Genomic DNA, 57,394 nt, shown 5'->3' on the forward strand with positions numbered 1-57,394 from the left:
CGGTACCTGCCCACTGTGCCACCACACCTTCCCTACCTAACAAAGTACTACTAGGTGTCTGATGAGATACGCTCGCCGAATCTTCACGGCCAGCCGGGGATCTTCGGACCACGGCCACCGACTGTGGCAATGTATCCATTGTCGGCCGGGCGCTTTTCACCCCAGACGATTTCGAATACAAGCTTGGAAATCTTCCAGGTGCCCTCATGGCGCACCAGCTCGTTGTGGTAGCGAGCGATCAAGAAGCAGACGTCGTCGGCGCCGGCGAACTTCTCGAAGGAGTTGTGGTAGACGAGCGCCGTCGCCTTATCGCCCTCGATGTCGATGCGATAGACGTTGAGCATGTGGTGCTGCCATTCACATGTCTTCGTGAAGTCGGTCATCCAAGTGATGACGGCGTCCGCGCCTTCGACGAGTTCCCCGTTGCCGTATTGCGCTTGCAGATCAGGATGCAGGACATCGTGCAGCTGATGCATCTGCGCCGAATCGACACTCGACGCGTAGCGGTACAAAACTTCTTCGATCGCGATCCGATCGTCGCCGATGGTCCCTCGCCCTCTTATTGTCATCGTGTTTCAACGACTTTCGTCCACACGATCTTGACCTGGGTTAGCTCGCCGATCGAGGCTTCGCCGAGATTGCGTCCGTGTCCGGAGAGCTTGACGCCGCCAAACGAGACGCCGGGGTAGACCATTTGATAGCTATTGATGCACACTGTGCCCGCGTTGAGCGCCGCCGACACCCGCTGGGACGTATCGAGGTCGCTGGTCCACACTCCTGCGGCGAGACCGTAATTCGTGTCGTTGGCGATCCTGATCGCCCCCTCCTCGTCATCGAAGGACAACACCGCCATCACCGGGCCGAAGATCTCCTCCTGCGCGATGCGCATGTCGTTGGTTACTCCGGTGAAAACAGTTGGCTCATGAAAGTATCCAGGCCTGTCGACGCGGGAACCTCCGCTGACGAGGATGGCTCCTTCGTTCTTGCCGATGTCGACATATGAGCCCACCCTGTCGAGTTGCTCGGCGGAGACAAGGGGGCCGAGTTGCGCCGCTGGGTCAAAGCCAGAACCGATCTTCATACCCTGCGTGCCCGCGAGTACCGCAGCGGTGAACTCGTCCTGGATCGAGCTATGTACCGATACTCGCGATCCGGCAGTACACACTTGACCGGCGTACATGAACGTTTCCTTGCCTCACTCCGACGAAGACCGGTACTCGAACTGACTTCAGTTTCGGTAAATGCGCTGTTTGTGTCAAAGGTCATAGAACGGGCGGTGCTCATGCTCGAATCATCCCTACGCCCGGTCCGAACAGCCGTCAAATCGCCGATGCGCCTGACCACCGATACCGATCGATGCGGGTCGCGGTCACCGGCCGGCAGGTAGAAGAGACCGATCTGCCGCGATTAGGAATTCTGAATCCCTGGACCTGTGCCGAAGGGAACTCCAGGGACAAGTGCCGGCAGATCGACTCCAGGATCGACTGAGATCGTCTTGGTCACAAGGAATTCCTGTACGCCCGCTGTACCGTGCTCCCTGCCGATTCCAGATTGCTTGTACCCACCAAACGGTGACCCCAGATCTGCCGCAAACGTGTTCACCGAGAACGTTCCGGTCCTGATCTGACGTGCAATCTCGAATCCATGCGCCAAATCGGTCGTGAACACGGATCCAGAAAGACCATAGCGGCTCTCGTTAGCGATCCTCACAGCATCACGCTCGTCGGTGTAGGCAATGAGAACCACCACCGGTCCGAATATTTCTTCCTGCGCAATCGCCATATCGTTGGTCACATCCGTAAGCAACGTCGGCTCGATATACCAGCCCTTCTTCAGGTGCGCGGGACGTCCACCTCCCGCCCGCACAGTCGCACCCTCTGCTACAGCTTGATCGATATGGGCTTGTACGCGGTCACGATGCCGCTCGGTAATCAGCGGACCGACCACGGTGTCACTCTCGAACGGGTCACCTACCTTGAGCCCCTTGAACGCCAAGGCGAGAGCGTGGGCGAATTCATCGTACCTGGACTCAGACACCAATATTCGAGACTGCGCAACGCAACTCTGCCCGGAATTGCTCGCCACCGATGCGCCGACCAGCGCACTGATAGCCGTGTCCATGTCGGCATCATCGAGGACGATAGCGGCAGACTTGCCGCCCAACTCGAGTACAACTGGCCGAACGAGGTCGCCGCACGATTGGCCGATCTTCCGTCCCACCTCAGAGGAACCGGTGAAGCTCACCATGTCCACATCGGGATGGCACACCAGATAGTCCGACGAATCGGCGCGCGCGGAAATGATATTCAAAACACCGTCAGGGAACCCCACCTCCTGCATGATCTCGCCGACAGCGAACGAAGCCAGCGGATTCGCTTCCGGGACCTTGAGCACGACTGTGCACCCCGCCACCAACGCCGGACCTGCCTTCTGCCCAATAGCGGGCAACGCGAAGTTGAAGGCCGGAATCGTCGCAACGACACCCACCGGCTCCTTCACCACCAGACTCTTCCCTGCCATCGGAATGATGCTTCCGCCATCCGAGCCGCCAGCCAAGTGTGAGAGGTCGCTGATTCGGACCTCCTCCAGCTGCAGAGTCTCGGCCATCTCGGCGTTGTAATTGAAGCTCATTGTCCCGGACACCGCCTGATAGACCTGAGCGAGGAACAATGTGCCGCCTTGCTCCTCGGCAATCAGTTCGGCGAGCTCCTCGGAGTGCTGATGAAGCCCGTCGGCGAGTCGGCGAAGGTGACCGGCCCGCTCAACGGGTGTCAGACGAGGCCAGCTCGACTTATCGAACGCATCACGAGCCGCGCTGACGGCCGCGTCCACGTCAGCCTTGGAAGCAGCTGGGACGCTGCCGATCTTTTCGCCACTGCGCGGTGAGATGACATCGAAGAAGTCGGTCGTCTCGGCTGTGCGCCAATGACCGTTGATATAGAACTCTGCGTAGTCACGCCTGAACATGATTGCTTCTCGCCTCTCTTGTTGTGTCGTCAATACCGGGTCCGGCGATACGTCAGTTCGAGCAACCACAGTTTCTTGAACAACGCTTTCAAAACTGTCCGGGCCGATCCAGCACACTCCAGCGGGTGATGAGCCCCTGTTTCCATCACTCCCACCCGGTCCAGCAGTCCGGCGGGGCGCAGCCTGGGTTACTCCGACCCGCTCACCATGTCTTGACCAGGTTCCCACCGTCGACTGGCATGGCAACGCCTGTGACATAGCGCGCCGCATCCGAGGCCAGCCAAATGACGGCTTCGGTAACATCTTCCGGTTCGATCCACGGCAGATCCGGGAGAACGTTGAGTGCGGCAAACGCCTCTCGAACGTCCTCCACGCCGGGCTTTTCCACACCGGGAGCAAATAACGAGAAGGTGACGTCGTTGACGATGAGTTTTGTGTTGACTGCAGTCGGACACACCGCATTTGCCCGAATCTTGTGCACTCCGAGTTCCTGCGCCAGGACCTTGGTCAGTCCAATCACGCCATGTTTGGCCGCAGTGTAATGCGCCGTGTTCTGATAACCGGCCAACCCGGCCGTTGAACTCGTGAGCACGACAGCTCCGCCCTCGCCGCGCTCAACCATGGACGGTAGCGCTGCCCGAGTCGCGTTCCACACGCCGGTCAAGTTCGTGTCGATGGTATCCCGCCAGACCTGATCACTCATTTCCCAGACCCGGGAATACGTGCCGATCCCAGCGTTGGCGACCACGATATCGATCTTGCCGAAACGCGAAAGTCCCTCGTCGACCACTGCTTGCATTGCGGTGAGGCTGCGTACGTCTGCCATTCCCCGGACGGCTCGGCGGCCTAGACCTTCAATCTCCGCTATAACCGCATCGAGTTCCGATTCGGTCGCTAATTCATACTCCACCGATTCGATAGCGTCACGTGCGATGTCGACGGCTATGACATCTGCGCCTTCACGTGCGAAACGTAGTGCATGCGAACGACCCTGTCCTCGTGCGGCTCCGGTGATGAACACGACCTTGTCGTCGAATAGACCCATGAATACCTTCCTTGATCGATGCGGTTCCGGAGATTGACAGGCGAGCCCCAAGGGATAAGCCGGCGGTCCCTCCTCAGGCCTGTATCAGAAGGTGAGGAGGCCACGAATGTTCACGCCGGCATGCATGTCGGCATACCCCTCATTGATCTGGTCGAGCGAGTAGGTAGTCGTGATCATTTCCTCGAGCTGGAGAGCCCCGCTTTGCCAGAGGGCAAGAAGCTTTGGCACGTCCTTCGACGGTGACATCATCCCGTAAATGGATCCCTGAATCCTCTTCTGGTACATCGTCAACTCCAGCAATCCTGCCGGGATGTGCGCTAGCGTTTCACGTCCAGCTGCCGTGACTACGACAGTGCCAGCCTTCCTGACCGCAGAGAACGCGGCGCCTACATCTTCCGACTTCAGTACTCCAACGCAGATGATTGAGGAGTCGGCCCCTTGTCCATTGGTCAGCGATCGCACGAGCTCTGTCGCCTCTGACACATCCGAAAAGGTGTCCGTAGCACCGAATTTCTTCGCAATTTCATGCTTGGCAGTAACAGGATCCACCGTCACGACCCTCGAAGCACCCGCATGTACGGCGCCCTGGACCGCGCTCATTCCGATTCCGCCGGTGCCGAGGATAAGCACAACATCACCCGGCGTCACCTTCGCCGCATTGACGGCTGAACCCCAACCAGTCGGGACCGCGCAACCCAGTAGTGCGGCAACTTCGAGAGGTGTGTCGGGGCCGATCTTGATGCAACTCCATTCAGGCATCACGCTGTACTCGGCGAAGCCCGACACCAATCCAGCCTGAGCGACGTCCTCACCATCGAGATGCATGCGGTAGGTCCCATCCAATTGGTGGCCCGCGAGCATGAGGGCACCGTTGTCGCAGAGGTTCTGCTGACCGCCGGCGCACCAGCGGCACCTACCGCAGCCCGGCACGAAGGAGGTCACAATCTGATCGCCCGGCGCGAGCCCACGGACGCCAGGTCCAACTTCTTCAACGACACCCGCGGCTTCATGGCCGCCACAGAAGGGCAGGTGTCCGACTGTGATATCGCCGGTGCGGAAATGGTCGTCGGAGTGACACAGGCCGGTCGCCACGATACGCACGAGCACCTCATGTTCGCGCGGTGGATCCAGCTCGACTTCGAGCACCTGCCATTCGCCTGGAACTTCGCGCAATACAGCAGCGCGCACTCGCATTGGTACTCCTTAGCAGCATGAGGATGATGCACTCGGTTGCGATCGGACAGTTGGCTGAAGTGAATTCAACTCACTTAGCTGATACTAGGAGTTCGTCTAGCATGTGTCAACGATCACAGAGCGCTCTTCGAACAAGGTCGGATCATGGACTGAGAAGAGCGCACCCGCGGCGCAGCCCTGCCACCGTCGCCGCCTACCCCGCCACGTTCCGGCTGCTCCTCGGATTCATCGACAGGAAGTAGCCCGCTCCGGCGTACTCGACCTCACCGGACTCGACGCCCCGGGCGCACTGACGGCGCCCCCTCGTGACGCGCTCCAGCGGCTCATCCTGCAGAACCACATGGTCCGCCCGCTACGCCACGTCCATCGGAAAGGGAGGAAGCCGAACGTCAAGCTTCGTCTTGGTGAGTTCGATCGAAGAGGAGGGTCTCTTCTCATCGCACGAGGCATGGGTGTGGGTGCCTTCGCCGAGGGCGACCCGCGCATCGTCGCGCGTCTCGTTCTCGCGCTCATCGTCAGCGTGTGGCGGTGGTATCGCCCCGAGGCGACATGCCCCTCGAATAGATCATCTTCATGGTGCGCAAGGCCGCCCTCCTCATGATTCGCGCCTAAGAACCAAAATCTCGACGAGTCATGCTGTAGCTGTGACTACTACGGTGCACCAGAGAAATAGAGGGACGGACCGCTCGTGGAATCATGGCCGCCGGCATTCATCTCCACTGCCATCGCTCCGACGAAAAACAGGTCACCCCAGTCGGCATTCACTCTGCCTACTGGGTGACGCGGGCACCTTTCGGAGCAGATGGCGGAATTAGCGGCGCGCCAGCGGGGTGTAGTAGTTCACCGGGCTGCCGAAGGCCTCCAGGGCCGCACGCGTCTCGGGACAATCCTCTGCGGCACACTCCATCGTGCCTAGGGTTACCAATTCGAGCAGGCGGGTTACGGCTCCGGAGTTCATGTTGTTGAGATGATTGATCAGTGCGTCATTGTCGGCATAGTGCTCATGAATATAGATCGTGTCTTTCGCTGCATTTGCCCAGAAAGAGTACTCGAGCAGCCCGGGATGCTGGCGCGCATCCTCTGCATTGATATGACAGATCTTCGCTACCTCTTCGAAGTGCTTGGGCTCGAAGGTCATTCTGCCATTCAGCCTGATATCTTTCATCTTCCCTACTCCATTCATATCGCAAGAGTGCTGCCTGGCATGTCCACGCATATCCAGGCAAGCAGATGTCGACAGTCGAGTGAATACGCATTCACACCGAATGAATTGCCGTTTCACCCAGTGCCCCAGAACATCCCGGATAGATCGATCGAAACTAGCTACTTGGCGGCTGAACCCGCGTCCACCCGCAACTGGGTACCCGTCACATACCGACCGAGGTCGGAGGTGAGGTAAACAATAGCGTTGCTGATGTCGACGGGATCAATCCACGGTATGGGCATCGCGTTGAGGCCCTTGAATGCGTCAGCCACCTTTTCTTCGTCCTGCGCAGAGCCGACAGAGAGACCAGTTCCCGGAAGGAAGAGATCGAAAGTCGCCTGATTTAAAGCCATTCCCGTCTTTACCGTTGTGGGATGGACGGTATTGACTCGGATCATGTGCGGACCGAGTTCCACGGCCATCGATTGCATCAGTCCGACCACCCCGGCCTTGGCTGCTGAATAGTGGTTCAGGTTTTGTAGGCCGACGTGTGCTGAGGAGGAGGACACCAGCACCATTGCCCCGGCACCGCGGTCGATCAAGTGCGGAACGGCTGCGCGGGCAACGTTCCACACGCCCGTCAAGTTGACGTCGATAACAGTTTGCCAGTGATGGGGAGTCAGCTCCTCCGAACGGTAGTAGGACGTAATGCCGGCGTTTGCGACCACGATATCGAGTCCGCCGAGTTCTGCGGCACCGTCGTCGACGACCTTGGTCACTGCATCGAAGTTTCGGACGTCGGTTTGACTCGCGATGATGCGACGACCCAGCTTCTCGACCAACACGACAGTCTCATCGAGATCTTCACGTGTTCCCAATCCGTATGGGACTGTGTCGATGTCAGCGCAAATATCGAACGCGATGATGTCCGCGCCCTCTTCCGCCAATCGAACCGCGTGCGAGCGACCCTGACCGCGTGCGGCACCACTGATCACAGCCACTTTTCCGTCAAGCAAACCCATCGTTGAATGCCCCTTCTACTCGTCCGACGCTGTATGTGCTCTTCATCCCAACCTTTCGGACCCCGCGCGGGGTCAATGTGAGGAGGGCTACAGGCTTGGTCGGCGAGTCGTCACCCGGCGACCGAGCCCCTCGCTGCTAGCGCGCCAGGTATCCGCCGTCCACGGGCAGCGGAACTCCGTTGACGAAACTCGCGTCGTCGCTCGCGAGGAATGCCGCGGCGGCCGCGATCTCCTCGGGCTGACCCTGTCGGCCGAGCGGAACGTTGACAGTGAAGCTGTCGACGACGTCGGACACGTCGGCGCCCGTGTCACGTCCGAAGAACTGCGGGAGCATCGGAGTCGCGATCGGGCCGGGACAGATCGCGTTGACACGGATGCCGAGCGGGCCGAACTTCAACGCCAATGACTTCATGAGCAGCACGATGCCGCCCTTGGTCATCGAGTAGAGCGGGCTCAGCGGCGAACCGACGATGCCCGAGACCGAGGCTGTGAAGATGACAGAGCCCTTGCCGTCGGCGGTCTCGAGCAGGTCTTGGCACGCGGCAGTGAGGAAGAACGCGCCCTTGATGTTGACGTCGACGGCCAGGTCGAACTGGTCCTCCGAGATGTCGAGACCGGAGGCGCCGGGGATGCCGGCGTGGTTGTAGAGGACGTGGAGCACGCCGTGGGTGGCGCGGACCTGCGCGGTCAGGCTGGTGATCGCAGCCTTGTCGGCAACGTCGAGTTGATGCGCTTCGGCCGAGCCGCCGGCCGTCTCGATCTGCGACACGGTCTCCTTGGCGGCGTCCGCGTCGAGGTCGGTGACGATGACGTGCGCGCCCTCTGCGGCGAAGCGCACGCAGGCTGCGCGACCCATACCGGACCCTCCGGCGGTGACCAATGCGATGCGATTCTCGAGCCTCATTGAATCCTGCCTCCGTACTAGTAATTCAGCGTGTGTTTCGTATCTGTATGTCGTGCATGTTGCGCCGGGCTGCTCGGCCGCTATCGCGCGGCTTTTTCCTCGGCACGTCCTGCGGCCGCGGCCTCGGAGTTCGGCGTGGATGTGCCGGGGTACGCCTTGCTGCGGGCCTTCGAAGGAGCCACGCGTGGGACGAACAGGATGATCAGCGGGCCGAGCGCCGCGGGAATCATGAACGCGTAGAAGTTCCATTCCACCGGCGCACCCATGGCGAGCACGAAGCCACCGACCTGCGGTCCGAGGATCGCGCCGACGCGGCCGATGCCCATGCCGAGACCGAGCACAGTCCCGCGGGTAGCACTCGGGAACAGCGCAGCGGTATATCCGTACAAGACCACGGTGGTCCCGTTCGCGCCGATTCCGGCGAGGAACAACGCAGCGAAGAAGACCGGCGTCGGCGGGCTGAAGCTCAAGATGTACAAGGACAGAACGGCAACGCCAAATGCCCAACAGACCACCGGACGAGGCCCGAATCGATCGGAGAGAACCGAGAGCGTCATGATGCCGACAATCGCCCCCATGCTCAGAACCATCAGCGATACCAGCGCCGAAGTCAGCGGGTACCCCGCTTGCCTCATGATCTGCGGCAACCAGGAGTTGAGTCCGTACGTCAGCATCAAACCGACAAAGAAGGTGGCAACCAACGGGACGATGACGACGATGTACTCGCGCTTGCAGAGGGCACGCAATGGATTCACGGGCTTGCCCTCACCCACAGCTTTACCTACTTCGTCAGGCGGCCACGGCATCCCGTACTTGATACAGGTCGCACGAGCCTCCTCGAAGCGACCCCGAAGGATCAGATAGTCCGCCGATTCCGGCAACCACTTCATCAGCACCGGAACGAGAACGAACACCGGGAGGAATCCGATCCAGAACATCAGCCTGAACCCGTGGTCGGCAAGCAACCAGACCGCCAGCAGGCTCGCCGCGATGCCTCCGAAGGAGTACCCGATGTTCATCACGCCGTTGAAGAATTGGCGGCGGTGGCGAGGAGCGAACTCGGCCACCAGTGCGATCGCCGCAGGGAGAACGCCGCCGAGCGCGAGGCCTCCGAGGAACCGGAGGAGCATGAACACCTCCGGACTCGGTGCCGTAGCGCAGAGTGCCATCGACGCCGAGAACCAGATCACCGATCCGATGAGGAGCCTTTTCCGGCCGAACATATCCGACAGCACGCCGCTACCGAGGGCACCGACCAGCATGCCGGCCAGAGCGAGGCTCGCCATGGTGCCGACTTCCGTTGCAGAAAGCGCCCACGGTTCGTAATCAAGGAGAGCCGGTGTGACGGCGCCGTGGATGACCATGTCGTAGCCGTCCCATGCGCCGATGAGGAGACAGAGGATGACGACCCACGCGGCCCGCCGATGCGCCTTCGCGAGTTCCTCCGAAACGGGTGTCTCTTGGTCGATTCGATTAGCCACAATCTTCCTTTCGATCCTCACCGAGGAGGACGCGGAGAAGCAGTATTAGTCGCAGGACCACTGAATGTGCTGCGGCTCGAGGTACTCGTGGATTCCCCAGGATCCGATTTCCCGGCCCACTCCGCTGGCACCGAATCCGCCCATCGGTGCGTCGGCGCGAAGGCCTCCGCCGCCGTTGACCGATACTGTGCCCGCTCGCAGTCGCGGCGCGATCTCGCGTGCGGCATCGGTATCCGGCCCGAATAGGTACGCGTGCAGGCCGTATCGGGTCTCATTGGCGATCGTCACCGCTTCGTCGACGGTGCTGTACGGCATGGCCGTTGCGACCGGTCCGAAGATTTCTTCCTGGCAGATAGGGTCTGTGTTCTTCACGTTGATCACGAGCGCGGGATTGACGAACCAGCCGGGGCCGGAGGCCGGCCGTCCACCGCCGGCAGCGACCACCGCTCCTCCGTCCACCGCCTCCCGGATGAACTGTTCCACCGAGTCTCGATGCGCCTCGGTGATCATCGGGCCGACGTTGGTCGCCGGGTCCCATGGATCGCCCACCTGGATGGATTCGTATGCCTTGTGGCTGAGTTCGAGAAATTCGTCCCACTGTGACTCGTGCACCAGGATCCGCGTCGGCGCCGCGCACGCCTGGCCACCGTTTCGGCAGTACCGCTGATGCAGGCCGGGAACTACAGCGGCGAGATTCGTTCCGGGGAGCAGAATAGCCGGTGACTTGCCACCGAGCTCGAGGACGACGCCACGAACACCTTTCGCAGCCTGGCGCATCACCTTCTCGCCGACCGCGACCGAACCGGTGAACGCGATCTTGTCGACTCCGGAGTTTTCCGTCACCGCACGCGCGATGTCCACTTCACCGACGACGACGTTCACCACCCCGGCGGGAACGTCCGCCTCACGCAGGACCTCGCCCAACAGCAGCGTGGACAGTGGGGTGCGCGGCGACGGGATCGCGACCACTGTGCACCCGGCAGCCAGTGCCGCGCCGAGCTTGTGCACGAGCAGTAGCAGCGGGTAGTTGTACGCGGCGATCGCGGCGACGACGCCGACCGGTCGATACTCGACGACGCTCCGCGACGGGGCCGGGTCGGTGTGAAGCCCCAGATCCTGGCTCCGATCCTCGAGCGCGGCCTGCGCGTATTCGCGCAGGTGCTTGATCGGCCAGTCGACCTGCAAGGCGCCGGCGGTGCTGATCGGCGCACCCAGTTCGGTGACGATCGTGTTCACGAACTCGTCGCGGCGCTTCTCGATGCCGTCAGCGATGCGGTTGATCAGGGCGCTGCGCTCTGCGGGCGTCGCCGAGCTCCAGGGACCGGCCTCGAACGCCTCCCGCGCCGAGGTCACTGCGAGGTCTGCTTGTGCTGCATCGGCCCCCGCGATTGTCGCGACCACCCGTTCGGTGGCCGGATCGACGACGTCGAGGGTTTCACCGCGGCCCTCGGTCATCTCCCCACCGATGAGAAGCGAGAGGTTCGACCAGGACTCGATGCCCGGACGCGTCAAGGTGTTGCTGCCAGTTTCTTCGGCCATCGTCTCCGCTTTCGTCTGATCGGAAATAGGGATCCGCGAGTCTCGATGCACTGCGGTCATTCAGGAAGGGGATACGGTTCGATCACCGCCACGGCGGCAGCGGGATCGTTTCATCCTCCCGCTCGAGTTCTTCCGGTGTGATCTCGCCGGCGACATAGCACACCAGCTTCGACTGCTTCCATCCACCGGCGGTGCGCCGGAAGAGATCTCGATATCGTGCCCAGCGGTGCCGGTCCGCACGCTCGGGATACTCCTTGTAGCGTTGCCACGAGTACAGATACGACTCCATCCGAGCGGTATCCGCCGATTCGAACACGATGTCCATGTTCGACAGATGGTGGCTACTCACCGTGAACTTGCTCAGTGCCCCGGAGTAGAACTCCCGCGCGGCGTCGATTCCGGTAACGGTGTCGCCCAGACCGCCGGACAGATCCACGATGCAGTCGGCTGTGAACACTGCGAGCATTCCCTCGGCGTCCATTGCGTCGGCGGCGCGGCAGTAGGCGTACTTCAGGCGCCGGATCTCCTCGGCGTCGACCAGTTGCCTCAGCACATCCGGGTTGTAATCCTGATCCCCGACTGCGGCTTCACGGTTTATCAACATCTGACGACCGACCTCATCTTCTGGGCTATCCGGGAGAGAGTGACACGGGACTCACTGTGGGAATCGTGTGAATCGCGCCACACCGACAATAGGACAATAGTTCGCATAATTCGAGTAGTCAATCGAATGCTGTGTAGAAGTTGTCTTCGGCTGTCACATCGTCGACTCGACCCGCCACAGCAGAGCACACCGGGCAACCCGACGAACCGAGCACCAATTTGGCTGCGGCGCTCGGGCGGAACACTTCAAGAGTGTTCGATCACTCCGCGAATGTTCTTGCCTTCGGCGAGGTCCTCGAAGGCCTGATTGATCTCGCCCAGGCGGTACCGGCGGGTGATGAGCTCGTCCAGACGCAATTCACCACGTTTGTACTGGTCGGCGAGCCGCGGAATGTCGGACAGTGGGTTGCAGTTACCGAACAGCACCCCTTGGATTCGTTGCTGGAAACCCTTGAGGGACTGCGTATTCATCTCGATCTGGTTCTCCCCGTGCCTGCCGGTAGCCACGACGATGACCGAGCCGACCTTGCCGACGATCGATGTCGCCTGGTTCGTGATTTCCACCGTGTGGTCGGTGACGGTGATGATCGCGTGGTTCGCGAGCCGTCCCCAGGTCGCCTCCTTGATGAACTCGTACGCGTCCTCGTGCGTGGCGAATGTGTGAGTGGCTCCGAACGTCTCGGCCATCTCACGCTTGAACGGAACCGGATCCACCACGGCCACGATCGATGCCCCTGAACGGGCTGCACCTTGTACCGCGTTGCTGCCGACACCGCCTGACCCGTAGATCACCACGACGTCGCCGGCTCGGACGCCGGCGGCGTAGACGGCGGCACCCCAACCCGTCGGTACACCGCACCCGAGCAGCGCAGCCACGTCGAGCGGGAGAGAAGAATCCACCTTGACGCAGGAGTACTCGGAAATGACGGCCTGCTCGGAGAATGTGCCGAGCGCGCAGACCCCGCCGAGATCCTCGGATCCGTGGTGGAACCGGAAGGTCCCGTCGAGCATCTGCCCGGTCCCGGCGTTCAGGCCCAGGTCGCACAGCGCCTGGTGGCCGGTCGAGCACCAGTGGCATGTCCCGCACACCGGCAGGAAGGAGCACACGACATGATCGCCCACCGCTACCCGGGTGACGCCGGGCCCCACCTTCTCGACAACCCCGGCTCCCTCGTGGCCCCCGACGAGCGGAAATCGGGCGGGGAAGTCGCCCACCTGGAAATGCCGATCCGACTGGCAGAGTCCCGAGTAGGCGAGCCGGATCAGGACTTCACGTTCGTTCGGCTCGTCGAGATCGAGATCGACGATCTCCCAGGGCTCTTTGACACCGCGAACGACCGCAGCTCGCGTTGTGCTCATGGTTGGCTCCTTCTTCAGCGGATCTTGGTGAACACCGACTTCTCTTCCAGATAGGGATCGAGGCCGTTCGGCCCGTGTTCGCGACCCCAACCCGACTGTTTGAATCCCCCGGTCGGTAGGTGGTAGTCGCCCGCGCTGTGCACGTTGATGCCGACCCGGCCTGCCCGCAGGCGCCGGGCGACGGCGTGTCCTCTGGCGGCGTCGCCGGTCCAGATGCTCGAGGACAGGCCGTAGTCCGTATCGTTGGCCAGTGCGACAACCTCGTCGACGTCACTGAACGGCAGAATCGACACCACCGGACCGAAGATTTCCTCGCGTGCGGGCGTCGCGTCGGGTGAGATCGCCGTCAGCACAGTGGGTTCGATGAAGAATCCCCTGTCGCCGGTCCGTCCACCACCCACCGTCACCTCCGCGCCCGCCGCACGAGCCGCGTCGACATAACCGATCACACGGTCAAGCTGTTTGCCCGAGATCAGCGGACCGATGTCCGCCCCCGGGTCGGTGTAGTAGCCGGGCCGGGTGCGACGAGCGATAGCAGTCACACCTTCCACGACACGGTCGGCCACGCGTTTGTCCACCAGCAGCCGGGACCCGGCCGAACACACCTGTCCCGAGTTGCTGAAGATCGCTGCTGCCGCCGCCGGAATCGCGGTGTCCAGGTCGGCGTCGTCGAGAACAATGAACGGTGATTTTCCGCCCAGCTCCAAAGTGAGCCGCTTCAGATTTCCCTCGGCAGCGTGAACCAGCTGCTTCCCGACGTCAGTGGACCCGGTGAATGCGATCTTGTCGACGTCGGGGTGGGCAGCCAACGCGGCACCGGCGATGTCGCCGCGACCGGTGACGATGTTCACCACTCCCGCGGGCACGCCCGCCTCGATCACCAGTTGACCGAGTCGCAGAGCGGTGAGGGAGGTCTCCTCGGCCGGTTTGAGCACACCCGCGCACCCGGCCGCCAGCATCGGGGCAACCTTCCAGGCCGCCATCAGCAGCGGCGCGTTCCAGGGAACGATCATCCCGACGACCCCGATGGGTTCCTGGCGTGTGTAGGCGTGAATAGGCTCGCCGCCAGCGACGACATCGGTTGCCACCCCGTAGATGTGGTCGGCGAGCCCCGCGTAGTACCGGAAGCAGTTCGCCGAACCGGTCACCATAGCGCCCAGGTAGGCGGGCGGCTGGCCCTGATCCACACACTCCAAGAGCGTCAACTCGTTGTGGTGCCGTTCGATCAGGTCGGCGATGCGCCAGAGCACCTTTGCCCGTTCCGATCCGGGCAGACTGCGCCAATGCCCGGCCTCGAAGGCGTCGCGGGCCGCTGCGACGGCGGTGTCGATCTCCGTCTCGTCACCGGCCGCGATCATGCCGACGGGCAGCCCCGTCCCGGGGTCGACGGTCTCGAACAGTCCACCGGCCCGGGGCGCCACCCAATCCCCACCGATCAGCAGTTTTCCGGATGCCCTGCCCAGCATCTCATTGACGTCGACCTCTGACACATCTACTCCCATCTCCGACCTCACCTATCCGGCACGCATTGTCACGCGGCCGGGACGTCGACCTCGATGCGGATGATCCGTCCCGGTCGTGCTCGTTCGGACCCGTCCGCCGGGGGCGTCGTGGCGGCCAGGTTCGAGGTGGCGGCAAAGAGCGAGATGCCAGCGGGGCCACCGAGCGCGACGTCGAACACCTCGTCCTCAAACTCGATCACGTCCGTCACCACACCGCCGTCGAGTACCCGACGAGCTTGCTTGACGTGCGGGAACGCGACCCAGAGCCCACCGGCGCGGTCCAGTGTCGAGCCGTCGGTCATCTCGTCGAACTGGGCGAAGAGTTGCCCCGGCCCCAAGGAGCCATCCCGCTGGATTGCGTACTTGACCACCCGGTGCGCGAAGCTGTCGCAGCAGATCAGGGTGCCGCCGTCCGGGGTGATCTGCATCGTGTTGGGCATCGACAGACCGCCGGCCACCTTGCGGATGTTTCCGTCGAGGTCCACGAGCAGGATCCGGCCGGCGCCCTCGAGCTTCTGCTCGTTCGATCCGTGGTCGCTGAGGTCGTAGGCCTTGCCGAAGCTGGAGACGTAGATCCGGCCGGCGACGTCGACGACCGTGTCGTTCGACCACGAATCGACGACGCCGTCGACCTCGATGTCACGGAGCACATGTATTTCACCATTGCGGGAGGTGAGGAGCCGCTCGAACCGCCCACCGACGACGAGCGCGCCGTCGGGCGTCCATGCAAGACCGATCGGGTACTCCCCCGGAAACGCCAGCCGGCCACGTACCGTGCCGGCGGCGTCGGCGGTGATCACCTCGTGCTCCTCGATGTCACAGAACCACAACTCGTCGCCCCGCCACCGCAGTCCCTCGGGAAAGATCAACCCGTCGATGATGGTGGTGCGGGATTCTTCGTCGACCATGCGGTACTCCTCGTCAAATGTTGCGGAATTGGTCACAGGCGAAGCCTCACGTATCCGGCGTCCCGATACCGCCTGTCCCGTGAGCACCGCAAGCACCACGGCCAGGTCCCGTTCCCTCAGTTCAGCGACCTTCTCGTTCATTGTCCTGCTCCATGAATGCTGTGTGATGACCGATTTCAGGGTTGTTTGCTACCGGCGGCCCGCTCTGGGCCCGGCGATAGCACTACGGTGGCCGGTCGAAAGAAGAGCGCGAGAGTGCCAATGCCTCCGGCCAGTCCCACCACGGCTGCGACCGTTCCACCGAGGACTCCGATCGGCGGGTGCTCACCGAAGAGCACATGGTCGATGCTGACGGTCCCTGGCCCGGCCACCGCGAGGACGAAGGCTGACAGCCCCAACACGAGGTTGTATTCCCAGCCGTTTCCGGCAATGAAGAAACCGTTGCCGCGGTGTACTGTCCACGCAGCCACGAGCATCAGGGCGATCACCAGCGCCGCGGCGAGCGGTGTCAGCATTCCCAGCACCAACAGAATTCCCGCTGCCACCTCGGTCGACGCTGCGAGAAGAGCATGGAATCGTCCCGGCTTCATTCCGATGCTCTCGAACCACCCTGCTGTCCCCGGAATCCGCCCACCGCGGAAGAATTTCGCGTAGCCATGTGCGGCTATCACAACGCCGAGAGTCACCCGGAGAATCATCAGGGCTGTGTCGACGGCGTCCATACTTACCTCGTTTCCACTATGTTTCGGTCGAATCGGTCCTCGGCTCTACTCACCGTGCGAGGAGTGCGAGCGCCTTCTCATACTCGTGCACAAGCACTGGGGTGCCCGCTTCGGTCAGGGCCGCAGCCTTTCCTTCCGACAGTGCCGTCTCGTAGGTCTCGACGATCGCTTGTGCGGCTGCGATCTCCTCGTGCCCGGGACTGAAGACATCGTTGATGATGTCGACGTGTGGCGGGTAGAAGGTCGTCATGGTGGTGAAGCCCATACGCCGCGAATCCTCGACGCGGCGGCGGATCTCGGTGAGGTCCCGGATGTTCTCGGCGTAGGCGATGTCCGTGACAGCCAAACCGTAGGCGGCACCGGCGAGCACGGTGAGCGCCTTGGTCACCAGGAAGATCCGATTGAGTGCACCACCGGGTTCGTACAGTTCGATACCCGCATCCAGGCTGATGTCCGCAGGTCCGGACATCAAGCCGATCACGCTCGGATGTGACGCGATCTCACGGACATTCAGCACCGACTCCGCGGTCTCGATGATCGCGAAGATATCAGGATCGGCACCGTGTGCACGGAACGCCTCGAGTACCTCGTCGACGCATGCGGCAGACCGGATCTTGGGATACGCCACCACATCCGGCTTGGCGGCCGCGAGCGCCTCGACGTCCTCCCTGCCCCACCGGGTGCTGAGGTGGTTGACGCGCGGCAGCAGCAGCTTCTCACCGTCGAACGCCTTCTCCGCGAGCGAGCGGACGACGCGCTCGCGCGCCTGCTCCTTCAGATTCGGCGCCACGGAGTCCTCGAGGTCGAGGAAGATCATGTCGGCGGGAATGTTGGGCAGCTTCCCCCACTTGTGATCGTCCATGATCGGTGTCTCGAGGATGCTCTTGATGGTTCGGTAATTATGGCGGCCACGATGTGCAGACATCAGATCACACCCTTCTTAGCGAGGGCGACCAGTTCGGCAGCGTTCCTGCCGAGCCAGTCACCGAGGACGAGATCGTTGTCCTCCCCCAGGTGAGCCCCGGTCCGCCACACCGAGCCTGGATGTTGGTGCATGCGCGGTATCACGCCCTGCATCTTGACGGACCCGAGGTCGCGATCCTCGATCGAGATGATGTCCTTGCGCTCGGCGTAGATCGGATCCTCGAGGATGTCGGCCGCGGAATAGACCCGCGAACCCACCACCTCCCCATCGGCCATTTCCTTGATGGCGACGTCGGCGGTGCGGGCGCTCATCCACTTGTGCAGGAGGGTGTCGAGCCGCTCCTTGCGGGCGGTCTGCTGCTGCACGGTGCGGTAGTCCTCAGCCGGCTCCCCGAGCATCTCCGCGATCTTCTGCACCGACCGTGGGGTTCCCGAAGTTACTGTGATCCACACCTCGTCGGCGGTGAGGAACGTGTTCACCACCGCCGCCGGGGCGACCGCCAGCTGGTTGCCTGCCCGGCTGGGCACGGTGCCGAGCTGATCGGCAATGATGACTTGCCATTCGATGAGGCGGAAGAGCGGCTCGAACAACGCGATGTCGATCCATTCGCCGGTGAAGTCCGGCTCATTTCGTCGCACCAGTGCCGAGGCGATACCGAAGGCACCCATGAGTGCGGTCACACTGTCGCCGTGGGAGAAGCCGGTGTGAACGGGCGGTCCGTCCGGGAAGCCCGTCAGGTGCACGACACCGCTGCGGGCCTCGCCGACCTTGCCGAATCCCGGGTCGTTGCGGGCGGAGCTGGTGGCGCCGTTGCCGGAGATCTGCAGCATCACGAGCTTGGGATGCTGTGCGTGCAGGGTGTTCCAGTCGAAGCCCCACTTCTCGAGGGTCGAGTACCGCATGTTGGTGATGAGCACATCGGCCCACGCGATCAGCTCCCGGGCGAGCTCCCTGCCCTCGGGCTGACGTAGATCCAGGGTCACCGATCGCTTGTTGCGTCCGGATACCTTCCACCACAACCGGACTCCGTCCTTGTCCGGACCTTGAAAGCGTGCGGTGTCCCCGGTGCCCGGCGCTTCGACATGGACGACGTCCGCGCCGAGATCGGCGAGCAGGGTGCCGGCCAGCGGGCCCGCGATCACGTGGGCCAGTTCCACCACTTTGATGCCGGAGAGCACACCTCCACGCGGACCTGACGCGTTGTTCGTAGTCATGATTGAATTCCTCTCGTGAGTGCAGTGGATGGTTCCGGCACCTGCCAGCCCATCGACGATCGGACGCGGGGAAGGACTTCCGCTCCGATCAGTTCGATCTGGCGTAACACGTCGGCGGGGTTCGCCTTGTCGACGTTGACTCGGATGTTGAGCGCCGAGGCACCAGATGTCCGCAGGTCGTCGACGAGGGTGGTGGCAACCGCGCCGGGTTCGCCGCTGATGACGCTGTTCGGCGATGTGGTCAGCCACTTCTCGCGTCCTGACGATGCCTGTGACCACAGGTCGTGGCGGCGATCCGCGGTTGCCGAGTCCCCGACCCACACGCGCCTGATCAGGACACAGCTCCGGTTGCCGCCCGCCTCCTCGTAGTGCCCGATCAGGGCTGCGGTGGCTGCCGCGCTGTCGAGTGACATCAACAACAGACCGACATCGGCGTTCGCTGCCCGACGGGCGCCGAGCGGACCGGCCACACCTACCAGTACGGTCAGGTCTCGAACTCGGGCGTCGGCGATCGCGGCGTCGGCGGAGAGCACTGGGTGCGGCACGTCCGTTGGGCGCAGGACACCGGTCAGGGTGCTCAGATGCGACCAGAAGGTGGCCGACCGCGTCTCGAAATCGGCACCCACCGCGTCGAAGTCCCGCTCCTGATAACCGGGGACGAACCCTGCGGCGACCCGGCCCGGGTATGCAGCGCCGATCCAGGCGAGATCCTCGGCGACACTATAGGGGTTGCGCAGCGGCAGGATGCTCGGTGACGCCGCCGCCCAGCCGTGGCGCATGTCGGCCAGAAGCAGGCCGCACAACAGAATCGGGTTCGGGAAGTATCCAGGAAAGCCGCCATGATGCTCGCTCAGCGTCACACCGTCGAAGCCGCAGTCCGCTGCGGCGTAGGCCTCACGCCGCAACCGACGTACCGCATCCTCCGCCGGTCCCGCACTCGAGGTCAGCCCGATTCCGATGGAACCGGGCCCGAGCGGCAGCCCGGATCTCACCTGCCACCGTCCAAAATGGTCCGAGCCGAGTTGATCAGCGCCGCGATGGTCGAGGGCAACTGCTCCTGGAACGGGTCGACATGGCGTCCTTCGCGGTGACGACGCAGATTGTGGGCCATCACCGCGGCCAGCTTGAACCGGCCGAACGCATGGAACCAGTCGATATCCGCGATGCGGAACGCACCGGCGGAGTAATACGTCGCGAGAAGCTCATCCGCCGTTGGCATGCCCTCCACCGGTGCACCGACTCCGGGGAACAGGTTCGGGTCGCAGAAGGCCAGGAACCAGCCGATGTCGACGCCGGGAGTCGTCGCGGTCCAGATCTCCCAATCGATGATGCCGGTGGGGGTTACCCCGTCGAAGAGGACGTTGCCCAGTCGGTAGTCGCCGTGGACGAGGACCGGGGCTTCGACGGTGGAGGGCATCGTCGCTCGCAGCGCGTCGGGTAGCGCCGAGATACCGGGTGCATCATCTTCGTAGGCCGCGGCCGCAACCTTCGCCCACCGGGTGAGTTCGGCCTCGATATTGGGTGTTTCGGAGTCCGCTCCGGCGACCGCGGTGATCGGCTGGCGATGCAGTACGCCGAGCATCCGGGCGGCGGCCTCTGCGCGGGCACGGACGACGCCGTGGTCGAAAACCCGTGTCGAGGAATCCAGGACGGGCTCGGCGGCTTCGCCGGCGCAACGTTCCATCACATAGAACGTCCACTCCCCCCATCCGCGGGTGAGAACCCGGGGGACGACGAGCCCGTCGACGTCCACCAGCGCGTCGAGGATATGGGCCTGCCGAAGAACGTCGTGGCGTCCTCTCGGCGGCCGGCCGGGAGGAGCGACCTTGATGACCACCCCGGCGACACCATCGGTGTCGGCCTTCTTCGCCGCGAGCGTGATACCCGAGTGCCCTCCTTCGAGCACCTCGACCGACGAGACGGCCGAGCCGGGCTCGTCTTTGGAGAGTGCCTCGTTGATGGCGTCCTCGAGACCAGGAAAATCCTGCGATCCCATCAGTAGACCCCGATCAGGTCAGCGGGCTCGCCGCCGACGTGGATGCGTCCACCGTCGATGCGGATGGTAGATCCGGTGATCCATTCCGACTCGTCCGACAGCAGGAAGCAGATGGCCGACGAGATGTCGGTGGGCTGGCCCAGCCGGCCGAGCGGGACGAGCCGCTCCTCCTGAGGTCCGCGCTCGCCGTCCCACAGTGCACGGGCGAGTTCGGTACGCACCAGCCCGGGCGAAACAGCGTTCACGCGAATGCCTTTCGGCCCCAGCTCTCGCGCGAGGGTGGTGGTCAGACTCGCCAGTGCCGCCTTGCTTGCGGTGTAGGGGCCGGTGACCGGATGCACCCGTTCGGCGCCGGTGGTGAGCACGTTGACGACCGCACCGTTCTGCATGCCGGCTGCCACAGCCAACTGGACGAGGTTCAGCGCCGGCCATGTGTTGGCGAGCATGGTCTTGTGGAACGCATCCTTCGTCACGTCCATCAGTGGCCCGTACGACGCGGATGTGGCCGCGTTGTTGACGATCACATCGAGACAACCGAACTCGGAGTGGGCCGCGTCGACCAATGCACCGGGCAGGGTCTCCGAGTTGATGCTCCCGGGGACACCGACCGCACGTCCACCCGCATTCTGTATCTCCTCGACTGCCTCGGCAAGAATGTCTGGCTTGCGGGCGTTCATGACGACGGCGGCGCCGTCGGCGGCCAACCGCTGAGCGACCGACAGGCCGATTCCCCGCGATGCGCCGGTGACGATCGCGACCTTGCCGGCGAACCTCTTGTCCGAGCCGAATTCGGGTGTACTCATGGGTTTCCTTCGATGAGATTACTGAGCGGGGCATCCGGGCTGCGTGCCCCGACCGGGGCACGCAGCCTCTTCGTCAGCTGATGTCGATTTTGTAGAGCTCGGCGGCGTTGTCCTGCAGCACCCGCTTGATCGTGTGCTCCGGAAGCCCGCTCATGACTCGCGCGAAGTGCTCGCGCGGCCCGGGGAACAGGCAGGTCGGGTGCGGGATATCCGTCTCGACCAGGACGTTGTTGATGCCGATGTCCTCGAGCAGCTTTGCCGCGCCGATCTCCTCGAACCAGAACATCGCGAACAGGTGGTCCCGAAAGTACTCGGTGGGCCGGCGCTTCGCCGCCGCCAGCTCGTGGTCGTGAGTGACCATCTCATCGAACTGGAATTCCATCGCCTCGAGGATGAAGGGGATCCAGCCGATACCCGACTCGGCCGAGACGACCTTGAGGTTCGGGTAGCGGTCGAACAGATCGGACATGCACAGGTTGACGATGATGCGCACGTTCGACATGAACATCTGCGTTGCACCCACGGCGAGCTGCCGCTGCTTGCCGAACGACCGCCATGCCGGCTTGGCGACACCGGTGACGTCGGGGCCGGCGGTGCCGGATGCCTTCTGTCCGATGTTGCCGCGCATGGCTTCCAGGTCTTCGCGGCGAGCACCGGCGCCGATGTGGAAGTTGGGCACCGCCCCGGTCTGGTTGAACAGCTCCCACATCGGATCGAAGTAGGACTCGGGCAGCTCGGGCAGGCCGATGAGCTCGGGCTTGTCGGACAGAGTGAAGCCGCGCATGCCCTGGTCGATCAGGCGGGTCATCTCCTTGATCGTCAGGTCCATGTCCCAGATCGGCAGTAGAGCCTGTGGGAACAGGCGACCGTTGGATTCGATCTGTGTCTGCATGAGGAAGTCGTTGTAGACCTGCAGGACGGTTGTGCGCTCGACCTCATCCTCGATTGCGAAGACGTGGTTAGATGCGAAGCCGATACCGTTCGGGTACAGGATCTGCGCGTGGATGCCCTGGTCATCCATCAACGCGAGGCGTTCCTTGGTGTCCCACGACGAAATATCGATGTTCGAAAATGGTTGCACGACATGAGCGCCGAGAACCTTCTCGCGTCCGGTCGAGATCGTGTTTCCGCCCGTGCTTGCCCACACCTCGTCGTGTAGGTACCAGGCGGTGATGCCGTCGATGGTCTTCTGGACCGGCACGCGGCCCTGCATCGACGCCGGCACCCGGGAGGTCCACAGATCGGCGGGCTCGGTCAGGTGCGCGTCGCAGTCGATGATCTTCACATCGCGCAGCGCTTCGGGGACGTGGTTGTCGGGCAGGGTGGCAGTCATGTCGTTCCAATCTGTAGACGAAAGGTGGGGGCTCACGAAATCCGGCGACGGAAGGCGAAAGTGCTCCGGTCGGGGTGGTACTCGAATACGGCGACCTCGATCTCGTCGCCGACGACGGCGTCGTCGCCGTCTACCAGTCCGATGACGCGGATTCCCTCCGCGAAATCGGTGATGCCGACGTGGTAGGGCGGCTCGATGAGCGCTCCGGGCGGCGGGGCGGTCACCTCGGTCAGGGCCGACAGCCGGCCGCGGGAGAGGCGTGTCTCGTGTACTACGCCGCCACATGCGGGGCATTCGGCGACCGTTGGGAAGTGGGTGCGGCTACAGGTGTCGCACGTCGACGCGAGTAGGGACGTGATCTCACCCACCGGCGCAGGGACGTACCGCTGGTCTGCGGTAGGAATGGTCGTCGTCATCGCTGCACCACCACCACGCAGGCGTTGTGGCCGGCGCCCATCACGTGCGCCATCCCGACTCTCGCGTCCTTGACCTGGCGTGGCCCAGCGGTGCCGCGCAGCTGGGTGACGAGTTCGTGGACCTGACCGAGGCCGGAGGCACCGAGCGGCTCTCCCTTGGACAACAACCCTCCGGAGACGTTCACCGGGATCGATCCTCCGAGTGTCGTTGCACCCGAACGTAGCAGCTCTGCTTCCTCGCCCTTGTTGCACAGACCCAGATCGCTGTAGGCGATGAGTTCGGACGCCGTATCCGTGTCTTGGCACTCCACCAGGTCGATGTCGTCGACACCCATTCCGGCCTGCTCGAGGGCCGTGTCCGCGGCGCGTGCACTGATGCTGGTCATCTCGGACTGCAGCGACGGCGCTGGAACGAACCAGTCGTCGGTCGCCCGGGAGGCGAGGCCGATGCCGCCGATCCGGATGGAGTTGTCGAACCCGCGCTTGGCGGCCTCGTCCTTGTCCATCAGTGCCACGGCGGCCGCACCTTCGTTGGGTGTGCACAGCATGAGAAGCGTCAACGGGTCACAGACGGGGCGACTCGCGAGAACTTCGCCGCGGGTGAATTCCCTGCGATACATCGCGTGGGGGTTGTGGACCGAGTGGCCGTGGTTCTTCACCGCGACGTCGGCCAGGTCCTCGAGGGTGGCGTCGGTGGTGCGCATCAGGTCCTGCGCCTGGAAGGAGAAATACAGTGGGTTGACGCCCAATCCGGATTCGATCTGCCAGTTCTCGAAGCCTGCGCCGGCGATGAACCCGCGGGGCGCCTTCTCCACACCGAGGCAGAGCACCGTCTTTACCGCACCCGACTCGATGAGCGATGCGCCGAGCGACAATGCCGAACCGCCCGAGGCACATGCGGCCTCGACATTGATGATCGGCTTGCCGATGTAGCGCACACGATTGACGATGTTGTGACCTTTGGCCATTTCGGCGCCGACGTTGGCCACGAGGACCATGTCGACATCCTCGGGCTGGAGCTTCGCGTCGGCGAGGCAATCCCGCATGGCGACTTCACCGATCTGCCGGTAGCCGTAGTCGAACCGACCGAATGGGTGAATACCGACACCGACGATTGCGACGTTCTTCATTGAGCCCTCCTTTCCGTGTTCGCGGTTTGTGCATTTTGCGTGGTCACAGTGCGGCCAGGCGGGGGGCATCCGAGCGGCCGACCAGGATGTTGCCGATCTCCTCGATGACCTGTTCCGAGTCGCCGAAGAGTGCTTCGACTACTGTGATCCGGCGTACCAGCTGGTGCAGGCCGAACTCCCAGGTGAACCCCATGGCCCCGCAGAACTGTTGGGCTGCATCGACCGCTTCGCGGGCAGCTCGCCCCGCCCAAGCCTTTGCCGCCAGCGCTGCGAGCAGGTCATCCGAGCCGGGAGTGGATTCGAGGACGGCCTTCGCGGCCGCCAGGGCCGTGTTCGCGTCGACCAGCCGATGCTGGACCACCTGGAAGGTGCCGATCGCTTTGCCGAACTGCTTGCGTTCGGTGACGTGCTCGACTGCCCGGGTCAGGGCACGTTCGGCGAGTCCGATTAGCTCGTAGGCGACAGCGCGCAGGGCACGCACCTCGGCGTCGTCCCACCGCAACCCGTCCACTGGGGTGCAGGATCCCAACGCCACAGTGCCGATCACGGTGTGCAGGCCCAGGTCCGGATCGAGCCCGTTCGCCGGCGTGGTGATCACGCCGTCGGACGGTACGAGCACCGCCCCCTCCGGGGTATACACCAGGTATGGACCGGCCGTGTGTGGGTTGATCGCGAGGCCGTCGACCACGAGGTCGCCCTGCCGCTGTCCGGGCGCGGCGTGGGTACCCAGCAAGGGCAGCACGGCCGTCCAGGAGGGGTCGAACGCGGAACCACTGACGATCAGCGAGAGCAGGGTCGAGGTTGCGCCCACGCGTCCCTGAAGTGTCATCAGCGCCCCGGTGAGCTCGTCGTCGGAGTGCAATTCCTTCTCGAGACCCGCACCCACCAACTCGTCCACGAGCGCGTAGCTGTCGCCCTGCTCGAACAGGCGGTAGGCGGTGCCTGTGATCAGCTCGAGTTCGTCTGGATTCATGACCCTCCCTTGGGCAGGCACAGCACGTGCTGCGCAACGATGTCGCGTTGCACGTCGACGGCGCCACCGAAGATCGAGGTCGCGCGGCTGTAGAACCACTCGTCACGCAACGTCGTCGATTCGAGGTCATCGCTGACGACAAACTCCTCGAACTGTGCCTTTCGGGCCGCTTCGAACGTCGCGCGTTCCGCGGACGACAACAGCATCTTGTCCACGGACACCACCGGGCCCGGATTCCGTCCCTCGGCAAGCGCAGTCACGGTCGTGACGCTGCGGGCACGAAGCGCCGCCAACAGGACGAAGGCCTCCCCGACGGCCCGCGAGAGCCGGGTGACGCCCGGACGTACGCGGCCCGCGACCGCGGAGAGTCGGTGGTGCAGGATCGATTGGCGCAACCACGCATACATTCCACGCTCGTACTGCAGCAGGAACATAGCAACGCCCCAACCGCCGTCCTGCGGACCCACCAGGTACTCGGCGGGGACTTCGACGTCTTCGAAGAACACTTCCGCGAACTCTTCGCGGCCGTTCGCCGCGACGATGGGCCGCACCGTGACGCCCGCCGATGCCAGGTTCACCCAGAGCATCGTCAGGCCGCGGTGGCGACTCTCGGTGGTACCCGTCCGGGCGAGCACTAACGCGTAGTCCGCACTGGGGCCGAGGGTCATCCAGATCTTCTGCCCGTTGAGCAGGAAGCCGTCGTCGGTGGCGCGGGCGGAGGTGCGTACCGAGGCGAGGTCGCTGCCGGCCTCGGGTTCGGAGAATCCTTGTCCCCAGACCTCGTCGCCGCGCAGATAGGCCGGGAGGTGATCGGCCGCGAGCTCGGGCGCGTAGTGCGCCAGGACCGGCGCGACCGTCTCGATGATGACGAAGACCTCGGGTATTTCGATTCCGGCGGCGCCCAGCCCGTCGTAGAGTGCTGCCCGGTGTAGCTCGGAACCACCCAGGCCGCCGACTTCCTCGGGCCAACCCCACCGCGACCAACCGGCCTCGTACAGCAGGGTCATCAGTTCGCGATTGTGCTCAATTTCTGCGCGTACCCCACCCGCCACCGTACGACGAAAATTGTCCAAGGTGTCGCTGTTCTCTCCGATCCATTCTGCGAGATCAGCCGTGTGCTCGGCGATGGTCCGAGTTACTGTCGACGTCATTTCTGTGCCCGTTCGTGTACCTTGACCGCCGTCTGTAGTTCCTGCAGCGCACCGATCGCGCCGGGGAAGCCGATGTAGACGACGAGCATCCGCAGCGCGGATTGGAGCTTGTCAGCGGGGATCCCGTTCTGCAGCGCCCCGTGCAGGTAGTTGCGCAGTTGGTTGGTACGTCCCGTCGCGGCCAACGCGGTGATCGCGACGAGCATGCACTCCTCGAACGACATCTCGTCGCCGTCCCAGACGTCACCGAAGATGAACTCGTCGGACCACTGGCCGAGTTTGCCGTCGAGTTCGACGAGGGCCTGCTGCAGCTGCGGGGCCTTACGTCCTTGTGCGCGTTCACGCAGCGCGCGACCGGTTTCGGTGATCATCGTCATTTACCGTGCTTCACGAGAGTGGACGCGTACTTCGTGCGCGCCTGTTCGGTCAGGGTGGGAATGTGCTGGGATGGGAAGACTCCGTCGGTCGGCTTGTACTGCGTCAGGAGTTGCTTCGCGACGCCCAGGGTGTGGATCTCACTCGGGCCGTCGGCGAGACCCACGTGGAGGCCGTTGACGAGCATGCTGACAAATGGCATCTCTTCCGACAGGCCCAATGAGCCGTGGATCTGCAGTGCCTTGGTTGCTACTTCGGACAACACCTTCGAGGCGACGACCTTCACAGCCGAGATATCCATCCGGACCTTGTTGTAGTCGTTGTAGCGGTCGATCTTCCACGCGGTCTGGAGCACGAGCAGGCGGAACTGTTCGATTTCCATCCACGCTTCGGCGATCATCTGTTGCACGAGCTGTTTCTGCGCGAGCTGCTCGCCCTGCGTGGTGCGCGAGAGTGCCCGCTCGCACATCATGTCCAGGGCCAACTTCATGTGGCCGACGCTGCGCATCGCGTGATGGACGCGGCCGCCACCGAGTCGGGTCTGCGCAACACCGAAGCCCTGGCCACGGTCTCCGAGGAGAGCGTCCTTGGGAATCCGGACGTTGTTGTATCGGATGTAGCTGTGATCGCCGCCGCCGTCGCCCTCGACCCAGCCGGCCACCTGGACGTGGCGGATGAATTCGACACCGGGAGTGTGCACCGGTACGACGAACATCGACATCCGCTTTGAAATGTGCGCCTCCGGCTCGGTCACCGCCAGCACAAGGAGGACTTCCGCCCAGCGCGCGTTCGAGGAGAACCACTTCTCGCCGTTGATCACCCACGAGTCGCCGTTCTCGACGGCAGTGGTGGTGAATACCTTCGGGTCGGATCCCCCCTGAGGTTCGGTCATCGAGAAGGCCGAGAACGTCGAGCCGTCGATCAGGGGCCTGAGGTAGCGATCTTTCTGCTCTGGAGTGCCGTAATGCGCCAGGATCTCGGCGTTGCCCGTGTCGGGGGCGGCGGTACCGAAGACGATCGGGCCCACGGTCGGTCCCGGTCCGCTACGACCGAGAATCTCGTTGAGGAGGGCGAGCTTGAGCTGGCCATATCCCGGGCCGCCGAGTTCGGGACCCAGGTGGCACGCCCACAGACCCTGCCGGCGCACTTCTTCCTGGAGCGGAGGAATCAACTCCTGGCGCACGGGATCGCTCAGGTCGAGCGGGTGCTTGATGACGTACTGCAGCGGCTCGACCTCGTTCGTCATGAATTGGTCGGCCCAGTCGAGCTTTTCCTGGAATTCTGGGTCAGTTTCGAAATCCCACATGCGTTTCAAGACTCCTCGGAATAGGAGAGGCGCGGATTCTCATGAAAGTCGTTATCCCGCAAGAGCCGACCGAGCGGCTCGAAGGATGCGCGAGCAAACGCTGTAACAACAGAATAATGCGAATAGTTCGAATAATCAAGTCAGGAAGTGATCCAGATCTCGATTTGGCCAGTGCGCCTCGAAACACGACGGCCACCGCCCACCCTTCCCGCCTTCAGCGGTGGGTCGGTCAAGCGGTGGCCTTATCGCATACACCCGATAGTCGGACTACAGGCCGATCAGGCCCAGCAGACGTTTTTTCTCGGCAATCGCGGCCGCCGTATCGGCCCGCGTGTACCCCTCGGGCATCGGAATCGAGTCAGGGATATCGGGCAGCGGTGACGCCGCATATCCCCTGTTCAGCACCTCCTGCCCCGCACGCGTAAGCAGATAGTTCACGAACAGCTTGGCCGCGTTGGGGTGCGGACCGTCGGCCGATGCCCCGACGTACCCCTCGATACCCACTGTTGGTTCCGGGTAGACGGTCTCGATCGGCGCGCCCTCGTTCTGCAGAGCCAACGAACCCGACACGGCGGCCGGCGCCATCAGCACGGATTCATGGGCCGCAACCTGTTGCGCTGCCGGAACAGCGCTGTCGAGCTTCTTGGGCGACTGCGCCGCAATCGATTCCAGGAACTCGGGGCCGTACTGCTCCTCGAGCATCCGAAGCCAAGCCAGATAGTACGGATTGTTCGTCGGGTCGACCATCGCGAACCGGGTCGACGCGCGCTTGTCGAGCAGCGAATCCCATGACGTCACCTCGGCCGGATCGAACTCGTCGGTATTGACGGTGATCCCGATCGGCTGTGTATTGACCATGACGTAATGATCATCGGGAATGAATTGCTGTGGCCAGTTCGCCAGCGCCGGAACCTCCGATTCGTTGAGGTCGGCGAACCAGCCCTTGTCCTTCGAATCCTCGAAGAATGCCGTCTCCGGGATGTGCATGACGTCGGCGAGTACCTGGCCTGCTTCCCGCTCGGCGCTGTAGCGCTGGATGAGGGTGTTACCGGGGAACCGGACAACCTCGACCTTGATGCCATATGCCTTCTCGAAGCCGACCAGCACGTCGCTGATGCCGAACTCGGGAATAGGTGTGTACCACACCACTTTTCCTTCCTTCTGAGCGGCCTCCACAATGCTGGACGCGGGTAGGTCGGCATCGAGAGTCGGTATAGCGCCGCGTGTTTCCGGCTCGCCACCACTGCACGCCGCCAGCGCCAGTGCGCTCACAGCGCCTATTGCGCACGTTTTCAGGGACAAACGCATGAGGACTTCCTTTTTCGAGGGGATGTCGAGGGTGATCGGAGAAGGAACGACGACTACAGGACCAGCCGAAGTTTGTCTCGCAGCCACATGACGGTCAGAACCACGATGCTGGCAACGACGGTCATCAGCACACCCAGCGCGGCCAACCGCGGATAGGTTCCGCTGGTCCACAGGTCGAGAATGACGAACCCGACCACCGGCGTGTGGGTTCCGGCAAGCATCGACGACGCCGTGATGTCGCCGGTGATCAGCACGAACAACAACGACCACCCTGCAATGAGACCCGGGGCCATCAAAGGCAGGAGAACGCGCCGGAACGTGGTCCACGCCGCCGCGCCCGAAGTCGCGGACGCCTCCGTCAACTGCCGACCCACCTGGTGGTATGCCGCCGACGAGTAGAAGGTGGCCTGCGGGATGTACAGCACGACGTAGGCGAGCATCAAAATCGCGTACGTGCCGACCAGGTAGAACGGCGCACCCGCAAACGCCACCACGAACGCCACCGCGATGATGATGTGGGTGAGTGTGGCGGGGATCTTGACGATGCCGTCGAGCGTTTGCGTCACCTTCGAGCGGCGCGATTCGACTACCATCGTAATCAGCGCGCCGGCAACGATCGCCGCCGTTGCTCCGATCGCCGCCAGCACAACGCTGTTTTGCAAACCGCCCCAGACAAGTTCGTTGTCGAACAACGATTCATAGTTGGATAACGTGAGGGACGAGAACGAGAAGTTCGCCGTCCAGTAACTCTGCAGGGACACAGCAATGAGCCCGAGCAGTGGCAGCACCGCGGTCAGCGCCATGAAGCCCAGCATCGCTATGCGGACGGGCCACCGCCAGCGTCCGAGCTGCAGCGCCGCTGACCGTGCTCCCCGACCGGAAATCGTCGCGTGGCCGCCAGAGCGCACCAACCGTCGTTGGAGCATCCAGCACAGAATGACTACCGCTACCACGACGATGCTCAGGCCGAGCGCACCCGCCTTATTGCTCGGATACTCGTGGGCCACCATGTGGACGATCTCGACCGGAAGGACGTCGATCCCCGCGGGAGTGCCGATCACGAGAGGAATCGAGAACAGCGCGAAACCCATCGTCGCGATCAGCAGCACACTGGCGGCGAGGGACGGCCGCAGGCTTGGCAGGGTCACCCGACGGAAGGTGGTGAACGCGCTGGCACCGGACGAGCGGGACGCCTCCTCGAGAGCCGGGTCGAGCGACTGCAGTCCGCTACTGATGGTCAGATAGGCGTACGGCGTCAAGAACAGGAAGTACGCAAAGATCAGTCCGGGCCACGAGTGAATGTTCAACGGGCCCTCGGTCATCTCGATGCCTACTGTGCCCAGCACATTCCGGATCAGCACATTCAGCAGACCCGCATTGCTCGACGCCAGGAACACCCACCCCACCGCGGCGGCGATAGACGGAATGAACATCGGGATCAAAGGCAGTGACCTCGCGGCGAACCCGAGACGAGCATCCGTCCGCTCGTTGGCCCAGGCGAACAACGCGCCCGCCGCGAGAGCACCGATGCCGGCAATCCCGACCGCGAGCACGGTGTTGACTGTCATCGTCAGCGTGGACCGCTGCCAGAACGTGGCCCACATCTGGCCCAATTGGGCGGCATCCGTGCCTATCCCCAGCATTCCCAGTGCGGTGCGAACCAGCGGGTACAGGATCAGGAAGACGACGATCGCCATCACGATCCAGCACACACCCCGGAAGGTGAGCAGCGGCTTCTTGCGCGGCGTCGATTCCAGCTCGGGTTCGGGGGTGCGGTCGAGAAGCGTTGTGCTCATTTGACGAACACCCGCGCCTTCGATTGATCGAAGCCGACCCGGACCTTGGCTCCCACTTCAGCCCACGGCAGGTCGTCGGCCCACACGTGCACCGAGACACCGTCAACTTCGACGACGTAATCACTGTAGTGCCCGAGGAGCGTTGCGGACGTGATCTCACCGGCCCGCCCATTGGTCGCCGACGGCGAGTCCGGGGCGAGCCACCAGTCGTGCGCACGGACGGACACGATGACGTCATCGTCGAGGTTGCCCACCTCGGTAGGGATGTTGCCGATCGCGGTGGACGCAACCCGTCGCCCCATCGCTTCGTCGTGGTTCTCGACCTCGATGGTCCCGGAAATCAAATTGCTGGTACCGATGAACTCCGCGACGTGTCGTGTGGTCGGGCTGTAGTAGATGTCCCGGGCGTCGCCGACCTGGACGATCTTGCCGTGATCGAGGACGACGATCTTGTCGGCGAGGTCCATCGCTTCCGCCTGATCGTGGGTCACGTAAACTGCCGTGAAGCCGAATTCCTTTTGCATGGATTTCAATTCGGCACGAAGTTGTTCTCGCACCTTCGCGTCGATGTTGGACAACGGCTCGTCGAACAGGACCACCTTGTTTCCCGCCACCACAGCCCTTGCGAGTGCGACCCGCTGCTGCTGCCCACCCGACAGTTCGCCGATCTTCCGGTCACGAAGATGACCGATCTGCATCGCCTCCATGACGGTTACCACGCGGGTTTCCACGTAGGAGCGGTCCGGCCGGCGGGAGCGTGGGCCGACGGTCAACGGGTACGCGATGTTCTGGAACACCGTCATGTGCGGCCACAACGCGTAACTTTGGAAGACCATGCCAACAGGTCGTTCCTGCGCCTCGAGCAGAACGCGGCCATCCTGGACGGCGACCGCGGAATCGATCCTGACGGTCCCCTTGACAGGCTTTTCGAGCCCGGCCAGGCACCGCAGCAGCGTCGTCTTGCCGCAACCGCTGGGACCCAACAACACCCAAAACTCGCCGGACGGAATCCGGAGGTCGACCCCTGCCAGGGCCGTGAAGGTGCCTCCCTTGCTGTCCAGGTAATCCATCTGCAGTCCGGTTACCTCCACCGTCCCACCACTAGGTGTACCGAGTCCGGTTTCGGACGATCTCGAACGCGTGCTGAGAACACTCATCTGGCTCCTCCATGGATGCAATAGAATTCGCGAATCATTTGGCGGCGAGACCCGAGTGAGATCAAAGAAGCAAAGTCCCCCGCATGCCCGCAAATGCACACATTCCAGGGCAAATAAGGGTTCGCGCCGGAGTACCCACGTGCAGCTGGCGAGGAGGCGCTGGCCGACTCCGCATCGCCGATCACACGCCCGAGCATCCGAGCACCTCACTCACACTCGAGGCTCGCATGGACAGAGTCGGCGTCCGCATCAATGCCGACTCGGGTGCGGCGTAGCGCGAAGTCCCCGGTTCATACATTGCGTGCCTTCCTCGGACGGAACAGAAGTGCAATCCGTCAGCCAGCCGCGGGCCTGTTCTGACGTCGACTGCCTGCTGAGCTGCTGTGAACTGACTCACACTTTCGAGGAGAATAGTTCGAATAGTTCGATTGGTCAATGCCCGTCGCAACGGCCCGGCCCCGGGCGTACCGTCACCAGATGCGTGTGATGTCGGCAGATGTGATGCCGGGAGAGGAGTAGTCGATGCCCCCCACCGCCCTACGGCAGCCGCCGGAAGCCCTTCACGTCGCCGACCGGCAACAATCTCGTTGCCCCGCGTTCTCGATTGCAGCCTCGAACAGCAGCTGTCTCGTACGGTGTGACAGTGACGCAACCCCGAATTGTTGAGACGGGGGCCAGTTCGAAAGTATTGTTCGTATTATTCGCATAGCAGGCTTAGAATCCATATGTGAAGAGCGTGGGGGTGCAATGAACGGCACGAGGCCAGGAACACGTAGGCGCGGCGAACTGCGCTCCGAGAAACTCTCGGAGCTGATAGCGCGGCAGGTCCTGCACGACATCGCCGACAAACAACTCGCCCCTGGAACCCAGCTGCCGGCCGAGACCGCCATGTGCGAGCGATTCAACGTCGGCAAAGCCTCCGTCCGCGAAGCAATGCGCATCCTGGAGATCAACGGTCTCATCTCCATCCGCACCGGCAGCGGCGGCGGACCCATCGTCGGATCCACCAACGGACGCGGCTACGGAAGCATGTCCACCCTGCACTTCCAGTCCATAGGCGCCACATTGAGAGACCTCATCAATGCCCGCGCCGCACTCGAACCGACCCTGGCCGCGCAAGCTGCGGCTCGGCCAGGCCCCGAAGCCGGCAAGGCTCTACGTGCCTCACTGGAGAGCTCGCTGCAGATCACGCGAACCGATCCGGACAAGTTTGCGAGCATGAATTCGGACTTCCACGCCGTCCTCTACTCGGTGAGCGGAAATCCCATACTGGCCTTGATCGCTCGCGCGCTCAGAGATATCTGGTCTGTTCGCGTCGAATCCGTCATGCTGCCGGAAGACGAACGACACGAAGTCGAGAACTCCCACAAACGCATCACCGAAGCGGTCGAACAGCACGACGCACCAGAAGCCGAAAGGCTGGTGCGAGAGCATGTCGAGTTCTACAGGGACTTCTGCGAGGACAATTACCCGCACATCCTCAGTGACATTGTCGAGTGGTGGTGACCGCAGCGTCAGCGGTCGGCGTGTGACGTCGGCGCGCAGTCGTGACCGAGGAAGTGACACAGTTCGGGAATCACGACGACCGCCTCCGCGTTCGCCACCGGCCAGGCGGCCGGCATCGCCGCCGCCCAACAAGCCCTCACCGGCAACACCAGCACCACAACCGTGCGAGCAGAACTCCAACGCCAAGGAGCCCGACTACCCGAACCCGTCCCCGCCTGAATACTCCACGACCACCTACGCGGCGGGCACAGACCGACAGGTCCGTGCCCGCCACCTCGACGCGGGCACCACAGCTGAGCCATGTCGGTTCCTTGCCCGGTGGCAGCGCGGGATTGACGGCCGTCTGGATCCTCTCACCGAAGCCGGCGCGGTATGGATCCGCGGCCAGGACCAGACGGTGGTCACCCGCGCCAAACTTGACACCATCGCCGTCGCGCTGACGTTCTCCGAGGGCGGGGAGTACATCTCCCGCCCGGGTCCACGACCGCGAGATCGGACAGGACCAGGCGGGTCCGCTGCTGTGCGGTGGTCGTGCCGAGGGCGTTGGTCTCCTCGAGGGCGTGGGGGTCGGGGACGTAGGTGAACCGCTCGGCATGTTGTGGGCGCCAGGCTGGTGTCGGTGTTGGCGATCTGAGCCAGTGCGGCCGCCGGGTCGTGCATCACGGCTCCGCCTTCGTCGCGACTCCGCTTCTCCATTGTCTTGCAATGCGACGTAGTTATGTTTCAGCCGAAGAGGGAACCGCCCACGTGTCGACTGCGCGTCCCGGACGTGGTTGCCAAGCGCGTGGCACACGGGCGAGCTCTTCCCCGCTATGCACCCAACCCGTATGCGGCAGGTCCCGACGGTGCATGATTCGCCGACGCCGATGAACACATCCGTCCTTACAAAACGCCTCCGACCAGGAAATGACGACACGTCCCTTCCGACGACAGTGCCCCGCAACGGCATCGATGCGGGGCACGCGCCCCACCGGAAGCAAGGGGAAGATTTGTCGCCTAGCCAACTGACAGACCGGACTGATCCGGATCCGTCCGGGGCCGTTGAATCCGCAGGCCTTGCCCGGCGACCATCACCGTCGCACGCACCTCACCAGGACACCATTGCGGTCACCGAACTTGCCGTAGGCCACCGTCTCCTTGCTCTGCGAGTCCATATTCACGAGCGGACACGGACCACCGATGGAGCCCTCCAGGGGCGTGCGCAACGGCGTTGCGCACCCGCTTCGCCCTGGGCGCTCGCGTCATATTCCTGGTGACGGTGTCGACCCGCCTCGACATCGGGGCCGCGTTCTGGACTCAGTCGCCGGCCCGCTCGTGTCCCGGCCCATGGAGCGGAACGACTTCCACCCTGACCCGACCGCGGCGCCCTACTTCACCGGGCACCTTGCCCTCACCCATGGCCGACCTAGTCGAAAGTCGGACCAATTGTCCAGTCTGGTCACACCTGGTTGAGATGCATTGAGCCATTGGTATGAAAAAACCGAGGGCATTGGTAATTGAGGCGTAAGAAACGCTACCGTTCGTGACCAGTGACCTGAGTCACTCCCCAAACTTCCGTGATCGGCACAGCCCCGCCGGCACGGCGCAGGAGGCGAACGTGAAAATCAAGGATGCTGTGCCCGGCACGGAGGCGACGGAGTCGACCCGAAATGGGTCGTCCCGCGCCCAGATCTTGTCCATGCCCTGGCCGTGGTACCTCGTACTCGTCGCGGTCGGCCTGGGTGCCGTCTACACCGGCACGCTCCCGGAGAACATCTTCGGCGGCCTGGCCATCGCGATGATCATCGGCTGCGGCCTGTTCTGGATCGGGGACCGCACCCCGGCGTTGTCCGCGATCGGCGGCGGGCCGCTGTTGTGTGTGTTCGTGCCGGCCCTGGCGGTGTACTTCGGAGTGGTTCCGGACAGCTTCTCGGACATCGTCAAGAACTGGTTCACCGGGTACGGATTCGTCGAGATCCTGGTGGCGTCGATCATCGCCGGCAGCATCCTCGGGATGGACCGCCGGTTCCTGATCAAGGCAGGCGGTCGCTTCTGCGCGGTCATCGTGGTGGCGTTCGCGGTGGTGGTCACCATCATCGGGACGATCGCCGCGGCAACCGGTTTCGGCTTCAAGACCGCAATCCTCGACGTCACGATCCCGATCATGGCCGGCGGCATCTCCGGGGGTGCGATCCCGCTGTCGCAGATGTACGCCGACACCATCGGCGGTGACGCCCAGCAGTACATGTCCAGCATCGTGCCGCCGATCATCTGCGCGAACCTGCTGTGCATCCTACTGGCATCGGTGTACGCCAACCTGACCCGGCGGCGCACCAAACTGTTCGTCGGCTTCAACGGCCACGGTGAGATGCTGCGGATCAAGGCCACCCCGGAGCAGGTCGCCGCGCTGACCGACAAGCGTCCGCTGACGATCAGCGGCCTCGGCACCGGCCTGCTGATGACCGGCGCGATTTACCTCGTCGGCGCGATGCTGCAGGCCGCGGTTCCGCCGGTGCACCTCTACGCCTGGGTCATCCTGCTCACCGCGGCGATCAAGCTGTCGGGTGTGCTGCCGCAGGACGTCGAGGAGTCGACGACCGAGTGGTACCAATTCGTGGTCAAGCTGTGGGTGCCGGCAGCGTTGGTCGGCATCGGGGTATCCCTGATCGACATCGAGCAGATCGCCGAACTCGCCTCCCGACCCGCGTATCTCGCATTCACCATCGCGACGGTGCTGATCACCGCGTTGACCGCCGGGTTCGTGGGGTGGTTGCTGAAGTTGTACTTCGTGGAGTCCTCGATCACGGCCGGCCTGTGCATGACCGACCTCGGCGGGTCCGGCGACATCGCCACCCTCGGCACCACCCGGCGGATGCACCTGTTGCCGTTCGCGCAGATCACCTCGCGGCTCGGCGGCGGACTGGTGCTGCTGTCGGCCTCGGGATTCCTGGCCTACTTTTACGGCTGATTTTCCAGCGCGTTCCCGCGGGCGACAACAATTTCGGGAACGCAGCGGTCGCCCAACGATTCGGCGCGATCGCATTCGATGAGGAGAAAGAAAACACATGGGTAAGACGCTGGCCGAGAAGGTGTGGGACACACACATAGTCCATCGAGCGGAGGGTGAACCCGACCTGCTCTACATCGACATGCACCTGCTCCACGAGGTGAACACCCCACAGGCGTTCGACGGTCTCCGGGCGAGCGGTCGCACGGTGCGGCGCCCGGACCTGACGCTGGGCACCGAGGACCACAACACCCCGACCGTCGCCGTGGACAAGGAGATCGTCGACCCCGCGGCCCGCGAACAGGTGTCGCTGATGCGCAAGAACTGCGCCGAGTTCGGGATCGAGTTGTTCCGCCTCGGCGACGAGCATCAGGGCATCGTGCACGTCATCGGCCCCGAACTCGGCCTGTCCCATCCGGGTTCGACGATCGTGTGCTGCGATTCGCACACCGCCACCCAGGGTGCGTTCGGGGCCTTGGCGTTCGGGATAGGCACCAGCCAGGTCGAGCACGTGCTGGCGACGCAGACCCTGCCGATGGGTCGACTGAAGAACATGGCCGTGACCGTGAACGGATCGCTGCCCGAAGGAGTGACGGCCAAGGATCTGATCCTGGCGATCATCGCCCGCGTCGGCACCGCCGGCGGGCAGGGCCACATCATCGAATACCGGGGTCAGGCGATCGAGGAGCTGTCGATGGAGGGCCGGATGACGGTGTGCAACATGTCCGTCGAGGCCGGATCGAGGGCAGGGATGATTGCCCCGGACGAGAAGACCTTCGAATATCTGCACGGTCGTCCGGGCGTCCCGACCGGGGACGCGTGGGATGCCGAGGTGGCCCACTGGCGCACCCTGTTCAGCGACGACGACGCCGTCTTCGACAAGGAAGTCGTCATCGACGCCTCCACCCTGAGCCCGCACGTGTCCTGGGGCACCACCCCCGCGCAGGCCGCCCCACTCGGTGACCCGGTCCCGCATCCCGACCAGTTCCCCGACCCGGTGGAGCGGGCCGCCGTGCAGCGCGCCCAGACCTACATGGACATCACCCCCGGACGGCCGGTCCGCGGGCTTCCGGTCGATGTCGTGTTCATCGGATCGTGCACCAACAGCCGCATCGAGGACCTGCGGGAAGTCGCACGCGTTCTCGACGGAAGGAAGGTCGCGCCCGGCGTCGAGTTGATGATCGTGCCCGGGTCGATGAAAGTGCGCCAGCAAGCGATCGACGAAGGCCTGAACGAGGTGTTCGAGGCCGCCGGGGCGGGACTGCGATTCGCGGGGTGCTCGATGTGCGCGGCGCTGAACGAGGACCGCCTCACACCCGGTCAACGGGCCGCGTCGACGAACAACCGCAACTTCGAGGGCCGCCAGGGCAAGGGCTCTCGCACCCACATCGTCTCCCCCGCCGTGGCGGCCGCGACCGCGGTGGCCGGGCACTTGGCCGCACCCGCCGACCTGAACTGACTCCCCCACCGTTTCCGAATCGAGGACCATCGTGCAACCGTTCACCGTGCACACCGGAATCGCCGCACCACTGCGGCGCACCGACGTCGACACCGACCAGATCATCCCCGTCCGCTTCCTCACCCACAGCTCCCGAACCGGGTTCTCCGACAAACTCTTCCACGACTGGCGCGAAGAACCCGACTTCGTCCTCAACGACCCCGCCTACGCCGGATCGACCATCCTGATCGCCGGCCGGGACTTCGGCACCGGATCCTCCCGCGAGTACGCGGTATGGGCGTTGCAGAACTACGGATTCCGGGCCGTGATCGCACCCCGGTTCGGGGACATCTTCCGCGGCAACGCCCTCACCAACGGACTACTCACCGTGGCGTTACCGACCGAGATCATCGAACAACTCTGGGCGGTGCTCGAGGCCGACCCCGGTAGCGAGGTCACCATCGACCTCGTCGAACGGCAGGTCCGTGCGGGACAGATCATCGCCGCGTTCCAACTCGACGACAACACCCGCTGGCGGCTGCTCGAGGGACTCGACCACATCGACCTGACCCTCACCCACGCCGCCACCATCAGCGACTTCGAGCATCAGCGGCGCCCCGCACTGCCGGCGACCACCCTGCTTCGCTGATCACAGCGATTCGTTGACCACAGTGTTGGACGGGCCGAGACCCTCAGGGCGTCTCGGTCCGCTTCTTTTCCAGCAACGGCACGATCCGCGGGGCGATACGGCGGCTGAGCACCAGTTCCGACTGGGTACGCAACACCCCTTCGGTGGCGATCATCTCCTGCAGCACCCGCTCGAAGTCCTCGTGATCCTTGGCCACCACCCGGCACAGCAGATCGCCCCTTCCGGCAACGGAATTGACCTCGAGCACCTCGGGGATGGTGGCCAGATGCTGGCAGGTGGCGTCCATCATCGACTGCGCGATGTCTAGATGCACGAACGCCAGAATCGTGTACCCGAGCGCGGTCGGCTGCATCTGCGGGCGGTAGCTGGTGATCACCCCGTCGCGGGAGAACTTGTCGAGCCGCGACTGCACAGTGCCGCGCGCGACGTTGAGGCGGCGGGCGTACTCACGCACCCCGGCCTTCGGCTCCTCCACGATCAGCTTCAACAGATCGAGATCCAACTTGTCCAAGGGAGTGGTCAACTGCATCGCCCCATTGTGCCCGCTACAACGCTCAGGCAGAACCGGACCGGACCGATTGCTCAGAATTTGATTCCAGTCCACTACCACTAGCTCACCAGGGGCAGGTTCCTACACCGACCCCCTATTTTGACGAATGGAGAACTCGATGTCCCAGCAAGCCTCTCCGGTCTCGCCGGTCACGGCCGCCCAGCGCGACCGTGCCGCGCTGGTGACGTCCCTGTCACAGGTTTCCGATGTCTCCTGCGCGGTCGCCGACGCCCTCGACCAGTTGGGTGTCGGTGCCGCGATCGGTGCCGGCCTCCTCACACCGCTGCGCGGAGGACACCGGATCTGCGGACCCGCGGTGACGTTGCGGTACCGGCGGCTGACCGGGGAGGTCGCCGACAACAGGGCGGACGGACTCGGTGCCCGGCTCGGCGACCGGGACCTCTACAGCAGCGCCCGCCCCGGTGATGTGGCGGTGTTCGACTGCCCCGCCCCCGCCGATACCGCTGTGGTGGGTGCGCTGTCGGCGCAGTGGGCGCTGCTGGCCGGGCTCGCCGGGTGCGTTGTCGGTGGCGCGGTGCGTGATTCGGTATCCATCGGCGACAGCGGCCTGCCCGTCTGGTCGATGGCCCGGGCTCCGCAGGCCGCCCGGTTCCGCTACGCCACTGAATCGATCGGCGAACCGGTCCGGCTGGCCGGGCGCCTGGTACACCCAGGCGACATCATCGTCGCCGATGACGACGGCGTCGCCGTCATCCCGGCCGACCGCTTGTTCGACGTGGTGAAGATCTGCGTGGAAGCCGACCGGATCGAGCACGAACTGCTCGCCCAGTTGCGGTCGAGCGACTCGATCGCCGACCTGATGGGCAAGCTGCGACAACGACCGGTCAGCGTGTTCGACCGCTGACCCTTGATCTGGTGGCCGACGGGCACCAGGCATATCAATCTCGGTCCGCGACACGGCAGCGGTCGGCCGCGTGACTCATCGGCCGTAGACGCCATGAATGACACCACATAACGGAGGCAGAGCGAGGAAGGGTGGGGCACCCGGGTCATCGCCCGGCTCGCCTACGACCTCCGCACCGAGTTCCCCGGCACGGGAGGACTGTCCCAACGCAACCTCGTCTACATGCGCACCCTCGCCACCGAATACCCCGACCCCATTGCGCAGCACCCTGCTGCGCAATTGCCGTCGGGACAAACTGTGGGCGCTTCCACCAACCCGTGGTGCCGCCCGCGGCACCGAAACAGGCTTCCTGGCCGCATGAACACACAGCCCGCTGCGGACAATAAGCGGGCCGGAGGCTCGAAACCATAATTTCTCGCCAGCAAGGGTCACGCGATGCCGCGCTACTGCACCGTCGATCGCCGGGGTACCCCGCACCAGGGACAGACCCTCGGGCTCACCCGATTCGACGATGTCGCCCCCTCACACCTGCAACAGCACCTCGACGTGTTGTTTGCCGATGGTGTTGCAGACCACGGTGAAAACAACTTCGTCAACGCAGACGTCCGTTTTCAGGTCACCGATCACTCCATCGAGTTGATGTGGGAAGATGTGCGCCGCGCGCACTTCCCGACCGCACCCTCCCGGTTCCAATCCGTCTTCGCCGTCGACACCCTCAAACAGGCCACGCCTTCCGCACCGCCTTCGACCCGACCGGAACCGCGAAAATCTGGCAGGTCGAGACCGCTCACACCGGATTCCGAGCAAACGTGGAGCTGCTCCGCACGCACGGCACCGCCCTGGTGACCTCGTATCACGCCCACTGCCTTTGGTCGCAGCGCAGCCCGGAGCACGAGGTACCGGTGACGTGGGAGATCCTGCTCCCCCCATCGGTCCACGTCCTCGAGCCGGCCGAGCCCCCGGTCGCCGTCCCCCTCGAACCGGAATACCCGTAGCCGAAGCAACCGCCTGGTACCTGGTGCCTGTCGCCGCGAGGAGGCGCTTCCATATGCTTGGTGCGCACGCCGTTCTCCGCAACATGGGTGTATGACGTGCGTCTCATCCCGCCCGGCGTCCGACCCGCGAGCACGCCAATGAGCCAGAAAGCCAGAGGAACGCAGTGAGCACAACGGAACTGACGCAGTGGAACTCCGAGGAAGCTCTCGCGGAAGCGATGATCCCGATTATCGGCGGTCTGCACCGCAGGCATTCGGTGACCATTCTGCTGCACAGTCGCTCGCTGGTGAACAAATCGGTCATCAAGATCCTGCGGACCCATCGCTTCGCCCGACAGATCCGTGGCGACGAGCTCTCCGTCGAGGAGACGTTCCCCTTTCTCGAGGCGCTGACCGGACTCGATCTGCGGCCGTCGAAGATCGACCTCGGCCTGTTGGTGACCGCCTACCACGCCCACGGTGGCGGAGCGCCGATCCCCGAGTTCGTTGCGGAGAGCCTCGCCGACCTGGTCGGTGGTGCCCAGACGAGCCCCGCGCAGCCCCAGGATGTCGTCCTCTACGGATTCGGGCGTATCGGTCGACTCGTCGCGCGGCTGCTCATCGAGAAGGCCGGTTCGGGTAACGGCCTGAACCTGCGTGCCGTGGTCGTCAGGAAGGGCGGCAAGGACGACCTGGTCAAGCGTGCGTCACTGCTGCGCCGCGACTCCGTCCACGGTCAGTTCAACGGCACGATCAAGGTCGACGACGAGAACAACGCGCTCATCGCCAACGGCAACGTCATCAAGTTCATTCACAGCAACGACCCGACGAGTGTCGATTACACCGAGTACGGCATCGACAATGCGATCCTGATCGACAACACCGGCATCTGGCGTGACCGCCACGGGCTGTCGCAGCACCTCCGCCCTGGTGTGGCGAAGGTGGTGTTGACCGCGCCCGGCAAGGGTGACGTCCCCAACATCGTGCACGGCGTCAATCACCGCGACGTCGATCCGAACGAACGCATCGTGTCGTGCGCGTCCTGCACCACGAACGCCATCGTCCCGCCGCTGAAGACCATGGACGACGAGTTCGGCGTCGTGCGGGGCCACGTCGAGACTGTGCACTCGTTCACCAACGACCAGAACCTGCTGGACAACTACCACAAGGCCGACCGGCGTGGCCGATCGGCGCCGTTCAACCTCGTCCTCACCGAGACCGGTGCGGCCTCCGCGATTGCGAAGGCCCTTCCCGACCTGAAGGCCAAGATCACCGGCAATTCGATCCGCGTGCCAACGCCGGACGTGTCCGTCGCGATCCTCAACCTTCAGCTCAGTCGCGAGGCCACCAAAGATGAAGTATTGGAGCACCTTCGCCAGGAATCACTCACCGGATCGTTGAGCCGGAACCTCGACTACACCGCGGCAACCGACGCCGTGTCGAGTGACTTCATCGGCTCGCGTGCGGCATGCATCGTCGACGCGAACGCCGCGATCGTCGACGGCGACACCGCCATCCTGTACGTCTGGTACGACAACGAGTTCGGCTACTCCTGCCAGGTGGTTCGCACCGTCCAGTACCTCTCGGGCGTGGAGTACCCCATCTACCCGGCGGTCGACGCGGCCGCTGCCACTGAAGCGATCGCCTAAAGGCGTGAGCGCGCTCGGCAGCTTCAGAAGCACAGGCGCTCGCCCGGTAAGCGTGGACGGAAATCAGCTCGGATCCCACGGCGATCGTTGAAGACGGTTGAGCTCATCGAGAACCTGATCAACGGCAGTGGTCGGGATACGGAAATCGTCGCCCTCCGACCCAGGGGGTCACGTACGAAGGCGGGCATGGCGAGTTCACGCTCGAGGTCGGCTGCGGTTCGGTCACTCACTGCCTCATCCTGCCCGTCGCGGGTGGTGATCAGTTGTGCTAGCGGGGTGGTGTCGAGACGAGCGCCGCGGTGCTCGCGGTGACGAGGACCGCGTCCTCGACACAACGCCGGGTCCCGTGTCGCAGCCGACCGTCAGAGGGTCCCTTCGACGTACGACGCCAGGTTCGCCAGCGAGGAGGCGATCCCGGCCTCGTGTACCTCTTGGTCGATGCCGGCTGGCACGTCGGTAGCAGTGACGGTCACCTCGGTCCCGTCCCCGGCGGCAGCGAGGTGCCAGGTCATCGTCATGGTGCCCGCGTACGCCGGGTCCTCAGCGTCGAACACCGCCCGCTGCACCACGCGCTCCGGTGGCACCAGGTCGGCGAATCCGACATCGACGACATCCGTCGCATCCGATGTCTTTCCGGGGCTGCCGGCGGGGTTCAGGTAGGTCAGGACCATCCGGAACCCGCCACCAGGCCGGGGATCCCACCGCTCGACCCGCCCGCGCATGCCCTCCGGCGGCAACCAGGCCTCGAGGGACTCCCGGTCGAGGAGGGCGCCGTAGACAGTCGCCGGTGGTGCCGCGATCACCCTGCTGGCGCGGTCGGTCCTGTCCATCGCCCGATTGTAGAGCCGAGGAGATTCATGGGTGGGCCCACAATCTCAACGGTGTCACCTATCGAGGGACGGGTGATGCCCCGCCCCTCACCGCGAGGGTGCTCACCTGTTCTCGACCGGCCGCGCACCGTTCCTGCGCCCGGTTTGAGGGTCGTGTACCGCCGCTGCATCCTCGCGTTCCGCAAGGGGCTTCCTCGCCGTGGCCGGGCCGTCAGATAGCAGCGGTGAACCGGCAGTGCTCTCTTTTGGGGCAGCTTGGTACACCCAGAAAATGCACGGGCCGTGGGCCCTACGACAGATGGCCGTTCACCCGGCGTGGGATACCCCACGGGTTCGCGTCGACGAGTGCGGGAGGGAGATGCGCTTCGTGCACCGATTGGTATGCGACCGGCCGCAGGAACCTCCGAATCGCGGTAGCTCCGACTGACGTGTGAACGGAGTTGGTGGCCGGGTACGGACCACCGTGGTGCTGGGCCCAACTGACGGCGACACCGGTGGGCCATCCGTTCCAGATGACGCGCCCCGCGTAGCGCGCAAGTGCGTCGAGCAGTGCTGCGGCATCGTGGTCATCGTCGGTGCCGTGGACGGTCGCCGTCAGCGTGCCCGGCAGGACAGCCATCGTCGCGTAAAGTTCCGCGACCGATGTGTAAGTCACGATCAATCCGAATGGACCGAAGCACTCTTTGATCAGGGCCTGTGAGTTTCGATGCAACGCCCGAGCGTCGGTCACGCCGATCACCGGGCGGACCGACAGATCGTCCAGATTGCTCTGCTCGGGCGATGACACCGGCCGGACGTCCGGGTGCTCGAGGATCTCCCGGGACACATCGAGGAACGATTGGCGAATTCCTCTGTGCAGCAGACGGAAAGAATCGTCCGCGACCGCGGTTCGGACGAGCCACTCGATCGAACTCTGGTCGGGGACGAACAGAATCCCCGGTTTGGTACAGAACTGACCGGCGCCGAGGAGTAATGATTCGAGGAATTGGCCCGCAATCTTTCCCGACCGTTCCGCAGCCGCAGCAGGTGTCACGAACACCGGGTTGATACTGCCGAGCTCGCCGTAAAACGGGATAGGGTACGGCCGACCGGCTGCCAGATCTGCAAGAGCCCGGCCACCCGATGTCGAACCGGTGAATCCGACGGCCGTGATGCGCGGATCCTGAACGAGCAGACGTCCGATGTCGGCGCCCTGCACTACCCCGAACGTGCCGTCCGGGGCTCCGCCCGCACGAAGTCCCTCGTCGATCGCCCGTGCGTAGGCGGCGGTCAATCGCGGCTGAGCGGGATGTGCTTTCGCGACGACGGGACAGCCGGCGGCCAATGCGGACGCGGTATCCCCGCCCCCGAGCCCGAACGCGAACGGAAAGTTACTCGCACCGAACACCGCGGCGGGTCCGGTGGGTACAAGCATCCGCCGCAGATCGGGGCGCGGAGCGGGAAGCGCGTCCGGATCTGCTGTGTCGATGATGGCCTCCAGCCAGGAGCCCTCCTCGACGACATCGGCGAACATTCGAAGCTGCATCGTGGTTCGCGAGACTTCGCCGCGAAGGCGCGCCTCGGGGAGCGAACTGTCGGCGGCTGCCAGCGGCACCAATTCCGCGCCGTTTGCGTCGAGTGCGTCGGCCATCGACCGCAGAATCTGTGCCCGCCGGCTCGGGTCCGTTCGGGCGAGTGACGTCGCGGCGGTCTCCGCGGCCGAGAGAATCCGCTCGTAATCCTCTGTGGTGGTGTCTGGAAGGGTCTCTATCGCAGTGGTTTCCATTGCTATTCCTGTCGGGTTCGGAGCGTCCGTGCTGAGGATGTGGGCCTCAGTGTGAGGGAGAACGAGTGTGACGCCATACCTCCACATGGAGATGGTGTGAGTGCAGTCACGACGCCAGGATTGGCATCACACGAGGTACCGAATGACTTTGGAGGACGACAATGACCGCAACGACGGGCCCACTTGCGGGGGTTCGGGTACTGGACATGACACGTCTGGCACCCGGACCGTACGCGAGCATGCTGCTCGCGGATCTCGGTGCAGACGTGATCGCGATCGGTGGTGGTCGTTCCGGGCTTCCGGTGCCGGCACTGTCTCGAGGCAAGGAATTCATATCGCTGGACCTCAAGACCGAGGACGGCCGCCAGGCCCTGCGAACGCTCGTCTCGGAAGCTGACGTTTTCATGGAGGGATTCCGGCCCGGTGTTGCGGACAGGCTGGGCGCCGGCTACGCGGAACTGTCGGCCCTCAATCCGGGACTCGTCTACTGCAGCGTGACGGGCTACGGCCAGGACGGACCGATGGCGCAACGCGCCGGTCACGACATCAACTACCTCGCGATCGGGGGTGCCCTCGGTACCTTCGGCCCATCGGATCAGCCGCCGGTCCCGCCGTTGAACCTGGTCGCCGACTTCGCGGGGGGTGGGTTGCTGTCGGCCTTCGGCATTCTGGGCGCGTTGTACGACAGGACTCGAACAGGTGAGGGCCGGTATATCGATTCCGCCATGGTCGACGGCGTCCTGTCGATGATGGGAATGAACTTCGTCGATTGGCAGACGCCGACGCTGCCCGGCCGCGGACGTGGCGTACTGGTCGGGTCGATGCCGTTCTATCGGTGCTATCGCTGTTCCGACGGTCGATACGTCGCGGTGGGTGCCCTGGAGGTGGCATTTTTCGAGCGGTTGTGGACCACCCTCGACCTCGGAGCCGTACCGAATCATTTCGACGAGTCCACCTGGGACCTCATCGAGAAGTCGCTGACCGCCGAGTTCGAGAAGAAGACGATGGTGGAGTGGACCGCGGTGTTCGCCGACGTGGATGCGTGCGTGACACCGGTGCTCGAACCGCACGAGCTGTCCACGTTCGACCAGATCGTGGCCAGGGATCCGGGATTCGCACTGGATTCGGTCCCGGTGGTCCCCGTGTTCTCCGGCGGACCGAAACGGCGCGTCACCGACACCCGCGTCAAGACCGAAGAAGTCCTGCGCCGCGCCGGACTTCCCGAAGATGCCGCCGGCCGTGCCGCCGCGGACGGCGTCCCACCCTCCGTGACGGGTCTGAGCTGGCCACCGCTGTGACCGTCGACTCCCGAATCATCACATTCCCCGCAGACACCAGGAGCAATTCATGAGTATCGAACACCGCGAGTTCCGCGCGAGCGTCCGCAAACTCGCGCAGACCAAGATCGCACCGCATGCCGCCGACGTGGATGACAAGGAGCGATTCCCGTCGGAATCGTGGGCGGCCCTGTGCAGCAACGACCTGCCCGGACTTGCACATCCCGAGAGCCTCGGTGGGAGCGGAGCCGATCTCCTCTCCCAGGTCATCGCAGTGGAGGAAGTCGCAGCATCCTGCGCAAGCTCGGCGCTGGTGATGCTGGTCAACTGGGCGGGCACGTCCACAGTGCTGAGTCAGGGCTCCAACGAGTTGAAGCAACTGGTGGTACCGGGTGTCGCGTCGGGCTCCGCCGGCGCTGCGTGGTGCATGACCGAGCCGCGCGTGGGTTCGGACCTGTCGGCCATCGCGACGACCGCAATACAGGATGGTTCCGACTGGATCCTGAATGGGCAGAAGCGATTTATCAGTAATGCGCCGTGGGCCGACTGGTACGCGGTCCTGGCGAAGACCGGCGACAAATCGCTCGGTGTCTTCATCGTGCACAAGGACGATGACGGCGTCAGCTTCGGTGCGCCCGAGAAGAAGATGGGAATGCGCGGCAGTCCGACGGCAGATGTCGTCCTCGACGGATGTCGGCTCCCCGCTGTTCGTGTCGTCAATGATCCCTATAGGGGGTTCCAGTACATCTCCGCGGAACTGAACGTCAGCCGCGCACTCATCGCGGCGCAGGCCCTCGGAATTGCGCAGGGCGCTTTCGATGCCGCCGTCTCGTACACGACGAACCGCGACCAGTTCGGCCAGCCCATTTCGCGCTTCCAGCTTCTGCGGGGCATGGTCGCCGATATGGCCGTCAAGATCGAGTCGGCTCGTTCGCTGCTTTACGACGCGGTCCATCTCATTCAGGACGGGGATCCGGCGGCGCGTGCGAAGGTGGCCATGGCGAAGCTGCTGTGCAGCGACAATGCCATGTCGGTGACCACCGATGCGCTACAACTGCACGGCGGTTACGGCTATGTGCGTGACTATCCGGTGGAGCGGATGATGCGCGACGCCAAGATCACTCAGATCTATGAGGGCACCAATCAGATTCAGCGACTTCTCATCGCCAAATCGGTTTACGGAAAGTAGGGCGTCGTGCAACACATTCAACAGCAAGCGCTGAGCGGCATTCGAGTACTCGATCTCGGCGAGATCATGCAGGCCCCCGTTGCGGCGCAGGTTCTCGGCGACCTTGGTGCCGAAGTGATCAAGGTCGAGCGAGGTGTCAATGGAGACATGCTGCGGGGCCTGGATCGCGATTCACTCGAGGCAGGTCGCCCCGGCGCCTACTTCGCCGCGGTCAACCGTAACAAGCGCAGCATCGCTCTCAATCTGAAATCTGCTGAGGGGAAGGATATTCTGCATCGGATGCTCGCGGAGACGGATGTTCTCATCCACAGCTACCGGACCGCGGCGGTCGAACGGCTAGGGTTGACATACGACGACCTGCAGGAGCGTTACCCCAGGCTTGTCTACGGTACCGCGACCGGCTTCGGGGAAACCGGACCGTATGCCCACAAGGCCGGCCAGGACATGCTCGCGCAGGCGCTCAGCGGGATGGCGAGGTCGTGCGGCGACCCGTCGATCTCGGCGTACGTGCATCCGGTGCCGATGGTCGATTATGCATCGGGTATGGCTCTGGCGCAGGGGATTTTGGCCGCACTGTTCGAACGCGAGCGTTCCGGCCGTGGCCAGAAGGTCAGCGTCAACCTCTTCGATACGGCACTGTCGCTGCAGACCCTCGAAAGTGCCTCGCTGCTCATGGACCGGCGTGAGACCAACTGGGTGACGGATTGGTACAGCGGCATCTTCGAGACGACGGACGGTTTGCTGCTGGTGCTCGGCCTGTTCCGAGAGAACCCCCTGCAGCTGGCGTGCAAAGCACTCGGCATCGACGATCTGTCCGTCCAGCCGTCCTTCGCGTCGCCACAGCTCCAGGCCGCGAACAAGGAGGCCGCCAACGCGGTCCTGCGTCCACTGATCGCGCGGCTGAGCACCACCGGGGCGGCGGAACTGTTCGACGGGGTCGACCTGCTGTGCGCACCGCTGCTCACCCTGCAGGAGGCGCTCGATCATCCCCAGACGCGCCACAACGGCACGCTCGTCGACGTCGAGGTCGAGGGTGTGCGGACGACCCGCCTGATCGGCAGTCCCGTCACTTTGTCTCGTACGCCCGCACAGGTACGCCGAGGGGTGCCCGCGGTGGGTGAACATTCCGACGAAATCTTGCACGAGCTCGGGGTATCCGAGTCACGTGTCCAGACATTGCGCAGCAAGGAAGTGATCCGATGAGTAATGCGATGCAGACGGACCCGGCGAGCCCGACCACTGGCACGGCCACAGCGATGGTGCTCGAAGCGTTCGGGCAGGCCATGGCGCCGAGGACGTTCCCACGCGTGGATCCCGACGCCGGCGCGGTCGTCGTCGACGTGACGCACGCGGGAATCTGTGGAACGGACATCCACCTGCAGCAGGGTCGCCTGCCCATTCCGGTGCCGGTCATCCTGGGGCACGAGGCGGTCGGTCGAGTGCACGCCCTCGGGGAGGGTGTCACGACGGACGCGCGTGGCGAGGAGCTTCGCGTCGGGGATGCGGTGTCGTGGGCGTCCAACATCCCGTGCGGGCACTGCTACTACTGCGAGGATCAGCAGGAACCGTCACTGTGCGAGACCCGCAAGGTGTACGGCATCAATCAGTCTTCGGCCGACTGGCCCCACCTGTCGGGTGGGTGGTCCGAGCAGATCTACCTCCAACCCGGCTCGACGATCGTCCGCATCCCGTCCTCGGTGACACCGCAGCAAGTGATCGCTCTCGGCTGTGCCGGACCGACTGCCGTCCACGCGGTGAACGGTATCGCCAAGCCTGACGCAGGCGATATCGTCGTGGTACAGGGCAGCGGACCGGTCGGACTGGCGTGCGCCATGTACGCCACGCTCGCCGGGGCGGCGAAGGTGATCATCGTCGGCGGACCGGCCAACCGTCTGGAGGTCGCGCGGACGGCCGGCATCGGCGACATCCACATCGACATCTTCGCTGAGACGGATCGAGCGGCCCGCCTGGATCGAATTCTCGCGGAAACGACGGGCGGGCGCGGTGCCGACGTCGTCATCGAGGCCGCCGGTGTACCGACGGCGGTGTCCGAGGGAATCGACATCGCCCGGCGCGGCGGCAAGTACCTCGTCGTCGGCCAGTACACGGACCACGGCACCACTCCGATCAACCCCCACTACATCACGAAGAAGCAGCTGCAGGTGCTGGGAAGCTGGGCGTTCTCCCCGCACAACCACCTCGAATACGTCGAATCGCTACCCCGACTCGCAGCACGGTTCGACCTCGCCTCGATGGTCACCGAGTACCCGCTCGGGAAGGCGGAAGAGGCCATGGGTGACATGCGGGACGGGCGCTCGCTCAAGTCGGTTCTGGTGACCGGAGGTCAGTCGTGACCGGCTCCCGGTACACCGCCGCCATCGACTCGATGCTCGAGCGTATCGACTCGACCGCCAAGCAGACCAGCGGCAAGTTCCCGCACTACGGTGACCCTGAATCCGGCGAGTGGACCACCACTGCCGATGGAAACTGGACGGGCGGATTCTGGGGCGGACTGGCCGCACTCGGCTTCGTGGCGTCCGGTGAGGACCGCCTGTCGCGACTCGCCGACGAGATCACCGAGCAGGTCCTGCCCCGGGAGAGCTCCGATACCGCCTTCCGCGGCTTCCTCTTCTGGTATGGCGCAGCGGTCAACCACCTCGTCACCGGAAGCGCGAGCGCATCGGAGATCGCGCTGGCGGGTGCCCGCGGGCTGCTCGCCAGCTTCAACGATCGAGCGGGCGTGATCCCGCTCGGCGCGGAAGCGGAGGAAGCCGAAGCGGTCGGCGAGGGCGCCGCGAACATCGACGCCGTCCCGGGCACCGTCGCCCTGCTGTCGTGGGCGTCGGCGCAGACCAGCGACCTGCGGTTCCTCGACGCCGCGATCCGCCACGCGGAGCGGCACATCGAGCTCTGTATCCGGGCGGATGGTTCGGTCTGTCAGTCGGCACTGTTCGACACGACCAACGGTGCACTCTTGCGCCGCTACACCCACAAGGGCATGAACGACGACAGCACCTGGGGTCGGGCGCAGGCGTGGGCGATGGTGGCGTACGCCCAGGCCGCGCAGTGGGCGTCGCCGTCCTTCCTGCCGACCGCCGTCCGGCTGGCCGACTGGTGGCTGGACCGCACGCCGACTGCCGGAATCGTGTCATGGGACTTCGACGCCGGCACCGGACCGCACGTCCCGATCGACACGTCCGCCACTGCCATCGCCGCTGCCGCGCTGCTCAAGCTCGCCCGACTGGTTCCCGACCGGACCGACTTCCGGGACAGGGCCGTCGCCCACGTGAATGCGCTCCTCGACCACCTCACCCCGGCCGGACCGCACGACAGCAGACCGGCAGGGATCCTCATGGACGGTTGCTTCGACAAACGCCGGGACTTCGCTACCCGGAACGAGCTGATCTGGGGCGACTACTTCCTGCTCGAGTGCCTGATCAGCCTGGACGGCCGGTCCGATACTCTGACACTGTGACCCAGCCGACATGAACGGGTTGCCCAACGCCGGGGGGAAGAAAGATCGAGGAAAGCCGGTGTCGGAAAGTACGCATACCGCAGCTCACGAGTTCAAGCACTCGGACGTCAGGACGTCCATCCTCGACGACCTCGCGCTCTCGCGTGCCGAACTGCTCGTCCTGACCGACGAAGCGGCGGCCATGACCACGGCAGGTCAGCGCATCCGGGAGATCGGCGACTTCGACATGTCGCTCGTCGGGCGCATCGAGGTCGACGGCGCGATGGTTCACCGCAGTTGGCAGGGGACAAAGAGCAACGCCCTGCACCGACTGGTGGTGCCGGAAGGCGTCGGACTGGGCGGAAAGAGCATCATGCTGCAGAAACCTGTCTGGGTCCGGGACTACCTGTCCGACGCCGGAATCACTCACGACTTCGACGCGCTCGTGGCGCAGGAGGCACTGCGAGGAATGCTCGCAGTGCCCATGGTGTACGAAGGTCGTGTCCTCGGTGCCGTGTACGTCGGCACCCGCGAATATTCGTCATTCGGTGATCGAGTCATCGCGGAGATCCAATCGACCGCCGCGACTGCCGCCGTCACTCTCGTCAGCGCACAGAGGGCCGCAGCCCAGACGGAGCTCGCGATCGAGGCCGAACGGAATCGGCTTGCCGAATCCCTGCACGATTCCGTGAGCCCGGTCCTCTTCCGGATCGGTGCCGAACTGCAGAGTCTGCGTGCACTGGGCGACGCTCAGGCGATCCACGATCGGCTGCAGGAGATCACTGATCAGGTACACGCCGTCAATGCGTCGATTCGCAGGTCGCTGACCGACCTCAGCGCGCGACCCCCCGAGCGGGAACTCCCAGTCGGCATCGAGGAGGACTGCCAGTCGTTCGCGCTTCGGACCGGTATCCCGGCCCGTTTCGTACCGCTGACCGAATCTCCGGATCTCGACGTGAGCCGCGTCGAGGCCCTCCAGCGACTGGTCCGGGAGGCGCTCGTCAACGTCGAAAAGCACGCCGACGCATCCACAGTGGTGGTCAGCTTGTCGGTTCGGTCGGGCAGAGTGACGGTCGTCATCAGCGACGACGGCCGGGGCGTGGACGGGGCCGACGACCCGGTGCGAGGAAGTCAATTGGGGCTCGGGCTGGCCGCAGGACGGCTCGAGCGGCTCGGTGGCGGCATGTCCGTAGTCAGCGACGACGAAAGCGGCACCACCGTGCGCGGCTGGGTAGACGCAATCGACGGGTCGGGTGCATGACCGAGCCGTCGAAGACGATCCGTATCCTCGTCGTCGACGATCATCCGATCGTGCGCGGGGGGGTGGAACTTCTCGCGCGGGAGGACGTGAACCTCGAAGTCGTAGGAGGTGCACTGACCGGGGCCGCGGCGGTCGAGCTGGCCCGCGCCCTCCCCGTCGACGTCATCCTCCTCGATCTTCGACTTCCCGATATCCCTGCACCCGAACTCATTCCGCGACTACGGCGGGTCGCGCCGCACGCGCGGATACTGCTGTTCACCGCGTTCGCCGATCACGGCGCCATCGATCTGTTGATGGAGGCGGGTGCGGACGGATGCCTCGTCAAGGACATCAGCGGGCAGGACTTCGCCACGGCCATTCACCGCGTGTCCGGCGGAATCCGGGTTGTCGACCCGCGACTGGCCGGATCGCGAAGAGTCGTGACATCCGAAGCTCTGTACCGAGCCGGCCTGACCCGGCGCGAATACGAGGTGCTGCGTTTCGCGGCAATGGGTAACAGCAACCCCGAAATCGCTCAGGAACTGTCCCTTGCGCGGAACACCGTAAAAACCTATTTGCAGAGCGCCATGCAGAAACTGAACGCGCGCAATCGCGTCGAAGCCATTGCGCGTGCCCACGAACTTCGCTTGCTCTGAACGCAATTCGTTCACCAGGCAACACATCCCCACCTCTCCACCTGGAGATGTTGTGTGTGCTGGATCACCCATACATTCGAGCCGCAGGAATCATTCCGCAATCGTGGCAACGGAGGCCATACATGTTCACAATGTCCCAAACCTCGAAAGTCGGATTTGCCAGCGGTGTCGGTACGACAGTCGAATGGTACGACTTCTTCATCTACGGCACCGCGGCCGGACTCGTGTTCAACAAGATCTTCTTCCCCGAGTTCGACTCCCTGATCGGCACTTTGCTCGCCTTCGCCACGTTCTCCGCCGCCTTCGTTGCGCGTCCGATCGGCGGAGTGGTGTTCGGCCACTTCGGTGATCGGATCGGACGGAAGTCGATGCTCGTCATCACCCTGACCATCATGGGCTTCACCACCCTCGGAGTCGGGCTGCTCCCGAGCTACCAGTCCATCGGCGTCGCCGCGCCGATCATTCTCGTGACCCTGCGCTTCGTGCAGGGCCTCGCGCTCGGGGGCGAGATCGGAGGGGCGATTCTCATGGCCGTCGAACACGCGCCTGCCGGCAAACGCGGCTACTACGGCAGCTGGGTACAGATGGGAGTGCCGGCGGGATTGATGTTGGGCAACACAGTCTTCCTGTTGATGGCCGGGCTTTCTCCCGAAGCGTTCGAATCCTGGGGTTGGCGAATTCCCTTCCTGATCGGGGGTGCGTTCGTCGCGATCGGCCTCTTCGTCCGACTGCACGTCGGCGAAAGCCCGAACTTCGATCGCGTCAAGAAGAACGCAAAGTTGGAGAAGCTGCCCATCGGGGTGGTCCTTCGCCACTACCCCAAGCAGGTCCTCCTGACCTGCGGTGCTTACTTCGCCATCGGGGTCACCTTCTACGGCACCACGGTATTCGGTCTCAGCTACGGCGTCGCGCAGGTCGGCTACACGCGCAACCAGATGCTGACACTCGTCCTCGTCGCCATGGCGGTCACGTTCGTCGCGCTGCCGTTCTTCGGCAAACTGTCGGACTCCTACGGCAGGAAGCCGGTGTTCCTGGCCGGAGTCGTCGCCATGCTGCTGTTCACCTTTCCGTGGTTCTGGCTGGTGAACAGCGGATCCTTCCTGCTGGCGATGGTCGGGTTCGTGGCGTTCTGTCTCGCCTTCTCGACCTCCTACGGCCCGCTCGCAGCCTTCTTCGCCGAAGCTTTCGACACCCGCATCCGCTACACCGGAATCTCCTTCGGGTACACGATCGGCACCCTTGCCTCGAGCGCTCCCGCGCCGATCGTCGCCACGTACCTGCTGGATCGCACCGGCTCCTACGTCGCCGTCGCGCTGTTCATGGTCGCAATGTGCGCCATCTCCGTCGTCTGTGTGATCGCCATGCGGGAGACCTACCGGCAAGATCTGTCCGACACCGACGAAGCCGCGGGACAGGAGCGATTGTCACCGACTTCCACGTAGGCGGCTTCGCCGCCCGTGCGCCCCTTTTGGTGACTTCTCCGTGGGTCGGGGCGAGTAACTGTGGTCACCCCCGAGGCTGGGTGTCGCGAGCGTGATAACCGGCCTCGGGGGCGTGGGGCCCGCAGTGTCAGCAGACCCACGAACCCGTACTGGTCTTCGACCTCGGCGGCGGCACCTTCGATGTGAGCCTGCTCGACGTCGGCGAGGGAGTGGTCGAGGTCCGTTCCACGGCCGGCGACTCCCACCTCGGCGGCGACGACTTCGACCGACGCCTGGTGGACTACCTCGCCGACGAATTCCAGCGTGCGGAGAATATCGATCTGCGCAAGGATGCGCAGGCATTGCAGCGCCTCTTCGAGGCCGCGGAGAAAGCCAAGGTCGAGTTGTCCTCGGTCACCCAGGCCCAGGTCAACTTGCCCTTCGTCACCGCAGACGCGAACGGTCCCAAGCACCTCACCACCACGATCATGCGATCGAAGTTCGAGGATCTGACGGCGGATCTGGTGGAACGCTGCCTCGACCCCGTGAAGCAGGCGATGAGTGACGCCAAAGTCACCGCCAACGACCCCGACGAGGTGATCCTGGTCGGTGGTTCGACGCCCCCGTGTTTAGACGCCGCACTCGTAAGGAATCAACACGCACGTGTCTCAAGTAGGTTGACAATTACCGTCGGTACCCACGATTGGCCTATACCGTCGCTGCGCGTGCAACCTCGTGTCGCCAGACTGCGCCGGTGTTGAAGTTGGCGCCCAGGTCGGGAAGATCCTCCCAATCGGCGTCGTCGATGTCGACGAGCGTGCCACCCGCGCTCACGACAGCCAAGGACATGCGCGCCAGCTCTTCCAGGCTGGCGGCCTGCAGAACCGACTGTTGCACCGACGACGCGACGGAGGTGATGCCATGTCCGCGGCAGATGACGACGGGCCGATCGCCCATCGCCGTCACCATTTCCTTGCCGAGTTGGGTGCGATGAATCAACACCGCGCGGCGGTACACCGGCACCCCACCCCGCGCAAGAACTGCACCGGGGATGTCGTACGCCCCGTAGATGGGCCGCAGCGAGATACCCGCTAGGTCGGCTGCAACAATCGACGGGGGGTGCAGGTGCGCTACAGCTCGGATGTCGGGCGAGGCCCGCATCGACTCGACGTGAACGGGCAACTCCTTAGGTACCTGATAGCCGTTGTCGAGTTCACCTGGAGCGCCAGCTGTTCCGTCGAATCGTACGAGTCGAATGTCGGCCGGGCGTGTATAGGCCACGCCGGTGTCGTCTGCACTGCGACACCTGATGAGCAGAAGGTCATGGGAGACTCTGAAGCTGATGTGGCCCAGGATGCCCTCCATCAAACCCCGGGCAGCGGCAACCCTGCACGCCTCGGCTACGACGACCCGTGCACCCTCGATATCCTTCTCGTTCATGTGGTTTCCTTGACCGTGGTGCGGGCTGACACCGTCATTGCCTCGAGACGTTCCGCAAACTCGACATATTCGACCCCGAGTGCGATCGCTTTGCGGGCGGTGACAAGCGCTTTCGGCCAATTGACGACGACGACCCCGGTCAGTCTGCCTTTCTCGTCGGGGTAGCAGACCGCGAACTTAGCCTTGTTCGTCACCTCGCCGATGACAGTGTGCGTCGACGAGCCCGCCAGTCCGACCGTCTGTATCTTCCAGTCGTACTGATCACTCCAGACGTATTCGACCGGTTCGTGGCGCATCTTCTCGTCCGGGCGAGCGATATTCCGGGCGACCACGACAGCTTGCTCCACCGCGTTCGTCCAGTGCTCGAACCGGGTCGAACCGCCGCGTCGGGTGTTGTCGAACCGGCACACGTCGCCGACTGCGTAGATGTTGTCGTGACCGATTGCACGGCAGTACACGTCACACACCACACCATTGCTCACCTCCAGACCGGAGGACTCGAGCCAGTCGTCGTTCGGTATCGCCCCGATTCCGACGACCACCGTGTCGGCGGCGAGCGTCGACCCGTCGGACAAGCCGATCGCGAAGGACCCGTGCTCACCGTGCACGGACTCGACACCGACCCCGAATCTGGTGTCGACGCCGCGACGCCGATGGAGGTCGATGAACAGCTCGCCGATCTCCGCACCCATCACGCGTGCCATGGGCACGGGTTCTGGATCCACCAGCGTCACGCGCATCCCGAGTTCGACCGCGGTTGCCGCGGTCTCCGCGCCGATGAAGCCGCCGCCGATAATGACGAGGTGGTCGGTGGTGCCGAAATGGCGTCGTAGTGCGCGGGCGTCCGCGGCTGTTCGTATCACGTGCAGGCCGTTCGGCGTTCCCCACGGTGACGGCCGGGCGCGAGCGCCGGTGGCGAGCACCAGGTTGTCGAACGCGACCCTCGTACCGTCTGCGAGTTCGACATACCGGTTTGCCGTGCTCAGCCCTACGGCTGGTTGGCCCAACCGAAGCTCGAGATCGAGTTCCCGAGCCTGTTCGGTGGTCAACAACGTAATCTCGGCCATCGTCGAGCCACCTGCCAGGATCGACTTCGACAACGGCGGCTTGTCATAGGGCAGTTCACCTTCGGCACCCAGGAGAACGATGGCGCCCGGATACCCTTCCGACCGCAGTGCCTGCGCAGTTCGGACACCACCGATCGATGCACCGACGATGACCGTGGTCGATTC

General features: G+C 64.0%; 53 protein-coding genes and 2 pseudogenes (1 of these 55 cut by a window edge). 19 read left to right on the forward strand and 36 right to left on the reverse strand.

Annotated elements, in window-relative coordinates; translation table 11 throughout:
- Window positions 1–83 precede the first annotated feature (83 nt).
- From QM806_RS32480 to QM806_RS32500, 5 genes are all read right to left on the reverse strand, one after another.
- Complete coding sequence (locus QM806_RS32480) at window positions 84–569, reverse strand: nuclear transport factor 2 family protein (RefSeq protein ID WP_120660273.1); 486 nt, start codon at window positions 567–569, stop codon at window positions 84–86.
- Window positions 566–1,180, reverse strand: coding sequence for an aldehyde dehydrogenase family protein (locus QM806_RS32485; protein ID WP_283294065.1), 615 nt, complete (start codon window positions 1,178–1,180; stop codon window positions 566–568). Before QM806_RS32485 ends, QM806_RS32480 begins: the two co-directional genes overlap by 4 nt.
- 227 nt (window positions 1,181–1,407) lie before the next feature.
- Window positions 1,408–2,967, reverse strand: a complete 1,560-nt coding sequence (locus QM806_RS32490) for an aldehyde dehydrogenase (RefSeq protein WP_120660270.1) — start codon at window positions 2,965–2,967, stop codon at window positions 1,408–1,410.
- A 202-nt stretch (window positions 2,968–3,169) separates the two neighbouring features.
- Entirely contained in the window at window positions 3,170–4,012 is an 843-nt protein-coding gene (locus tag QM806_RS32495; RefSeq protein WP_120660269.1) for a mycofactocin-coupled SDR family oxidoreductase, read from the reverse strand.
- 84 nt (window positions 4,013–4,096) lie between these two features.
- Window positions 4,097–5,206, reverse strand: a complete 1,110-nt coding sequence (locus tag QM806_RS32500) for an NDMA-dependent alcohol dehydrogenase (RefSeq protein ID WP_120660268.1) — start codon at window positions 5,204–5,206, stop codon at window positions 4,097–4,099.
- Window positions 5,207–5,654: 448 nt separating this feature from the next.
- Here QM806_RS32500 and QM806_RS32505 point away from each other — a divergent pair, with 448 nt between their 5' ends.
- Window positions 5,655–5,807, forward strand: a complete 153-nt coding sequence (locus QM806_RS32505; protein ID WP_249343882.1) for a hypothetical protein — start codon at window positions 5,655–5,657, stop codon at window positions 5,805–5,807.
- Window positions 5,808–6,017: 210 nt separating this feature from the next.
- On the opposite strand, the gene QM806_RS32510 is transcribed toward QM806_RS32505, so the two are convergent.
- The 25 genes from QM806_RS32510 to QM806_RS32630 form a co-directional block, all read right to left on the reverse strand.
- Entirely contained in the window at window positions 6,018–6,371 is a 354-nt protein-coding gene (locus tag QM806_RS32510; RefSeq protein WP_167116103.1) for a putative quinol monooxygenase, read from the reverse strand.
- Window positions 6,372–6,529: 158 nt separating this feature from the next.
- A complete protein-coding gene (locus QM806_RS32515; protein WP_120660265.1) occupies window positions 6,530–7,372 on the reverse strand; it encodes a mycofactocin-coupled SDR family oxidoreductase in 843 nt (280 codons plus the stop codon).
- A 136-nt stretch (window positions 7,373–7,508) separates the two neighbouring features.
- Complete coding sequence (locus QM806_RS32520) at window positions 7,509–8,276, reverse strand: SDR family NAD(P)-dependent oxidoreductase (RefSeq protein WP_210460410.1); 768 nt, start codon at window positions 8,274–8,276, stop codon at window positions 7,509–7,511.
- 80 nt (window positions 8,277–8,356) lie between these two features.
- Entirely contained in the window at window positions 8,357–9,757 is a 1,401-nt protein-coding gene (locus QM806_RS32525; protein ID WP_210460409.1) for an MFS transporter, read from the reverse strand.
- A 45-nt stretch (window positions 9,758–9,802) separates the two neighbouring features.
- Window positions 9,803–11,296: an aldehyde dehydrogenase family protein gene (locus QM806_RS32530; RefSeq protein WP_120660262.1), complete on the reverse strand. Its 1,494-nt coding sequence runs from the start codon at window positions 11,294–11,296 to the stop codon at window positions 9,803–9,805.
- 82 nt (window positions 11,297–11,378) lie between these two features.
- Complete coding sequence (locus QM806_RS32535; protein ID WP_120660261.1) at window positions 11,379–11,900, reverse strand: nuclear transport factor 2 family protein; 522 nt, start codon at window positions 11,898–11,900, stop codon at window positions 11,379–11,381.
- A 245-nt stretch (window positions 11,901–12,145) separates the two neighbouring features.
- The gene (locus QM806_RS32540; protein ID WP_120660260.1) at window positions 12,146–13,258 is read right to left on the reverse strand and encodes an NDMA-dependent alcohol dehydrogenase; all 1,113 of its coding nucleotides are present in this window, start codon (window positions 13,256–13,258) and stop codon (window positions 12,146–12,148) included.
- 14 nt (window positions 13,259–13,272) lie between these two features.
- Entirely contained in the window at window positions 13,273–14,760 is a 1,488-nt protein-coding gene (locus QM806_RS32545) for an aldehyde dehydrogenase family protein (RefSeq protein WP_120660259.1), read from the reverse strand.
- Window positions 14,761–14,789: 29 nt separating this feature from the next.
- The gene (locus QM806_RS32550; RefSeq protein WP_120660258.1) at window positions 14,790–15,668 is read right to left on the reverse strand and encodes an SMP-30/gluconolactonase/LRE family protein; all 879 of its coding nucleotides are present in this window, start codon (window positions 15,666–15,668) and stop codon (window positions 14,790–14,792) included.
- A gap of 176 nt (window positions 15,669–15,844) precedes the next feature.
- Window positions 15,845–16,390 carry a DoxX family protein gene (locus tag QM806_RS32555; RefSeq protein WP_240960604.1) on the reverse strand — a complete coding sequence of 182 codons (546 nt, stop codon included), beginning with the start codon at window positions 16,388–16,390 and terminating at the stop codon, window positions 15,845–15,847.
- A 49-nt stretch (window positions 16,391–16,439) separates the two neighbouring features.
- Window positions 16,440–17,315, reverse strand: a complete 876-nt coding sequence (locus QM806_RS32560) for an HpcH/HpaI aldolase/citrate lyase family protein (protein ID WP_133985525.1) — start codon at window positions 17,313–17,315, stop codon at window positions 16,440–16,442.
- Entirely contained in the window at window positions 17,315–18,529 is a 1,215-nt protein-coding gene (locus QM806_RS32565) for a CaiB/BaiF CoA transferase family protein (RefSeq protein ID WP_283294067.1), read from the reverse strand. The genes QM806_RS32560 and QM806_RS32565 overlap by 1 nt, the downstream gene beginning before the upstream one ends.
- Window positions 18,526–19,521 (reverse strand): LLM class flavin-dependent oxidoreductase, encoded by a 996-nt coding sequence (locus QM806_RS32570; RefSeq protein ID WP_167116091.1) that lies wholly within the window; start codon window positions 19,519–19,521, stop codon window positions 18,526–18,528. Before QM806_RS32570 ends, QM806_RS32565 begins: the two co-directional genes overlap by 4 nt.
- Complete coding sequence (locus QM806_RS32575; RefSeq protein WP_210460405.1) at window positions 19,518–20,525, reverse strand: phosphotransferase family protein; 1,008 nt, start codon at window positions 20,523–20,525, stop codon at window positions 19,518–19,520. Before QM806_RS32575 ends, QM806_RS32570 begins: the two co-directional genes overlap by 4 nt.
- Window positions 20,525–21,328 carry an SDR family oxidoreductase gene (locus QM806_RS32580; protein ID WP_120660253.1) on the reverse strand — a complete coding sequence of 268 codons (804 nt, stop codon included), beginning with the start codon at window positions 21,326–21,328 and terminating at the stop codon, window positions 20,525–20,527. Before QM806_RS32580 ends, QM806_RS32575 begins: the two co-directional genes overlap by 1 nt.
- A gap of 73 nt (window positions 21,329–21,401) precedes the next feature.
- Window positions 21,402–22,661, reverse strand: coding sequence for an amidohydrolase family protein (locus QM806_RS32585; protein WP_133985533.1), 1,260 nt, complete (start codon window positions 22,659–22,661; stop codon window positions 21,402–21,404).
- Window positions 22,662–22,693: 32 nt separating this feature from the next.
- Window positions 22,694–23,077, reverse strand: a complete 384-nt coding sequence (locus QM806_RS32590) for a Zn-ribbon domain-containing OB-fold protein (RefSeq protein ID WP_120660251.1) — start codon at window positions 23,075–23,077, stop codon at window positions 22,694–22,696.
- The gene (locus QM806_RS32595; protein ID WP_166680643.1) at window positions 23,074–24,207 is read right to left on the reverse strand and encodes a thiolase family protein; all 1,134 of its coding nucleotides are present in this window, start codon (window positions 24,205–24,207) and stop codon (window positions 23,074–23,076) included. Before QM806_RS32595 ends, QM806_RS32590 begins: the two co-directional genes overlap by 4 nt.
- Before the next feature lie 43 nt (window positions 24,208–24,250).
- Window positions 24,251–25,180, reverse strand: a complete 930-nt coding sequence (locus tag QM806_RS32600) for an acyl-CoA dehydrogenase family protein (RefSeq protein ID WP_120660249.1) — start codon at window positions 25,178–25,180, stop codon at window positions 24,251–24,253.
- Window positions 25,177–26,331: an acyl-CoA dehydrogenase family protein gene (locus QM806_RS32605; protein ID WP_120660248.1), complete on the reverse strand. Its 1,155-nt coding sequence runs from the start codon at window positions 26,329–26,331 to the stop codon at window positions 25,177–25,179. Before QM806_RS32605 ends, QM806_RS32600 begins: the two co-directional genes overlap by 4 nt.
- Window positions 26,328–26,708, reverse strand: a complete 381-nt coding sequence (locus QM806_RS32610) for a carboxymuconolactone decarboxylase family protein (RefSeq protein ID WP_120660247.1) — start codon at window positions 26,706–26,708, stop codon at window positions 26,328–26,330. Before QM806_RS32610 ends, QM806_RS32605 begins: the two co-directional genes overlap by 4 nt.
- Window positions 26,705–28,012 (reverse strand): acyl-CoA dehydrogenase family protein, encoded by a 1,308-nt coding sequence (locus QM806_RS32615; RefSeq protein ID WP_120660246.1) that lies wholly within the window; start codon window positions 28,010–28,012, stop codon window positions 26,705–26,707. The genes QM806_RS32610 and QM806_RS32615 overlap by 4 nt, the downstream gene beginning before the upstream one ends.
- Before the next feature lie 267 nt (window positions 28,013–28,279).
- Window positions 28,280–29,320, reverse strand: coding sequence for an ABC transporter substrate-binding protein (locus QM806_RS32620; RefSeq protein ID WP_120660245.1), 1,041 nt, complete (start codon window positions 29,318–29,320; stop codon window positions 28,280–28,282).
- A gap of 53 nt (window positions 29,321–29,373) precedes the next feature.
- Complete coding sequence (locus tag QM806_RS32625) at window positions 29,374–31,116, reverse strand: ABC transporter permease (RefSeq protein WP_133985545.1); 1,743 nt, start codon at window positions 31,114–31,116, stop codon at window positions 29,374–29,376.
- Window positions 31,113–32,207: an ABC transporter ATP-binding protein gene (locus tag QM806_RS32630; RefSeq protein WP_210460403.1), complete on the reverse strand. Its 1,095-nt coding sequence runs from the start codon at window positions 32,205–32,207 to the stop codon at window positions 31,113–31,115. Before QM806_RS32630 ends, QM806_RS32625 begins: the two co-directional genes overlap by 4 nt.
- Window positions 32,208–33,020: 813 nt before the next feature.
- Here QM806_RS32630 and QM806_RS32635 point away from each other — a divergent pair.
- From QM806_RS32635 to leuD, 4 genes are all read left to right on the forward strand, one after another.
- Window positions 33,021–33,779: a FadR/GntR family transcriptional regulator gene (locus QM806_RS32635; RefSeq protein WP_120660242.1), complete on the forward strand. Its 759-nt coding sequence runs from the start codon at window positions 33,021–33,023 to the stop codon at window positions 33,777–33,779.
- Between the two features lie 1,597 nt (window positions 33,780–35,376).
- Window positions 35,377–36,726, forward strand: a complete 1,350-nt coding sequence (locus tag QM806_RS32640; RefSeq protein ID WP_246859959.1) for a 2-hydroxycarboxylate transporter family protein — start codon at window positions 35,377–35,379, stop codon at window positions 36,724–36,726.
- A 97-nt stretch (window positions 36,727–36,823) separates the two neighbouring features.
- Entirely contained in the window at window positions 36,824–38,224 is a 1,401-nt protein-coding gene (leuC, locus tag QM806_RS32645; protein WP_120660241.1) for a 3-isopropylmalate dehydratase large subunit, read from the forward strand.
- 31 nt (window positions 38,225–38,255) lie between these two features.
- Window positions 38,256–38,852 (forward strand): 3-isopropylmalate dehydratase small subunit, encoded by a 597-nt coding sequence (gene leuD, locus QM806_RS32650; protein WP_133985551.1) that lies wholly within the window; start codon window positions 38,256–38,258, stop codon window positions 38,850–38,852.
- 43 nt (window positions 38,853–38,895) lie between these two features.
- Here leuD and QM806_RS32655 read toward each other — a convergent pair whose 3' ends face one another.
- Window positions 38,896–39,381, reverse strand: coding sequence for an Lrp/AsnC family transcriptional regulator (locus QM806_RS32655; RefSeq protein ID WP_120660239.1), 486 nt, complete (start codon window positions 39,379–39,381; stop codon window positions 38,896–38,898).
- 139 nt (window positions 39,382–39,520) lie between these two features.
- On the opposite strand from QM806_RS32655, the gene QM806_RS32660 reads away from it, so the two are divergent.
- Together QM806_RS32660 and QM806_RS32665 are read left to right on the forward strand one after the other, a co-directional pair.
- The gene (locus QM806_RS32660; RefSeq protein WP_167116067.1) at window positions 39,521–40,267 is read left to right on the forward strand and encodes an RraA family protein; all 747 of its coding nucleotides are present in this window, start codon (window positions 39,521–39,523) and stop codon (window positions 40,265–40,267) included.
- 126 nt (window positions 40,268–40,393) lie between these two features.
- Window positions 40,394–40,678: pseudogene (locus QM806_RS32665) on the forward strand (DUF1016 N-terminal domain-containing protein); the annotation flags it as partial.
- Window positions 40,679–40,789: 111 nt separating this feature from the next.
- Here QM806_RS32665 and QM806_RS32670 read toward each other — a convergent pair.
- On the reverse strand, window positions 40,790–40,933 hold the full coding sequence (locus QM806_RS32670) for a hypothetical protein (protein WP_167116064.1): 144 nt from the start codon (window positions 40,931–40,933) through the stop codon (window positions 40,790–40,792).
- Between QM806_RS32670 and QM806_RS41885 the strand changes: the two genes are divergently transcribed.
- The 3 genes from QM806_RS41885 to QM806_RS32680 all read left to right on the forward strand — a co-directional run bounded on the left by QM806_RS41885 (window position 40,904) and on the right by QM806_RS32680 (window position 42,890).
- Window positions 40,904–41,113, forward strand: coding sequence for a hypothetical protein (locus QM806_RS41885; RefSeq protein ID WP_502943929.1), 210 nt, complete (start codon window positions 40,904–40,906; stop codon window positions 41,111–41,113). The genes QM806_RS32670 and QM806_RS41885 overlap by 30 nt on opposite strands.
- On the forward strand, window positions 41,077–41,262 hold the full coding sequence (locus QM806_RS32675; RefSeq protein WP_283294075.1) for a hypothetical protein: 186 nt from the start codon (window positions 41,077–41,079) through the stop codon (window positions 41,260–41,262). The genes QM806_RS41885 and QM806_RS32675 overlap by 37 nt, the downstream gene beginning before the upstream one ends.
- A 164-nt stretch (window positions 41,263–41,426) precedes the next feature.
- Complete coding sequence (locus QM806_RS32680; protein WP_210460401.1) at window positions 41,427–42,890, forward strand: glyceraldehyde-3-phosphate dehydrogenase; 1,464 nt, start codon at window positions 41,427–41,429, stop codon at window positions 42,888–42,890.
- A 362-nt stretch (window positions 42,891–43,252) separates the two neighbouring features.
- Here QM806_RS32680 and QM806_RS32685 read toward each other — a convergent pair whose 3' ends face one another.
- Both QM806_RS32685 and QM806_RS32690 read right to left on the reverse strand, forming a co-directional pair.
- On the reverse strand, window positions 43,253–43,720 hold the full coding sequence (locus tag QM806_RS32685) for an SRPBCC family protein (protein ID WP_054246115.1): 468 nt from the start codon (window positions 43,718–43,720) through the stop codon (window positions 43,253–43,255).
- A 289-nt stretch (window positions 43,721–44,009) separates the two neighbouring features.
- Entirely contained in the window at window positions 44,010–45,485 is a 1,476-nt protein-coding gene (locus QM806_RS32690) for an aldehyde dehydrogenase (NADP(+)) (protein WP_210460400.1), read from the reverse strand.
- A 161-nt stretch (window positions 45,486–45,646) separates the two neighbouring features.
- Here QM806_RS32690 and QM806_RS32695 point away from each other — a divergent pair, with 161 nt between their 5' ends.
- The 9 genes and pseudogenes from QM806_RS32695 to QM806_RS32735 all read left to right on the forward strand — a co-directional run.
- Complete coding sequence (locus QM806_RS32695) at window positions 45,647–46,783, forward strand: CaiB/BaiF CoA transferase family protein (RefSeq protein ID WP_210460399.1); 1,137 nt, start codon at window positions 45,647–45,649, stop codon at window positions 46,781–46,783.
- Window positions 46,784–46,832: 49 nt separating this feature from the next.
- Window positions 46,833–47,951 carry an acyl-CoA dehydrogenase family protein gene (locus tag QM806_RS32700; RefSeq protein ID WP_144288554.1) on the forward strand — a complete coding sequence of 373 codons (1,119 nt, stop codon included), beginning with the start codon at window positions 46,833–46,835 and terminating at the stop codon, window positions 47,949–47,951.
- Window positions 47,952–47,957: 6 nt separating this feature from the next.
- Complete coding sequence (locus QM806_RS32705) at window positions 47,958–49,154, forward strand: CaiB/BaiF CoA transferase family protein (RefSeq protein WP_283294080.1); 1,197 nt, start codon at window positions 47,958–47,960, stop codon at window positions 49,152–49,154.
- On the forward strand, window positions 49,151–50,305 hold the full coding sequence (locus QM806_RS32710; protein WP_283294082.1) for a zinc-binding dehydrogenase: 1,155 nt from the start codon (window positions 49,151–49,153) through the stop codon (window positions 50,303–50,305). Before QM806_RS32705 ends, QM806_RS32710 begins: the two co-directional genes overlap by 4 nt.
- Window positions 50,302–51,426, forward strand: coding sequence for a glucuronyl hydrolase (locus tag QM806_RS32715; RefSeq protein WP_283294084.1), 1,125 nt, complete (start codon window positions 50,302–50,304; stop codon window positions 51,424–51,426). Before QM806_RS32710 ends, QM806_RS32715 begins: the two co-directional genes overlap by 4 nt.
- A 58-nt stretch (window positions 51,427–51,484) precedes the next feature.
- Complete coding sequence (locus QM806_RS32720) at window positions 51,485–52,666, forward strand: GAF domain-containing sensor histidine kinase (RefSeq protein WP_005560137.1); 1,182 nt, start codon at window positions 51,485–51,487, stop codon at window positions 52,664–52,666.
- Window positions 52,663–53,301, forward strand: coding sequence for a response regulator (locus tag QM806_RS32725; RefSeq protein ID WP_005560136.1), 639 nt, complete (start codon window positions 52,663–52,665; stop codon window positions 53,299–53,301). Before QM806_RS32720 ends, QM806_RS32725 begins: the two co-directional genes overlap by 4 nt.
- Window positions 53,302–53,423: 122 nt before the next feature.
- Window positions 53,424–54,743 (forward strand): MFS transporter, encoded by a 1,320-nt coding sequence (locus tag QM806_RS32730; protein ID WP_182624298.1) that lies wholly within the window; start codon window positions 53,424–53,426, stop codon window positions 54,741–54,743.
- A 128-nt stretch (window positions 54,744–54,871) separates the two neighbouring features.
- Window positions 54,872–55,372, forward strand: a pseudogene (locus QM806_RS32735) (Hsp70 family protein); the annotation flags it as partial.
- A 58-nt stretch (window positions 55,373–55,430) separates the two neighbouring features.
- Here the strand turns inward: QM806_RS32735 and phtC are convergent.
- Window positions 55,431–56,162 (reverse strand): 3,4-dihydroxyphthalate decarboxylase, encoded by a 732-nt coding sequence (gene phtC, locus QM806_RS32740; RefSeq protein ID WP_054247899.1) that lies wholly within the window; start codon window positions 56,160–56,162, stop codon window positions 55,431–55,433.
- Window positions 56,159–57,394, reverse strand: the 3' portion of a protein-coding gene (locus tag QM806_RS32745; protein ID WP_005255999.1) for an NAD(P)/FAD-dependent oxidoreductase. 6 nt of this gene lie beyond the right edge of the window; the window shows 1,236 of its 1,242 coding nt (coding positions 7–1,242); the start codon falls outside the window, past its right edge; the stop codon is at window positions 56,159–56,161. Before QM806_RS32745 ends, phtC begins: the two co-directional genes overlap by 4 nt.

The organism is Rhodococcus sp. IEGM 1351, from assembly GCF_030056875.1.
Lineage (GTDB): Bacteria > Actinomycetota > Actinomycetes > Mycobacteriales > Mycobacteriaceae > Rhodococcus_F > Rhodococcus_F opacus.

What these genes read in the sequence shown, in the direction of transcription:
- QM806_RS32480 (WP_120660273.1), bottom strand. Translation starts at nt 569, where the DNA reads ATGACAATAAGAGGGCGAGGGACCATCGGCGACGATCGGATCGCGATC.
- QM806_RS32485 (WP_283294065.1), bottom strand. Translation starts at nt 1,180, where the DNA reads ATGTACGCCGGTCAAGTGTGTACTGCCGGATCGCGAGTATCGGTACAT.
- QM806_RS32490 (WP_120660270.1), bottom strand. Translation starts at nt 2,967, where the DNA reads ATGTTCAGGCGTGACTACGCAGAGTTCTATATCAACGGTCATTGGCGC.
- QM806_RS32495 (WP_120660269.1), bottom strand. Translation starts at nt 4,012, where the DNA reads ATGGGTCTATTCGACGACAAGGTCGTGTTCATCACCGGAGCCGCACGA.
- QM806_RS32500 (WP_120660268.1), bottom strand. Translation starts at nt 5,206, where the DNA reads ATGCGAGTGCGCGCTGCTGTATTGCGCGAAGTTCCAGGCGAATGGCAG.
- QM806_RS32505 (WP_249343882.1), top strand. Translation starts at nt 5,655, where the DNA reads ATGGGTGTGGGTGCCTTCGCCGAGGGCGACCCGCGCATCGTCGCGCGT.
- QM806_RS32510 (WP_167116103.1), bottom strand. Translation starts at nt 6,371, where the DNA reads ATGAAAGATATCAGGCTGAATGGCAGAATGACCTTCGAGCCCAAGCAC.
- QM806_RS32515 (WP_120660265.1), bottom strand. Translation starts at nt 7,372, where the DNA reads ATGGGTTTGCTTGACGGAAAAGTGGCTGTGATCAGTGGTGCCGCACGC.
- QM806_RS32520 (WP_210460410.1), bottom strand. Translation starts at nt 8,276, where the DNA reads ATGAGGCTCGAGAATCGCATCGCATTGGTCACCGCCGGAGGGTCCGGT.
- QM806_RS32530 (WP_120660262.1), bottom strand. Translation starts at nt 11,296, where the DNA reads ATGGCCGAAGAAACTGGCAGCAACACCTTGACGCGTCCGGGCATCGAG.
- QM806_RS32535 (WP_120660261.1), bottom strand. Translation starts at nt 11,900, where the DNA reads ATGTTGATAAACCGTGAAGCCGCAGTCGGGGATCAGGATTACAACCCG.
- QM806_RS32540 (WP_120660260.1), bottom strand. Translation starts at nt 13,258, where the DNA reads ATGAGCACAACGCGAGCTGCGGTCGTTCGCGGTGTCAAAGAGCCCTGG.
- QM806_RS32545 (WP_120660259.1), bottom strand. Translation starts at nt 14,760, where the DNA reads ATGGGAGTAGATGTGTCAGAGGTCGACGTCAATGAGATGCTGGGCAGG.
- QM806_RS32550 (WP_120660258.1), bottom strand. Translation starts at nt 15,668, where the DNA reads ATGGTCGACGAAGAATCCCGCACCACCATCATCGACGGGTTGATCTTT.
- QM806_RS32555 (WP_240960604.1), bottom strand. Translation starts at nt 16,390, where the DNA reads ATGGACGCCGTCGACACAGCCCTGATGATTCTCCGGGTGACTCTCGGC.
- QM806_RS32560 (WP_133985525.1), bottom strand. Translation starts at nt 17,315, where the DNA reads ATGTCTGCACATCGTGGCCGCCATAATTACCGAACCATCAAGAGCATC.
- QM806_RS32565 (WP_283294067.1), bottom strand. Translation starts at nt 18,529, where the DNA reads ATGACTACGAACAACGCGTCAGGTCCGCGTGGAGGTGTGCTCTCCGGC.
- QM806_RS32575 (WP_210460405.1), bottom strand. Translation starts at nt 20,525, where the DNA reads ATGGGATCGCAGGATTTTCCTGGTCTCGAGGACGCCATCAACGAGGCA.
- QM806_RS32580 (WP_120660253.1), bottom strand. Translation starts at nt 21,328, where the DNA reads ATGAGTACACCCGAATTCGGCTCGGACAAGAGGTTCGCCGGCAAGGTC.
- QM806_RS32585 (WP_133985533.1), bottom strand. Translation starts at nt 22,661, where the DNA reads ATGACTGCCACCCTGCCCGACAACCACGTCCCCGAAGCGCTGCGCGAT.
- QM806_RS32590 (WP_120660251.1), bottom strand. Translation starts at nt 23,077, where the DNA reads ATGACGACGACCATTCCTACCGCAGACCAGCGGTACGTCCCTGCGCCG.
- QM806_RS32595 (WP_166680643.1), bottom strand. Translation starts at nt 24,207, where the DNA reads ATGAAGAACGTCGCAATCGTCGGTGTCGGTATTCACCCATTCGGTCGG.
- QM806_RS32600 (WP_120660249.1), bottom strand. Translation starts at nt 25,180, where the DNA reads ATGAATCCAGACGAACTCGAGCTGATCACAGGCACCGCCTACCGCCTG.
- QM806_RS32605 (WP_120660248.1), bottom strand. Translation starts at nt 26,331, where the DNA reads ATGACGTCGACAGTAACTCGGACCATCGCCGAGCACACGGCTGATCTC.
- QM806_RS32610 (WP_120660247.1), bottom strand. Translation starts at nt 26,708, where the DNA reads ATGACGATGATCACCGAAACCGGTCGCGCGCTGCGTGAACGCGCACAA.
- QM806_RS32615 (WP_120660246.1), bottom strand. Translation starts at nt 28,012, where the DNA reads ATGTGGGATTTCGAAACTGACCCAGAATTCCAGGAAAAGCTCGACTGG.
- QM806_RS32620 (WP_120660245.1), bottom strand. Translation starts at nt 29,320, where the DNA reads ATGCGTTTGTCCCTGAAAACGTGCGCAATAGGCGCTGTGAGCGCACTG.
- QM806_RS32625 (WP_133985545.1), bottom strand. Translation starts at nt 31,116, where the DNA reads ATGAGCACAACGCTTCTCGACCGCACCCCCGAACCCGAGCTGGAATCG.
- QM806_RS32635 (WP_120660242.1), top strand. Translation starts at nt 33,021, where the DNA reads ATGAACGGCACGAGGCCAGGAACACGTAGGCGCGGCGAACTGCGCTCC.
- leuC (WP_120660241.1), top strand. Translation starts at nt 36,824, where the DNA reads ATGGGTAAGACGCTGGCCGAGAAGGTGTGGGACACACACATAGTCCAT.
- QM806_RS32655 (WP_120660239.1), bottom strand. Translation starts at nt 39,381, where the DNA reads ATGCAGTTGACCACTCCCTTGGACAAGTTGGATCTCGATCTGTTGAAG.
- QM806_RS32660 (WP_167116067.1), top strand. Translation starts at nt 39,521, where the DNA reads ATGTCCCAGCAAGCCTCTCCGGTCTCGCCGGTCACGGCCGCCCAGCGC.
- QM806_RS32685 (WP_054246115.1), bottom strand. Translation starts at nt 43,720, where the DNA reads ATGGACAGGACCGACCGCGCCAGCAGGGTGATCGCGGCACCACCGGCG.
- QM806_RS32690 (WP_210460400.1), bottom strand. Translation starts at nt 45,485, where the DNA reads ATGGAAACCACTGCGATAGAGACCCTTCCAGACACCACCACAGAGGAT.
- QM806_RS32695 (WP_210460399.1), top strand. Translation starts at nt 45,647, where the DNA reads ATGACCGCAACGACGGGCCCACTTGCGGGGGTTCGGGTACTGGACATG.
- QM806_RS32700 (WP_144288554.1), top strand. Translation starts at nt 46,833, where the DNA reads ATGAGTATCGAACACCGCGAGTTCCGCGCGAGCGTCCGCAAACTCGCG.
- QM806_RS32710 (WP_283294082.1), top strand. Translation starts at nt 49,151, where the DNA reads ATGAGTAATGCGATGCAGACGGACCCGGCGAGCCCGACCACTGGCACG.
- QM806_RS32725 (WP_005560136.1), top strand. Translation starts at nt 52,663, where the DNA reads ATGACCGAGCCGTCGAAGACGATCCGTATCCTCGTCGTCGACGATCAT.
- QM806_RS32730 (WP_182624298.1), top strand. Translation starts at nt 53,424, where the DNA reads ATGTTCACAATGTCCCAAACCTCGAAAGTCGGATTTGCCAGCGGTGTC.
- phtC (WP_054247899.1), bottom strand. Translation starts at nt 56,162, where the DNA reads ATGAACGAGAAGGATATCGAGGGTGCACGGGTCGTCGTAGCCGAGGCG.